The 47,638-nt window shown below is 59.6% G+C and carries 49 protein-coding genes; 26 read left to right on the top strand and 23 right to left on the bottom strand.

All coding sequences use genetic code 11. The features are described 5' to 3' along the window. Window positions 1-441: 441 nt before the first annotated feature. Window positions 442-1,260, bottom strand: coding sequence for a diaminopimelate epimerase (gene dapF, locus BMY54_RS21870; protein ID WP_093437209.1), 819 nt, complete (start codon window positions 1,258-1,260; stop codon window positions 442-444). 226 nt (window positions 1,261-1,486) lie between these two features. Between dapF and BMY54_RS21865 the strand changes: the two genes are divergently transcribed. Then, window positions 1,487-1,888: a carbohydrate-binding module family 20 domain-containing protein gene (locus tag BMY54_RS21865; protein ID WP_093437206.1), complete on the top strand. Its 402-nt coding sequence runs from the start codon at window positions 1,487-1,489 to the stop codon at window positions 1,886-1,888. A 24-nt stretch (window positions 1,889-1,912) separates the two neighbouring features. Here BMY54_RS21865 and BMY54_RS21860 read toward each other — a convergent pair whose 3' ends face one another. The 4 genes from BMY54_RS21860 to BMY54_RS21845 form a co-directional block, all read right to left on the bottom strand. Beyond that, a complete protein-coding gene (locus BMY54_RS21860) occupies window positions 1,913-2,407 on the bottom strand; it encodes a GNAT family N-acetyltransferase (RefSeq protein ID WP_093437202.1) in 495 nt (164 codons plus the stop codon). Window positions 2,408-2,420: 13 nt separating this feature from the next. After that, window positions 2,421-2,633: a DUF4287 domain-containing protein gene (locus BMY54_RS21855; protein ID WP_093437198.1), complete on the bottom strand. Its 213-nt coding sequence runs from the start codon at window positions 2,631-2,633 to the stop codon at window positions 2,421-2,423. Between the two features lie 125 nt (window positions 2,634-2,758). Next, window positions 2,759-3,652: a tetratricopeptide repeat protein gene (locus BMY54_RS21850; protein WP_093437194.1), complete on the bottom strand. Its 894-nt coding sequence runs from the start codon at window positions 3,650-3,652 to the stop codon at window positions 2,759-2,761. Between the two features lie 198 nt (window positions 3,653-3,850). Beyond that, entirely contained in the window at window positions 3,851-4,399 is a 549-nt protein-coding gene (locus tag BMY54_RS21845; protein WP_093437191.1) for a cytochrome b, read from the bottom strand. Between the two features lie 209 nt (window positions 4,400-4,608). On the opposite strand from BMY54_RS21845, the gene BMY54_RS21840 reads away from it, so the two are divergent. The 8 genes from BMY54_RS21840 to BMY54_RS21805 all read left to right on the top strand — a co-directional run bounded on the left by BMY54_RS21840 (window position 4,609) and on the right by BMY54_RS21805 (window position 11,672). Continuing rightward, window positions 4,609-5,286, top strand: coding sequence for a thermostable hemolysin (locus BMY54_RS21840; RefSeq protein WP_077573368.1), 678 nt, complete (start codon window positions 4,609-4,611; stop codon window positions 5,284-5,286). Next, window positions 5,276-6,757, top strand: coding sequence for an AMP-binding protein (locus BMY54_RS21835; RefSeq protein ID WP_093437188.1), 1,482 nt, complete (start codon window positions 5,276-5,278; stop codon window positions 6,755-6,757). The genes BMY54_RS21840 and BMY54_RS21835 overlap by 11 nt, the downstream gene beginning before the upstream one ends. Further along, complete coding sequence (locus BMY54_RS21830) at window positions 6,754-7,428, top strand: iron-containing redox enzyme family protein (RefSeq protein WP_093437183.1); 675 nt, start codon at window positions 6,754-6,756, stop codon at window positions 7,426-7,428. Before BMY54_RS21835 ends, BMY54_RS21830 begins: the two co-directional genes overlap by 4 nt. Beyond that, complete coding sequence (locus tag BMY54_RS21825; protein ID WP_093437179.1) at window positions 7,415-8,224, top strand: SDR family oxidoreductase; 810 nt, start codon at window positions 7,415-7,417, stop codon at window positions 8,222-8,224. The genes BMY54_RS21830 and BMY54_RS21825 overlap by 14 nt, the downstream gene beginning before the upstream one ends. Further along, window positions 8,221-8,865 (top strand): tetratricopeptide repeat protein, encoded by a 645-nt coding sequence (locus BMY54_RS21820; protein WP_093437174.1) that lies wholly within the window; start codon window positions 8,221-8,223, stop codon window positions 8,863-8,865. Before BMY54_RS21825 ends, BMY54_RS21820 begins: the two co-directional genes overlap by 4 nt. An 11-nt stretch (window positions 8,866-8,876) precedes the next feature. Continuing rightward, a complete protein-coding gene (locus BMY54_RS21815) occupies window positions 8,877-9,539 on the top strand; it encodes a response regulator (RefSeq protein ID WP_007910671.1) in 663 nt (220 codons plus the stop codon). Further along, entirely contained in the window at window positions 9,536-10,951 is a 1,416-nt protein-coding gene (locus BMY54_RS21810; RefSeq protein WP_093437169.1) for an ATP-binding protein, read from the top strand. The genes BMY54_RS21815 and BMY54_RS21810 overlap by 4 nt, the downstream gene beginning before the upstream one ends. 157 nt (window positions 10,952-11,108) lie before the next feature. Further along, a complete protein-coding gene (locus BMY54_RS21805) occupies window positions 11,109-11,672 on the top strand; it encodes a GNAT family N-acetyltransferase (protein WP_093437165.1) in 564 nt (187 codons plus the stop codon). Window positions 11,673-11,766: 94 nt separating this feature from the next. On the opposite strand, the gene arsH is transcribed toward BMY54_RS21805, so the two are convergent. The 4 genes from arsH to BMY54_RS21785 form a co-directional block, all read right to left on the bottom strand. Continuing rightward, the gene (arsH, locus tag BMY54_RS21800) at window positions 11,767-12,459 is read right to left on the bottom strand and encodes an arsenical resistance protein ArsH (protein ID WP_093437161.1); all 693 of its coding nucleotides are present in this window, start codon (window positions 12,457-12,459) and stop codon (window positions 11,767-11,769) included. Window positions 12,460-12,471: 12 nt separating this feature from the next. Beyond that, window positions 12,472-12,942, bottom strand: coding sequence for an arsenate reductase ArsC (locus tag BMY54_RS21795; protein ID WP_093437157.1), 471 nt, complete (start codon window positions 12,940-12,942; stop codon window positions 12,472-12,474). A 13-nt stretch (window positions 12,943-12,955) separates the two neighbouring features. Then, window positions 12,956-13,303 carry a metalloregulator ArsR/SmtB family transcription factor gene (locus BMY54_RS21790; protein WP_093437154.1) on the bottom strand — a complete coding sequence of 116 codons (348 nt, stop codon included), beginning with the start codon at window positions 13,301-13,303 and terminating at the stop codon, window positions 12,956-12,958. Window positions 13,304-13,476: 173 nt separating this feature from the next. Continuing rightward, the gene (locus BMY54_RS21785; RefSeq protein WP_093437151.1) at window positions 13,477-14,376 is read right to left on the bottom strand and encodes a LysR family transcriptional regulator; all 900 of its coding nucleotides are present in this window, start codon (window positions 14,374-14,376) and stop codon (window positions 13,477-13,479) included. Between the two features lie 133 nt (window positions 14,377-14,509). On the opposite strand from BMY54_RS21785, the gene BMY54_RS21780 reads away from it, so the two are divergent. After that, window positions 14,510-16,174 (top strand): GMC family oxidoreductase, encoded by a 1,665-nt coding sequence (locus BMY54_RS21780; RefSeq protein WP_093437147.1) that lies wholly within the window; start codon window positions 14,510-14,512, stop codon window positions 16,172-16,174. A gap of 133 nt (window positions 16,175-16,307) precedes the next feature. Further along, window positions 16,308-17,930: an MFS transporter gene (locus BMY54_RS21775; RefSeq protein ID WP_016982967.1), complete on the top strand. Its 1,623-nt coding sequence runs from the start codon at window positions 16,308-16,310 to the stop codon at window positions 17,928-17,930. A gap of 56 nt (window positions 17,931-17,986) precedes the next feature. Here the strand turns inward: BMY54_RS21775 and BMY54_RS21770 are convergent, their stop codons facing one another. Next, window positions 17,987-18,355, bottom strand: a complete 369-nt coding sequence (locus tag BMY54_RS21770; RefSeq protein ID WP_093437143.1) for a DUF427 domain-containing protein — start codon at window positions 18,353-18,355, stop codon at window positions 17,987-17,989. A gap of 291 nt (window positions 18,356-18,646) precedes the next feature. Then, window positions 18,647-20,053, bottom strand: a complete 1,407-nt coding sequence (locus tag BMY54_RS21765; RefSeq protein ID WP_093437138.1) for a serralysin family metalloprotease — start codon at window positions 20,051-20,053, stop codon at window positions 18,647-18,649. A gap of 277 nt (window positions 20,054-20,330) precedes the next feature. Between BMY54_RS21765 and BMY54_RS21760 the strand changes: the two genes are divergently transcribed. The 3 genes from BMY54_RS21760 to BMY54_RS21750 all read left to right on the top strand — a co-directional run bounded on the left by BMY54_RS21760 (window position 20,331) and on the right by BMY54_RS21750 (window position 23,666). After that, complete coding sequence (locus BMY54_RS21760) at window positions 20,331-22,274, top strand: DNA topoisomerase III (protein WP_093437133.1); 1,944 nt, start codon at window positions 20,331-20,333, stop codon at window positions 22,272-22,274. 48 nt (window positions 22,275-22,322) lie between these two features. Continuing rightward, window positions 22,323-22,826, top strand: a complete 504-nt coding sequence (locus tag BMY54_RS21755; RefSeq protein WP_093437129.1) for a GNAT family N-acetyltransferase — start codon at window positions 22,323-22,325, stop codon at window positions 22,824-22,826. Window positions 22,827-23,336: 510 nt separating this feature from the next. Then, complete coding sequence (locus tag BMY54_RS21750) at window positions 23,337-23,666, top strand: hypothetical protein (protein WP_093437124.1); 330 nt, start codon at window positions 23,337-23,339, stop codon at window positions 23,664-23,666. Window positions 23,667-23,923: 257 nt separating this feature from the next. Here BMY54_RS21750 and cynR read toward each other — a convergent pair whose 3' ends face one another. After that, window positions 23,924-24,811, bottom strand: a complete 888-nt coding sequence (cynR, locus tag BMY54_RS21745) for a transcriptional regulator CynR (RefSeq protein ID WP_093437119.1) — start codon at window positions 24,809-24,811, stop codon at window positions 23,924-23,926. 120 nt (window positions 24,812-24,931) lie between these two features. On the opposite strand from cynR, the gene cynS reads away from it, so the two are divergent. From cynS to BMY54_RS21730, 3 genes are all read left to right on the top strand, one after another. Continuing rightward, window positions 24,932-25,399: a cyanase gene (cynS, locus tag BMY54_RS21740; RefSeq protein ID WP_093437115.1), complete on the top strand. Its 468-nt coding sequence runs from the start codon at window positions 24,932-24,934 to the stop codon at window positions 25,397-25,399. Window positions 25,400-25,479: 80 nt separating this feature from the next. After that, a complete protein-coding gene (locus tag BMY54_RS21735) occupies window positions 25,480-25,716 on the top strand; it encodes a DUF2790 domain-containing protein (protein WP_093437110.1) in 237 nt (78 codons plus the stop codon). Between the two features lie 12 nt (window positions 25,717-25,728). Further along, window positions 25,729-26,388 (top strand): carbonic anhydrase, encoded by a 660-nt coding sequence (locus BMY54_RS21730; RefSeq protein ID WP_093437106.1) that lies wholly within the window; start codon window positions 25,729-25,731, stop codon window positions 26,386-26,388. A gap of 51 nt (window positions 26,389-26,439) precedes the next feature. On the opposite strand, the gene BMY54_RS21725 is transcribed toward BMY54_RS21730, so the two are convergent. Both BMY54_RS21725 and glsB read right to left on the bottom strand, forming a co-directional pair. Beyond that, window positions 26,440-27,942 (bottom strand): aldehyde dehydrogenase family protein, encoded by a 1,503-nt coding sequence (locus tag BMY54_RS21725; RefSeq protein WP_093437101.1) that lies wholly within the window; start codon window positions 27,940-27,942, stop codon window positions 26,440-26,442. Between the two features lie 189 nt (window positions 27,943-28,131). Next, the gene (gene glsB, locus BMY54_RS21720; protein WP_007911001.1) at window positions 28,132-29,040 is read right to left on the bottom strand and encodes a glutaminase B; all 909 of its coding nucleotides are present in this window, start codon (window positions 29,038-29,040) and stop codon (window positions 28,132-28,134) included. A gap of 138 nt (window positions 29,041-29,178) precedes the next feature. On the opposite strand from glsB, the gene BMY54_RS21715 reads away from it, so the two are divergent. Further along, the gene (locus tag BMY54_RS21715) at window positions 29,179-29,667 is read left to right on the top strand and encodes a GFA family protein (protein ID WP_093437097.1); all 489 of its coding nucleotides are present in this window, start codon (window positions 29,179-29,181) and stop codon (window positions 29,665-29,667) included. 182 nt (window positions 29,668-29,849) lie between these two features. On the opposite strand, the gene BMY54_RS21710 is transcribed toward BMY54_RS21715, so the two are convergent. From BMY54_RS21710 to BMY54_RS21700, 3 genes are all read right to left on the bottom strand, one after another. Then, on the bottom strand, window positions 29,850-31,136 hold the full coding sequence (locus BMY54_RS21710; RefSeq protein ID WP_093437094.1) for an ATP-binding protein: 1,287 nt from the start codon (window positions 31,134-31,136) through the stop codon (window positions 29,850-29,852). Beyond that, window positions 31,137-31,844, bottom strand: coding sequence for a winged helix-turn-helix domain-containing protein (locus tag BMY54_RS21705; RefSeq protein ID WP_093437091.1), 708 nt, complete (start codon window positions 31,842-31,844; stop codon window positions 31,137-31,139). Window positions 31,845-31,976: 132 nt separating this feature from the next. Continuing rightward, the gene (locus BMY54_RS21700) at window positions 31,977-32,588 is read right to left on the bottom strand and encodes a MiaE family protein (RefSeq protein ID WP_093437087.1); all 612 of its coding nucleotides are present in this window, start codon (window positions 32,586-32,588) and stop codon (window positions 31,977-31,979) included. Between the two features lie 159 nt (window positions 32,589-32,747). Here BMY54_RS21700 and BMY54_RS21695 point away from each other — a divergent pair, with 159 nt between their 5' ends. Next, a complete protein-coding gene (locus BMY54_RS21695; RefSeq protein ID WP_093437084.1) occupies window positions 32,748-33,611 on the top strand; it encodes a universal stress protein in 864 nt (287 codons plus the stop codon). 162 nt (window positions 33,612-33,773) lie between these two features. On the opposite strand, the gene BMY54_RS21690 is transcribed toward BMY54_RS21695, so the two are convergent. Continuing rightward, complete coding sequence (locus BMY54_RS21690; RefSeq protein ID WP_064117650.1) at window positions 33,774-34,244, bottom strand: DUF1289 domain-containing protein; 471 nt, start codon at window positions 34,242-34,244, stop codon at window positions 33,774-33,776. Between the two features lie 468 nt (window positions 34,245-34,712). Here BMY54_RS21690 and acnB point away from each other — a divergent pair, with 468 nt between their 5' ends. Further along, window positions 34,713-37,322, top strand: a complete 2,610-nt coding sequence (gene acnB, locus BMY54_RS21685) for a bifunctional aconitate hydratase 2/2-methylisocitrate dehydratase (protein ID WP_093437081.1) — start codon at window positions 34,713-34,715, stop codon at window positions 37,320-37,322. Between the two features lie 205 nt (window positions 37,323-37,527). On the opposite strand, the gene BMY54_RS21680 is transcribed toward acnB, so the two are convergent. The 4 genes from BMY54_RS21680 to BMY54_RS21670 form a co-directional block, all read right to left on the bottom strand. Further along, the gene (locus BMY54_RS21680) at window positions 37,528-39,174 is read right to left on the bottom strand and encodes a SulP family inorganic anion transporter (protein WP_093437078.1); all 1,647 of its coding nucleotides are present in this window, start codon (window positions 39,172-39,174) and stop codon (window positions 37,528-37,530) included. Between the two features lie 80 nt (window positions 39,175-39,254). Then, complete coding sequence (locus tag BMY54_RS21675) at window positions 39,255-40,535, bottom strand: HAAAP family serine/threonine permease (RefSeq protein ID WP_093437075.1); 1,281 nt, start codon at window positions 40,533-40,535, stop codon at window positions 39,255-39,257. A 253-nt stretch (window positions 40,536-40,788) separates the two neighbouring features. Then, on the bottom strand, window positions 40,789-40,959 hold the full coding sequence (locus BMY54_RS30645; RefSeq protein WP_016982944.1) for a hypothetical protein: 171 nt from the start codon (window positions 40,957-40,959) through the stop codon (window positions 40,789-40,791). Window positions 40,960-41,008: 49 nt separating this feature from the next. Next, window positions 41,009-41,203 (bottom strand): hypothetical protein, encoded by a 195-nt coding sequence (locus BMY54_RS21670; protein WP_016982943.1) that lies wholly within the window; start codon window positions 41,201-41,203, stop codon window positions 41,009-41,011. 242 nt (window positions 41,204-41,445) lie between these two features. Here BMY54_RS21670 and BMY54_RS21665 point away from each other — a divergent pair, with 242 nt between their 5' ends. The 6 genes from BMY54_RS21665 (at window position 41,446) to BMY54_RS21635 (ending at window position 46,430) form a co-directional block, all read left to right on the top strand. Then, entirely contained in the window at window positions 41,446-41,829 is a 384-nt protein-coding gene (locus BMY54_RS21665) for a tautomerase family protein (RefSeq protein ID WP_093437072.1), read from the top strand. A gap of 459 nt (window positions 41,830-42,288) precedes the next feature. Then, entirely contained in the window at window positions 42,289-42,768 is a 480-nt protein-coding gene (locus BMY54_RS21655) for a DUF4822 domain-containing protein (RefSeq protein WP_093437069.1), read from the top strand. Between the two features lie 15 nt (window positions 42,769-42,783). Next, a complete protein-coding gene (locus tag BMY54_RS21650; protein WP_093437066.1) occupies window positions 42,784-43,212 on the top strand; it encodes a hypothetical protein in 429 nt (142 codons plus the stop codon). Between the two features lie 171 nt (window positions 43,213-43,383). After that, on the top strand, window positions 43,384-44,352 hold the full coding sequence (locus BMY54_RS21645) for a 2-hydroxyacid dehydrogenase (protein WP_093437063.1): 969 nt from the start codon (window positions 43,384-43,386) through the stop codon (window positions 44,350-44,352). Between the two features lie 220 nt (window positions 44,353-44,572). After that, window positions 44,573-45,640: a phosphotransferase family protein gene (locus BMY54_RS21640; RefSeq protein WP_093437060.1), complete on the top strand. Its 1,068-nt coding sequence runs from the start codon at window positions 44,573-44,575 to the stop codon at window positions 45,638-45,640. Between the two features lie 22 nt (window positions 45,641-45,662). Then, window positions 45,663-46,430, top strand: coding sequence for an SDR family oxidoreductase (locus BMY54_RS21635; protein ID WP_034152479.1), 768 nt, complete (start codon window positions 45,663-45,665; stop codon window positions 46,428-46,430). A 126-nt stretch (window positions 46,431-46,556) separates the two neighbouring features. Here the strand turns inward: BMY54_RS21635 and BMY54_RS21630 are convergent, their stop codons facing one another. Continuing rightward, a complete protein-coding gene (locus BMY54_RS21630; RefSeq protein WP_256573931.1) occupies window positions 46,557-47,210 on the bottom strand; it encodes a trimeric intracellular cation channel family protein in 654 nt (217 codons plus the stop codon). Window positions 47,211-47,638 lie beyond the last annotated feature (428 nt).

The following is a 47,638-nucleotide window of genomic DNA, read 5'->3' as shown; positions in this document are numbered from 1 at the left end:
AAAGCCGTGTCGAACAGACACTGCGAATCATGATGCTTATGCAATCTACGAAAACTCAGGGCTACCAAACCCGATCGCTGTTTTTCAGCGACCGACAGACGATAGAACCCGCGACCTAGACGCACAAGCCGGCGGATTCTGGCTTAGTCGTAGGTAACGGCGCAAGGCGTTGTAGGGTTTCGGTGGTTACTTGAGGCTTCATTTAAACAGTTGTGGTTTTTACTGTTTATTTCGGTCAGTGGTTGATGGGGTGAGTGGGCGGGCGTCTTCGCGAGCAAGCTCGCTCCCACAGGGGGGTTGTGGTGGATTTTGGAATTGTGGTGGTTGGGCTGGCGTCTTCGCTAGCAGGCTAGCTCCCACAGGGGTTTGTGGTTGGGTTGGGATTTGCTGTGGCTGGGCTGGCGTTATCGCGAGCAGGCTCACTCCTACAGGGGATTGTGTTCACTTGAGGTCGAGTAGGGTGTCTGGGAGGGTGCCGGAGAAAGTGGGTTCTACCGGGCCGCTCAGGGTTACGGAGCCTGAGCCATTCCAATGGACGGTGACGGGGCCGCCGTCGCATTCAACGTTGACGGTGTGGTCGAGCAGGCCTCGGCGGATGCCGTTGACGGCCGCGCCACATGAGCATGAGCCGGAGCCGAGCGGGATGGCGCCGTTGCGTTCCCAGATGCGCAGGCGGATGTGTTGGCGGTCGATGACTTGCACGAAGTGCACGTTGGTTTTGTGTGGAAACAGCGGATGTGTTTCGAGGCTTGGGCCGAGGGCGGTGATGTCGACGGTGCTGAGGTCATCGACGAAATAGGTGCAGTGCGGATTGCCCATGTTGCACACAGTTGGAGCGCCGGCGAGCGGTAGAAATAGCGTGTCGTGTTCTTGCGCCAGAGGGATGTCTTGCCAGTCGAACAACGGTTCGCCCATGTCGACGGCGATCAGTCCGCTGGGCGTGTGTTCGCAGGTGAGCAAGCCACGGTTTGTGCGCAGGGTGATCGAGGTTCGGCTGACTTCGCGCATCAACCTGTCCGCCACGCCACGGGTGGCGCTGCCACACACGTCGAGTGCTGAGCCGTCGGCGTTCCAGAACTCCACGCGCGCATCGGCGTCCTCGCAATTGAGTACTACGGCGAGCTGATTAAACCCGATGCCGCGGTGGCGATCGCCGAGGCGCCGAACCAGTTGGCTGGTGATCGGGTTAGCGTGGTTGCGCGCGTCGACCATGACGAAGTCGTCGCCGTTGGCGTGCATTTTATGGAAATCCAACGGCATTGATCGATCCTTGATGGAGTGAGTTTCGCGGTGATCTGGCCGGATTTTCGTCGCTTTTGCAAGGCAGGTTTGTGTAACGGTCCCGCGTCAGTAGCGGCTTCTCCCGACTATAAACAGGCAGTGCGATTATCGCGAAGAACTCTAAAGGACTGTCAGTTCTTACAGGTCATTTTTTGGGTGCGCGTGGCTAAGCTGGCCCGACTGAATACGTCCTGAGGAATTGATCATGAGCCGCAATCGTTATCTGTTGCCGCTGGGTTTTGTGTTGTCGGCAATGCTGCCTGCTGTAGCTGATGCCGGTGCCACCTGGACTTATCTTTATCTCGAAGCAAACTTTCGCTGTGATAACGGCGTCACTGCACAGGGATACAGCGTCTATGCAGTGGGCAATGTCGCGGAGTTGGGCAATTGGGATACGGAAAAGGCCGTTCTGCTCGGCTCTGCTGCCTATCCCTCCTGGTCCGCAAAAATAAAATTCACCAAAGCGAAGCCTGGTGATGTCATTGAATGGAAATGCATCATTCGCAACGAGAAACCTCCATACGATGTAAAAACCTGGCAGTCGGGACCTAACACTCAGGTGACCATGACGTTTAGTGCATCACTTCAGACTACCGGTCAATTCTGAATCACGAGTGTGCATGGCCAGGATTCACAAACCTTGGGGCTGGCCTCTGCTGCGCGTCATGTTGATCAGCGCTGAACGTCTACCACCCGGCGCCGGGCGCTCTTCGATGGAGAACGGGACGAAGCCAAGTTTTGGGTAAAGCAGCAGGCCTGCGGTGTTTTCGTTGAAGCAGGACAGTTGCACTTCCTTGGCCTGGTATTTTTCGAAACCCAGCGCGGTCATGGTTTCGACGATGTACCGCGCCACACCCTGGCCACGGGCATATGGCGCGACGATGACGTTGCCAATGCAGCAAATGCCATCGTGCTCAGCCCGGTAGAAATTGGCGAAGCCGACGAACTCGCCGTTGGCCAGAAAAGCCGTGGAGTCGAAGCGCTGGCTGATTGCGCTGTGCATCTGTTCTTCCGTCAGCGGGAAGTTGGCTTTCGGGAACATGAAGAACAGCTCTTGTTCGCCTTGGGGAAAGCTGCACAGGGTGTTGACGTCGTCGGCCGTCACGGGCCGGTGGGAGAAATTCATCGCTGCCCTGCCCTCACTTTTTACCCGCCAAATGATGCGCAACCAAGGCGTTGGCATGACCGTGGCCCATGCCGTGTTCCTCCTTGAGCCACGCCACCAGTTCCATGTGTTTCTTGTCGCTGATGCCGGCGAGCAGGCTCAGCCAGTGATCAATGGGCTGGCCGTATTTTTTCTCGATGGAGGGGAAGTATGACGCCGGGCCTTTTACCTTGTTGTCTTCGCTCATGTTGCAAGCTCCCTGTGGTCACGACGGAGGGTCGGCGGACGCTCCTTGTCGGCAGGTCATAGAGTGGACGCGAGAGACTATTCCGGCAAGTAGCCCGCCGATCAGTTCGGGCCAAACGGCACCCCTTATTTTTTCGATAGCGCTCTGAGTCGCTCTCTATCGGTCAGCCCATCGGTCCTGACGCTGGCGACAGTTGTGTGGTTTTTCTGCTGCGGCGAAAGGATCGGTTCGCCGGGGTATCGGTAATCGCTAAAGCCCTGCATGACTTTTTGGTCGATGGCACTGTTACCGCAACTTTGCCGCAAGGCAATCACTGGCACCAACGAGCCGGGGGTGTAAGTCAGTTCCAGTTGCACCGACTTGCGCTCGGGGGTCGACAGCTTTTCTTGCGCCAGGGCTTTCTCGATACCTTCAATCTTCTCCCTGATGCCGTACTGCACCCTATTGAGATAAACCTTGTTGTACTGCTGTTGTTGTTCGATCGTCATCACCACGCCCTTGGTGTGCAGGCGTTGGAGGTTGTCCCATGAGTCGGCTTTGAAATACAGCTTCAGCGCCCCCTGAAGGTCTTGCGGGCCGCCTTCGCCGTTCTCCAGATACTCGGCGACTTTGAGCTCCATTGCGGTATTGCCGGGTTCCGCGATAGAGCGCTCATAAAAGTCCCGGGCAGCCACCAGGTCGACCGGCCCGCCGACACCGGCTGCCGCCATATCGCCCAGTCGGCTGTAGACATTCGGCGCACGTCGGGCCACCGACTCATAGATGTCTTTGGCCTTCTCGATGTTTTTCGGCACGCCATGTCCCTGCTCGTACATCTCACCGAGGATCACCTTGCAGTTGGCGTTCTGGGTGCTGAGATAGCGGATTTCGTCAAACTGCTGCTCACTGATCGACGCTTGCTTGAAGTACGCCGCACAACGAAAGCCGGGGAACTCATCGTCCGCAAGATTGGTGCGATGGTGGGATTTGCAGCCCGCAACGAGGGCACTAAGCGCCAGTACAGCAACAACCTTGTTCATGAATGGCATCCGTTGAAATCGTGCAGATTTCATCGGCAGGCAGGCGCAAAACCTGAAGTGTTGGTTACTCGAAAACACCAGAAAAACCTGTGGGAGCGAGCCTGCTCGCGAAGGGGCCGTGTCAGCCAACATCATCAGACGCTGACACGCCGCTTTCGCGAGCAAGCTCGCTCCCACAGGGGTTGTAGTGGATCAGGGTTATTCGGTGCGGCCCGGCAGCATCCGCACCAGCGTGTTATCCCGCACCCAATAATGGTGAAACAACCCCGCCAGCGCGTGCAGCCCGATCAGCCAGTAACCCGCGCTGCCAATCAGTTCATGCCAGTACTTCAGTTGCTTGGCGAAGTCCGGATCGATGGCCACTGGCGCCGGGACGTGGAAGCCAAAGTACGGGAACGGTTTGTCGGCGGCGGCGAGCATCAGCCAGGCGAGGATCGGCGTGGCGATCATCAGCCCATAAAGCGCCAGGTGCATCAGGTGCGAGATGCCGGTCTGCCACGCCGGTGGTTTGGGGGTGATCGGCGGGCGTGGGCTGAGGCGGCCGAGCAGGCGGATCCACACGAGGGCGAAGATGCTCGCGCCGAACAGGCCGTGGAAGCCCATCAGCAAGCCGCGCGCTTCGCTGCCCTTGGGCATGTAGCCCTTGATTTCGACGCATGCGTAGACGCCAACGAACAGCGCCAGCATCAGCCAGTGCAGGGTGATTGAGAGTTTTCCATAACGGGTTACGGCGATGTCGCGGGTCATAAGCTGCGCCTCGTGATTGTCGTGAATGACAGTCGATTCGTTCGACCGTCTCGATCCGGTTGCCGGGCGAACCGACGGCGTTACCCTGCCCGCCCAGTCTTAAGAGAGTCTGAAGACAGACCCTCAGGTTAACCTTTTTTCACCTTCAGACTTCGTTAAGAAATGCCTCCGATACTCGCCTCAAACCTATTGAGGGAGGCGTTCTGCCCATGCCCGAATTTGATTGGAACATCCCCCTGCCCCTGCGCTTCGGTCAAGCCGAAACGCCGCAGATGACGTTGACCGGTGCCCGGCCCGACGATGCCCTGCGAGAGCCGTTCGAAGCCTTTATCCAGCAACGTTTTCGCAAGGCCCATGGCGCCGACATCCGTCATTTCATGCCTGAGCTGTTCGGCATGCACAACGGCGACGGCGAGTTGTGCGCCGTGGCCGGGGTGCGTCGCGCGCATCTCGAACCACTGTTTCTCGAGCGCTATCTGGATGAGCCGATCGAGCCGTTGATCAGCGCGGCGGCAGATCGCCCGGTCGAGCGCAGCGCCATCGTCGAAGTCGGCAACCTCGCCGCCAGCGACACGGGCAGCGCGCGCCTGAGCATCATCGCCATCACCTACCTGCTGGCCATGGGCGGCCTGGAATGGGTGACGTTCACCGGCAACATCGGCCTGGTCAACAGCTTCCATCGTTTAGGTTTGAAGCCAGTGACATTGTGCGCCGCTGACCCGGAACGATTGGGTGACGAGCGTCAACACTGGGGCAGTTATTACGAAAGTAAACCTTGGGTGCACGTCGGCAACATCCGCGCCGGGTTCATCCATTTGCGCAATATCGGCCTGTTTACCCGCCTGGGTTTGCCGAGTTCGATTGAAGGAGCCTGTCATGTCGCTTGAACTGCAACGCTTCCAGGAAACCCTGCGCGACCATGCCCGGCGCAATGACAACGCGACAGCCCTGTGGGGCGACACGTTGAAACTCGATTACGCCACGCTGTACGCCGAGGTGCTCTATCGCCAGGAGCGCCTGCGCGATGAGCAAGCGCAGGTGATTGCGCTGGCGTTGGACAACGGCGTCGACGCGATGCTCTGGGATCTGGCCGTGCTGTTCGAAGGCCTGACCTGCGTGACGCTGCCGCCGTTTTTCAGTGCGGCGCAACGCGCTCATTGTCTGCAACAGAGCCAGGCCGAACGGGTGATCGCCGAGCCGGAGCTGGGCGCCGAATTGCTCGCGGCTGGCTATGAACAACGTGGCGAGTTCTGGTGCCGCGCGTTCAGCGGCCCCAGTCGCATGCCGGCCGGTACCGCGAAACTCACTTTCACGTCCGGCACCACCGGCACGCCGAAAGGTGTGTGCCTGAGCGCCGACAGCCTGCTGCGGGTGGCGCGGGAGCTGGATCAGGCCAGCGAAGCGACCGGCCCGCAGCATCATCTGGCGCTGTTGCCGTTGGCGATCCTGTTGGAGAACCTCGGCTGTTACGCCGCGCTGTATGCCGGCGCCACGCTCAGTTTGCCGAGCCAGAAAACCCTCGGCATTCAAGGCGCCAGTGGCGTCGAGATTCCGCGCCTGCTCGGTTATCTGGCCAGCCGTGCGCCGGAGAGCCTGATCCTGGTGCCGCAGTTGCTGCTGTTGCTGGTCAGCGCCGCCGAACAGAAAGCCTTCGACCCGCAAACCCTGCGCTTTGCCGCTGTCGGCGGTGCGCGGGTCTCGGAGGATCTGCTGCACCGCGCGCAACGGGTCGGGCTGCCGGTTTATGAAGGTTACGGCTTGTCCGAATGCGCTTCGGTGGTGTGCCTCAATCGTCCCGGCGCACGCCGCCCCGGCAGCGTCGGCCGACCGTTGCCGCATGTTGAAGTGCGCCTGGCCGAGGACGGCGAAGTACTGATCAAGGGTTCGACGTTGCTCGGTTATCTGGGCGACGCGCCGTACGCCGAGGAATGGTGGCCGAGCGGCGATCTGGGCGAGTTCGACCCGGAAGGTTTTCTCTATCTCAAGGGCCGCAAGAAGCACCAGTTCGTCACCAGTTATGGGCGCAACGTCAACCCGGAATGGGTCGAGTCCGAGCTGACCCAGCGTCGCCACATTGCCCAGGCGTTCGTTTACGGCGAGGCCTTGCCGCGCAATCACGCACTGCTCTGGCCACATCGTCCGGACTGCACCGATGCCGAACTGGCCGCTGCCGTCGCCGAAGCCAACGAGGCTTTGCCCGATTACGCCCAGGTGCATCAGTGGATGCGCCTGTCGCAACCCTTCACCGCCGCCAATGGCTTGCTCACCGCCAATGGCCGCCCGCGCCGCGACGCCATCGTCGCGCAGTACCGCTGCCAATTGACCGAATCCGCTGTTTCCGAGGAGTCCGCATCATGAGTTTTTTTGACACCCTGCAAGAAGCCACACAACAGGAACGCCACGAACTGTTCAACCTGCCGATCATCGTCGATGCCCTGCAAGGCAAGGTCAGCCTCGACAGTTATCGGGCGTTTCTCGCGCAAGCGTATTACCACGTGCGCCACACCGTGCCGCTGATGATGGCCTGCGGCGCGCGGCTGCCGACGCGTCTGGAATGGCTGCGCAAAGCGGTGGCCGAGTACATCGAGGACGAATACGGCCACGAGCACTGGGTGCTCAACGACATCGCCGCGTGTGGCGGTGATCGTGATGCGGTGCGCGACGGTCAGCCGTCGTTGTCGATCGAGCTGATGGTCAGCTTCCTTTACGACCTGATCGCCCGGGGCAATCCGGTCGGTCTGTTCGGCATGGTAAACGTGCTCGAAGGCACCAGCATCGCCCTGGCCACCCACGCGGCGGGCAGCATTCGCGAGCGTCTGGCGTTGCCGGAAACGGCGTTCAGTTACCTGAGTTCCCACGGTTCGCTCGATATCGAGCACATGCAAACCTATCGGCGCCTGATGAATCAGTTGGAAGACCCTGCCGATCAGGCCGCCGTGATCCATGCCTCGAAAGTCGTTTATCGCCTTTACACCGACATGTTCCGTGGCTTGCCGCGTGACGCGGAGGCTCAATATGCAGCTGCGTGATGCGCGGGTGGTGTTGACCGGTGCCAGTGGCGGCATCGGCCTGGCCATCGCCGAAACCTTGTGCGCCGCCGGTGCCCACGTGCTGGCGGTGGCGCGGCATCAAGAGGCACTGGCGCCGCTGCTCAAGCGCTACCCCGAGTCATTGTGCTGGGTCGGCGCCGACCTGACCTTCCTCAGTGATCGGCGTAAAGTGCTGGTCGCCGCCGAAGCCATCGGCGGCATCAACCTGCTGATCAACGCCGCCGGGGTCAATCACTTCGCCATGCTCGAACAGCTGGATGACAGCGACATCAATGCGATGCTGGCGGTAAACATCAGTGCGCCGATGTGCCTGACCAAACTGCTGTTGCCGCTGCTCAAGCAGGCCGACAGCGCGATGGTGGTCAACGTCGGTTCGACCTATGGCTCGATCGGCTACCCGGGTTACGCCAGTTATTGCGCGACCAAATTCGCTTTGCGCGGGTTTTCCGAGGCGCTGCGCCGAGAGCTGGCCGACACCCGCGTCAGCGTGCTGTACGTCGCGCCCCGCGCCACGCGCACCTCGATGAACAGCGCCGCCGCGCAAGCGTTGAACGATGCGCTAAAGGCCAACGTCGACGATCCGCAAACCGTGGCCTCGGCGGTGATCCATGCGATTGCCGGTGATCGTCGCGATCTCTACCTGGGCTGGCCGGAACGCTTCTTCGTCCGCCTGAACAATCTGCTGCCGCATCTGGTGGATCGAGGCCTGCGCAAGCAGTTGCCGCTGATCCGCCGCCTCAGTGAAAAACCTGACAACGAGTCGCCAAAGCCATGAAAAAACTATCCGCATGCCTGTTGCTCGCTGCCCTGAGTCAAAGCGTCTGGGCGCTGGAACCGGCCGACCAGAAACGCCTGGAGGGCATCCAGCAGAGCTGGGCGCACATCCAATATGAGGTGGCGGAAAAACAGCGCGCCGCCGCGTTCGAGCAGTTGGCCAGCGAAACCAACGCGTTCACCACGCAGCGCCCGGCGGTGGCCGAAGCGTGGATCTGGAAAGGCATCGTCACCAGCAGTTGGGCCGGTGCCGAAGGTGGACTCGGCGCACTGGGCAAAGCCAAGGACGCCAAGGCCGATCTGGAAAAATCCCTGACCCTCGACCCCAAAGCCCTGCAAGGCTCGGCCTACACCAGCCTCGCCGCGCTGTATGACCGCGTGCCGGGCTGGCCCATCGGTTTCGGCGACAGCGACAAGGCCGAGCAACTGTTCAAGCAAGCCTTGCAACTCAACCCCACCGGCATCGACAGTCTGTACTTCTGGGGCGATCACCTCTACCGTCAGAAGCGCTACGCTGAAGCCAAAGCAGCGCTGCTCAAAGCCCAGCAAGCGCCGCCGCGTCCGGGCCGGGAAAGTGCCGATGCCGGGCGCCGCAAAGAGATCGCCGCCCTGCTGGTGGACGTGAACAAGAAACTCGACTGACAGGAGTCCGCGTGCGTTTATTACTGGTTGAGGATGATGTGGCGCTGGGTGAAGGCATTCATCAGGCGCTGGGCCGCGAGGGTTACACCGTCGACTGGCTCAAGGATGGCAGCAGTGCGTTGCATGCGCTGCTCAGCGAAACCTTCGATGTCGCTGTGCTCGATCTCGGTCTGCCGCGCATGGACGGCCTGCAAGTGCTGCGCCGCCTGCGCGACAGCGGTTCGAATCTGCCGGTGCTGATTCTGACCGCCCGCGACGCCACCGAAGATCGCATCGCCGGGCTCGACGCCGGGGCCGACGACTACCTGATCAAACCGTTCGACCTGGACGAGCTCAAGGCACGCCTGCGCGCCCTGTTGCGGCGCAGTGCCGGGCGCGCCCAGGCGTTGATCGAGCATGCCGGCATCAGCCTTAACCCCGGCACCCAGCAAGTCAGCTATCAGGGCCAGCCTGTGGCCCTGACGCCCAAGGAATATCAGTTGCTCCACGAACTGCTGTCGCCACCGGGCCGGGTGATGACCCGCGATCAACTGATGCAACTGCTTTATGGCTGGAACGAAGAAGCCGAAAGCAACACCCTCGAAGTGCACATCCACCACCTGCGCAAGAAGTTTTCCACCGACCTGATCCGCACCATTCGCGGTGTGGGTTATCTGGTGGAGGAGCGTCGATGACCTCGATCCGCCGCCGCACGCTGACTCTGATTATCGGCCTGTTGCTGGCCGGCCTCGCAGTCCTCAGCACCTTCAACCTGCACGACAGCAATCACGAAATCGCCGAGGTCTACGACGCGCAATTGGCGCAGAACGCGCGCCTGCTGCAAGGCGTGATGCGCATGCCCCTGGCCAGCAAACAGCACGCCGAACTGTACCAGGCGTTCAACTCGGCGCTGGGCGAAGCGGTGCCGCGCGGCGACGGTCATCCTTACGAACGCAAAATCGCCTTTCAGGTGTGGAATCCTGCCGGTGATGTGTTGGTGCACACCGCCAGCGCACCGTCCTTCAAGGCACCACCGACGCAGCCCGGCTTCAGCGATGTAGTGGACCTGAACAATCGTCACTGGCGCGCCTTTCTCCTCGAAGACACGCAAAACAACCTGCGCATCTGGGTCGGTGAGCGCGACGATGTGCGCGCAGATTTGGTCGACCGCATCGTCCGTCACACGCTGTGGCCGAACGTGATCGGCAGCCTGCTGCTGGCGGCGATGGTCTGGCTGGCCATCGGCTGGGGCCTCAAGCCGTTGGCGAACATGGCCGAGACCCTGCGCGCCCGCCACAGCGGTTCGCTGGAACCGTTGCAACTGGCGCCGCTGCCCAGTGAGCTGGAACCGATGCAGGCGGCGCTCAACCGTATGCTCGCGCAAATTCAGGAAGTGCTTGGCCGAGAACGGCGCTTTATCGCCGATGCCGCCCACGAAATGCGCACGCCGCTGGCGGTGCTGCGGGTGCATGCGCAGAACCTGCAGGAGGCTGGCACCGAACAGGAGCGCCGCGAATCGCTGGCGTTTCTGATCGCCGGGGTCGACCGCACCAGTCGCCTGGTCAACCAGTTGCTGACCATGGCGCGCCTGGAACCGAAACCCAACCCGCCGCCGCTGCAACCCATCGACCTCAGCGAAACCGTGCGCAACAGCCTGGTGCAATTGACGCCATGGTTGCTGAGCAAACACCTGGAACTGGCCTTTGAAGACAGCGCCCAGCCGTTCAACATCATGGCCAGTCCCGGCACGATCGACATTGCCCTGAACAACCTGATCACCAACGCTGCGAACTTCTCCCCCGAACACGGCGTGATCACCGTGCTGCTCAGCCAGGCCGATGGGTTTTATCACTTGAGCGTTGAAGATCAGGGGCCGGGCATTGATGAAGCGGACCGGGCGCGCTTGTTCGAACGTTTCTACAGTCGCGGCAATGCCCAGGGTGCGGGGCTGGGGCTGACCATCGTCAACACCATCGCCACGCGATTGAGCGGGCGAATCACTCTGGTCAATCGTGCCGAAGGTGGCCTGCGCGCAACGTTGTCGATCCCCGACGGGCAACCGCGCACCGTTGGGCAACGCAGCACTCGCGAGCCGCCGCAGATTTGAGTCTGATTACGACGCCAGGAGCGCCATCACCCGGTAAAAACAGTGGCCGCACGTCGTAATCTGATCCAGATCAGTTCCCGGGGCAAACATCGGCGTAGAACAGAGTTAGCGCACGCCCCTGCGCGTTGCTCGTTCAGCCCCGATGGAGGCTCATCTCATGCTCACTGTCAAAGACCACAATGACCGCGCGGCGCCGGCCTATGCCGCGCACCCCGGTGAATACTGGATCGAGTCGCTCAAGGATGGTCGCCACGTCTTGATCCGCGCACTGGCAGCCAAGGATCGCGAACGCGAATACGCGTTCATCAAACGCTTGTCGCCCGAGTCCCGACACCTGCGTTTTCTCGCGCAGATCAGTGAGCCCGGCACCGCGTTGCTCGATCAGTTGATGGACGTCGACTGCAAGCAACGCGCGGCCTTCATTGCACTGGCTCACGAAAATGGTCAATTGATCGAGATCGGTGTCAGCCGCTACGCCGCCACTGGCGAACAGGATTGTGAGTGCGCGGTGACGGTCGCCGATGAGTGGATGCATCTGGGCCTGGCCACGCTGCTGATGGAACACCTGATCAAGACCGCCCGGCACAACGGTTTCAAGCATCTGTATTCGGTGGATTCGGCCAGCAACACGGCCATGCGCGACCTCGCCCGATCACTGGGCTTTGAAACCCACAGCGATCCTGACGATGCCCACCAGGTCATTCATCGCCTGAGTCTGTAGTGCCATTCCTGCGCCCCGTACCCGCCAAAGGTGCGGAGCGAGGCGCCCGCCGTTGCCGCACGTGAACGCAGCAGACCCTCGTTGCGGGACGGCCTCAGATCGAACGCTGGTTGACCCGTGCCATCAGTTGCTCGGCGCTTTCCTTGCGCTCGGAATAACGGTCAACCAGATGCGCCTGTTGATCGCGCAGCAGCACGGTGAACTTCACCAGTTCTTCCATCACATCGACCACACGATCGTAGAACGGCGACGCCTTCATCCGCCCGGCGTCGTCGAACTCCATGTAGGCCTTCGGCACCGAGGATTGGTTGGGGATGGTGAACATGCGCATCCAGCGCCCCAACACACGCAACTGGTTGACCACGTTGAACGACTGCGAGCCACCGCAGACTTGCATTACGGCCAGGGTTTTACCCTGAGTCGGGCGCACGGCGCCGAGTTCCAGCGGGATCCAGTCGATCTGCGCCTTGAACACGGCGGACATCGCGCCGTGCCGCTCTGGCGAACACCAGACCTGACCTTCCGACCACAGCACCAGCTCGCGCAGTTCCTGCACCTTGGGATGGTCGACCGGAGCGTCGTCGGGCAGCGGCAGGCCGGACGGATTGAAGATCCGCGTTTCGGCACCGAAGTGTTCAAGCAGGCGCGCGGCCTCCTCGACCAGCAGACGGCTGAACGAGCGTTCGCGGGTCGAGCCGTAGAGCAGAAGGATGCGCGGTTTGTGTTCGCCCAAAGGGGACGCTCCTTCGAACAGCGAATGATCAAGATGGGGCAGGTGTTCTGACATATGTCCTCCAGCTCAGAGAGAGCCGATACGATCCAGCTCACGCTGGAGATCAGCGCGGCTGAGTGCTTTAAATGGCAGGCCGAGAAAGGTCGCGCAGCGCCGTTCGATGATCGCCAGCGTGGCAGCAAACGCCGCGTCCACGGCGACATCGTCGCCGATCACATCCGAGGGATCTGCCAGGCCCCAATGGGCTTTGAGCGCGGGGCCGAAGTACACCGGGCAGCTCTCACCTGCGGCCTTGTCACAGACGGTGATGACAATGTCTGGCGGATTGTCTTCGAACGCGTCATTGCCCTTGCTGGATAAACCATCGATGGCAATGCCAGCCTTTTGCAGCGTCGACAGGCTGCGTGGCAACACTTGGCCTTTGGGGAAACTTCCGGAACTCACGGCCTCGAATCCGGGGCGCGCCAGATGATTGAACATGGCTTCGGACAGGATGCTGCGGCAGCTGTTGGCCGTGCACATAAACAGGACTCGCATGTTTTCTCTTTCCTCAGCAGCAGGCAGCTTCGCGAACCGGACGCCCGTCCATGTTCTGCAGGCGGGCGGCGTTGTCCTTGAGCCAATCGACGTTGGCTTTGGACGTCACTTGCAGGATTTCGCGAACCCACGCAGGAAGATCAGGGTTGAGGCGGTAATAGACCCACTGGCCCTGACGGCGATCAAGCAGCAAACCATTGCTGCGCAGTTGCGCGAGGTGGCGGCTGATTTTTGGCTGACTGTCGCCGAGTGCGCACATCAGTTCGCAGACGCAGAGTTCACCTTGATCGGCGATGAGCAGCATGGCGCGGACGCGGGTTTCGTCGGCGAGGCTCTTGAAGACTTCGGTGGGGGTGATCATGGAACGTGCTCATCACATACGGAAATTCGAATATACGGATATCCATATATAAATCAACTTTGAATTTGTCGCCCTCCCTGTAGGAGTGAGCCTGCTCGCGATAGCGGTATGTCTGTGAGTCAGATGTCGACTGGCACACCGCTATCGCGAGCAGGCTCACTCCTACAAAGGATCTACGGTTGGCGGGACTGTCCGCGTAACAACCCCTGCTCCGCCTCACACAACCCCACCACATAATCCCAGACCACTCGCAGCCGCACCGACTTGTGCAACTCGCGCCGGGTGCTGATCCAGTAGCTGCGCTCGATGCTTTCATCCGGCAGCAACGGCACCAGATCGGGATCCGACTCGGCCATGTAGCAAGGCAGCACTGCAATGCCCAATCCCGACCGCGCCGCTTCCTGCTGAGCAATAACGCTGGTGCTATGGAACACAACCCGAGGGCTGCGGCAGAAGCTGTTGAGAAACATCAATTCCTGGCTGAACAGCAAATCATCGACATAACCGATCCACGCATGCCGCCCAAGGTCCTCGCGGCTGTGCAGGGGCGGGGCTTTATCGAGATAGCGCTGGCTGGCGTACAGCGCCAAGCGATAGTCCGTGAGCTTGCGCGTGACCAGCATGTCCGCCGCCGGGCGCTCCAGATGGATGCTGATTTCCGCCTCACGGTTGAGGATGCTGACGAAGCGCGGCACGGCGACCAGTTCCACTTCCAATCCCGGATAGCGTTCGAACAAGCTGATCATGCGACTGGCGAGAAACTTGATGCCCAGCCCTTCGGTGACGCCGACACGAATCTTGCCCAGCGGCGCAGTGGATTGGGTGATTTCTTCCTGCGCCAGCAACGCAACGTTTTCCATCGCCTCAGCATGCTTAAGCAGCGCCTCCCCCGCCGGGGTCATTTCGTAGCCTTGGGCGTGCTGGACGAACAGCGCGGTGCCGAGGCTTTTTTCGATGGCTTCGATATGGCGGGCAACAGTGGCGTGGGTGGTGTTGAGGCGGCGGGCGGCGGTGAGCAGGCGGCCGCTGCGTTGCAGCTCGAGAAAAAACCGCAGGTCGTTCCAGTCGAACATGGCGTGTCCTTGTCGGCTATGGTCAATGCAGGCTGTTTAAAAACGCACAGCGGCTGCGCAAAAACTAACATTCTTTTAACGAAAGCTAACAACTAGAGTGTCCGACAATAAAAACAAAAAGCGAGGTCAGGGAATGCAGACTTCCCTTGATGAATACGACTACATCGTGGTCGGCGCCGGCCCTGCCGGGTGTTTGCTGGCCAATCGACTGTCGGCGGATCCGCAGCAGCGCGTGCTGTTGCTCGAAGCCGGCGGGCGCGACAACTATGCGTGGATTCACATTCCTGTCGGTTACCTGTTCTGCATCGGTAACCCGCGCACCGACTGGTGCTTCAAGACTGAACAACAACCGGGCCTCAACGGCCGCGCGCTGAGCTATCCGCGCGGCAAAGTGCTGGGCGGTTGCTCGTCCATCAACGGCATGATCTACATGCGCGGCCAGGCCAACGACTACGATGGCTGGGCGGCCGAGGGCAATCCGGGCTGGGCCTGGAATGACGTGTTACCGCTGTTCAAACAGAGCGAAAACCACTTTGCCGGTGCGGCTGAATTCCACGGTGCCAAGGGTGAATGGCGGGTCGAACAACAGCGCCTGTCGTGGCCGATTCTGGATGCGTTTCGCAGTGCGGCTGAGCAAAGCGGCATCGCCAGCATCGACGACTTCAATCAGGGCGACAACGAGGGTTGCGGCTACTTCCAGGTCAATCAGAAATCCGGCGTACGCTGGAACGCGGCGAAGGCGTTTTTGAAACCAGTACGCGAACGGACGAATCTGACGGTGCTGACCGGGGTTGAGGTGGATCGGGTGCTGCTGGAGGACGGACGCGCCTCGAAGGTCAGTGCGCGTCACGAAGGTCAAATCAAACAGTTCAAGGCACGCAAGGAGATCGTCCTGTGCGCCGGCGCGGTCGGTTCGCCGAGCATTCTGCAGCGTTCCGGAATCGGTCCGCGGCCGCTGCTCGAACGCTTGGGCATCGGCGTGATTCATGAGCTGCCGGGCGTTGGCGGCAACCTGCAGGATCACCTGCAACTGCGCCTGATCTACAAACTGGAAAACGCGCGAACGCTGAACCAGATCGCCGGCAGCGTCTGGGGCAAGATGGGCATGGGCCTGCGCTATCTGTATGACCGCAGTGGGCCGCTGTCGATGGCGCCGAGTCAGTTGGGAGCGTTTGCGCGTTCGGGGCCGGAGCAGACTTCGGCGAATCTGGAATATCACGTGCAACCGCTGTCCCTGGAGCGTTTTGGCGAGCCGTTGCACAGCTTTCCGGCGTTTACCGCTTCGGTGTGCGATCTGCGTCCGCAGAGTCGTGGACGCATCGATATTCGTTCGGCGGATCCACAGGAAGCGCCGCTGATTCAACCCAATTATCTAAGCCATCCCGAAGACCTGCGCGTGGCAGCAGATGCCATCCGCCTGACCCGCCGCATCGTCAGTGCCCCGGCCCTGCGCGCATTCAAACCGGTGGAATATCTGCCCGGCGCCAGCCTGCAAAGTGACGAAGAATTGCAGCAAGCGGCGGCGAAGATCGGCACGACGATTTTCCACCCGGTCGGCACCTGCCGCATGGGCAATGACGGCGATGCGGTGGTCGATGCGCAGCTGCGCGTGCACGGTGTACCCGGTTTGCGCATCGCTGATGCTTCAATCATGCCGCGCATCACCTCGGGCAATACGTGTTCGCCTACGCTGATGATTGCGGAAAAGGCTGCTCAACTGATCCGCAATTCCAAAGCCACAAACACCGTACCTGTGGGAGCGAGCTTGCTCGCGAAAGCGGTAGATCATTCAACATAGAGGTTGACTGACAGGACGCCTTCGCGAGCAAGCTCGCTCCCACAGGGACTTGCATCCCATTCAAGGTTCGCGCATCACCCGGACACGCAACACCAGTGGAACAACAAAAACAATCACTGTGAGGGATACCGATATGTCAGAACACGTTCAGCCGCTGGACGCCGTGCGCAGCGCGGAGACCAGCCCGGATACACGCAAAGTCATCTTCGCTTCCTCACTGGGGACGGTGTTCGAGTGGTATGACTTTTTCCTCTACGGCGCCCTCGCGGCGGTGATCAGCAAACAGTTTTTCGCCGGGGTCAACGACACCACGGCGTTCATCTTTGCGCTGATGGCCTTCGCCGCCGGCTTTATCGTGCGGCCGTTCGGGGCGCTGGTGTTCGGTCGGTTGGGGGACATGATCGGGCGCAAATACACCTTTCTGGCGACGATCATTCTGATGGGCGTGGCGACCTTCTGCGTCGGCCTGCTGCCGACCTACGCCAGCATCGGCATCGCCGCGCCGATCATTCTGGTGCTACTGCGCATGCTCCAGGGTCTAGCGCTCGGGGGTGAATACGGCGGCGCAGCAACTTACGTTGCCGAACACGCGCCAATCGGCAAGCGCGGTTTCCACACCAGCTGGATTCAGTCCACCGCCACTCTCGGCCTGTTGCTGTCGCTGCTGGTGGTGCTCGGTTGCCGCTACTTCACCGGCGATCAGTTTGAAGTCTGGGGCTGGCGGATTCCGTTCCTGCTGTCGATCGTGCTGCTGGGCATTTCCACCTGGATCCGCCTGAGTCTGCATGAGTCCCCGGCCTATCTGAAAATGAAAGAGGAAGGCAAAACCTCGAAAGCGCCGATCCGCGAATCCTTCGGCAAATGGGAAAACCTCAAGGTCGTGTTGATCGCCCTGTTCAGCATCAACGCCGGGCAAGCCGTGACCTTCTACGCGGCGCAGTTCTACGTACTGTTCTTCCTCACCCAGTTCCTGAAAATGGACCCGGCGGTGGCCAACACCTTGCTGATCATCAGTGTGGTGATCGGCGCGCCGTTCTTCATCTTTTTCGGCTGGCTGTCGGACAAGGTCGGCCGTAAACCGGTGCTGATGCTCGGCTTGCTGCTGGCCACGGCGCTGTATTTCCCGATCTTCAAATCCCTCGCGCACTACGCCAACCCGGCGATCGATCAGGCCAGCCGTCAGGCACCGATCACCGTGCTGGCGGATCCGGCGACTTGCACCTTCCAGTTCGATCCGGTGGGCAAAGCCAAATTCGACAGCCCGTGCGACAAGGTCAAAACCTTCCTGGTCAAACAGGGCCTGCCCTACTCCAGCGCCGCTGCGCCTGCTGGCAGCGCCGTACAAGTGAGCGTCGGCGACGTCAAACTCGATGGCTTCGACGAGGCCGCACTGCGCGGCGCGATCACCCTCGCCGGCTACCCGCAACAGGCCGATTTGCAGCAGATCAACAAGCCGATGATCGTCGCCCTGATCGTGGCGCTGATCATCATCTCGGCCATGTGCTACGGCCCGCTCGCGGCGCTGATGGTCGAACTGTTCCCGACGCGTATTCGCTACACCTCGATGTCGCTGCCGTACCACATTGGCAACGGCTGGTTTGGCGGGTTCCTGCCGACAGTGTCGTTCGCGCTGGTGGTGTACACCGGGGACATCTTTTATGGGCTGTGGTATCCGGTGTTGATTACCGGGGTGAGCCTGGTGGTGGGGATGATCTGTTTGCGTGAGACGAAAAATATCGATCTCGACAAGAACTGAAACTCAACCAGGCAACTCAATCGGCGAGGGCTTTTACCCTCGCCGTTTTTTTTTGCTCAGGCATCAGCCTTGATCACTTCGAATTTCACCTGATCGGGATAAAACGCCACGTAGTCCTTGATCGGCCCGACCGAGATTTTCGGCTTCTCATAAGTCCACACCGCGTTCGCCCCTTCATGCCCCGGCACTTGCAGACTGAAGTAATTGGCGTCGCCCTTGTACGGGCAATAACTGGTGTGGTCGGTGCGGGCGAAGTACTTTTCGTCGATGTCTTCGCGGGGGACGTAATAGACCGGCGGGTAGTTGGCTTCGTTGAGGATCAGTACGTGGGACGAGGCGGCGACCTGGATGCCGTGGAATTTCACTATCAGGCAGCCGGGAAGTTGTTCGAGGGCAATGACGGGACTAGGGCCGGAGCTTTTCATGGGGTTCTCCTGAATACGGCGAAGAGACCGGTTCAGGTATAGCTCATTGGTTCTGGTTGGGGTGGGTTTGCAGCTGAACGGCCCCATCAACTTCAAAAGCCCCTCACCCCAGCCCTCTCCCCGAGGGAGAGGGAGCCTACCTAGGTGTCTTTAGTTCTACATCGACCTGAACGTGCGGTTTCGATTATGGATTCAAAGCCAATCGTTCAAGTCGGTGAGTTTCGCCAATATCCCCCAATCAGTCCCCTCTCCCCCTGGGAGAGGGTTAGGGTGAGGGCCGCTCTCCAGGCATCACGCAACGATATCAGCCGCCACCGCTTGCCCAACCACACCCACAGCAAAGTCCACCGCCCCCTGCCCCGTCATGTCAACCATCAAACTGGTCTGATTGGTCTGCGCGAAGTAAGTCAGAATCGCATCGCCCGCATGCCCGGTGAAGCCACTGACAAAATTCAACGACGCCGCGCCCGTGGCGAAACCGGCGATGCCCGACAGGTCGATCTTGTCCAGGCCGCTGGTGAAATCCATGATCCAGTCCGGTGCGGTCATGTTCGAATCGCTGGCAGCGCCGAACACGAAGGTGTCTGCCCCCTCGCCGCCCCACAACGTATCGCCACCGCCACCACCGTAGATAATGTCGTTGCCGGCACCGCCGACCAGATCGTTGGCGGCCGCATTACCCATCAGCAGGTCATTGCCCGAACCGCCCAGCGCATTCTCCACGGTCACCCCGTAAGCAACGGAAACGTTGCCGACCAAGCCACCAACATCGGAGAACGAACCTTCATTGAGGTTGATCTTCTGGTTCTGACTGAAGCCGGAGAAGTCCAGCGTATCGTTGCCGCCGCCGTCCCACACCGAGAACACCACTTTGGAGGACGCCGAAGTAGCGCTGTAAAAATCGCGCTCGGCAGTGGAATTGAAACCGTACGTGGTGTCATCGGCACGGGTAGCGTAGTTGGCTCCATACAATTTTTGCACCGCGACAATATCGTCGAGCAACGGCGCCGAGGCGTACGCGCCGCTGCCGTCCTTGCTGAAATTCTGATCGGTATTGGCTTCGCTCCAGTAGCTCATCAGGCTGTAGCCACGGGTGTCTTCGGCGTACTTGGCGTCGTTATAGGTCGGGTTGCCGTTGCCAGCGTTGTAGGCGCCCGGGTGCGACAGGCCGAGGGTGTGACCGATCTCGTGGGTCAGGGTCTGGCGCCCGTAGTTGTTGGTGTCCGGGGTCTTGTTGACCTGATATTGATCGTTGATCAGGTACCACGACTGGCCGTCATAGCCACCGCCGCTGGGCAGGTAAGCGAAAGCCGCACCACCGGTGCTGACGTCGTAGTTGCCAAACGTCATGTGGCCATCGCCGCCCTTGCCTTCAGTGAAGGTGACATTGGCGACATCAGCCCAGGATTGCATGGCCAGCACGGCCTGGGCCTTTTGCTGGGCGCTGAACTCGCTGAAGTTGCCCAGTTTGACGTTGTAATTCGCCGGTTTGTCGGTCAGAAAGCTGTAGCTGAGGTCGATCTTGCCATCAGCATTCTTGTCGCCCCACGACAGGCCTTTGCGCAGGATTTCATCAGCGGCCTGGTCAGCGGTAAATGAGGGTTTGCCGTTGACCAGGCCGACGCCACGGTCATACAGGTGGCTGAAAGCATCGACCTGGTCGAAGGCGCTGGTGGTTTTGGATTTGGCTTGAGCCATGATGGACTTCCTTGTTTCTGAGTAGTCAGTGTCGACAGACCACGGCGATCTTCTGGCGAGATCGTCCTGTCACTCGCGTGTTTGAATCGCTGAAAAACCTGACACAGGTGTAAACCGCAGGCTAATCAATTTCTCGATAGCCCGGGCTGCGTCCCTGTATTACCCGTCATGTGCTGCAATGCTTTTTATCTGTATATCCATACAGATAAAAGTTGCCGCTGACGCCAAGTCCGGCCATTCTGTGCACCTGTGCGGACCTTGATCGACGTGGGTGGTTATGCGGTTGTACCTCTGTGAAAAACCTTCTCAGGCCAAAGACATTGCGGCCGTGCTCGGCGCCAGGCGTCGGGGCGACGGCTGCTGGCTGGGAACAGACGTCACGGTAACCTGGTGCATCGGCCACTTGCTCGAAACCGCCCCGCCGGATGCCTATGACGCCCGCTACAAGCGCTGGGTCCTGGCCGATCTGCCGATCATTCCGGACAAGTGGAAAATGACCGTCAAGCCGCGCACCGCCAGCCAGTACAAAGCGGTCAAACGCCTGCTCGGCGAGGCCAGCGAGCTGATCATCGCCACCGACGCCGACCGTGAGGGCGAGATGATCGCCCGGGAACTGGTCGAGCACTGTCGCTATCGCGGGCCGATCCGGCGTTTGTGGCTGTCGGCGCTGGACGAAGCTTCGATCCGCAAAGCCTTGGCGGCACTGAAGCCGGGGGCCGAAACCTTCAGCCTGTATCACTCGGCGCTGGGCCGCTCGCGGGCGGATTGGCTGATTGGCATGAACATGAGTCGACTGTTTACGCTGCTCGGTCGTCAATCGGGTTATCAAGGCGTGTTGCCGGTAGGCCGGGTGCAGACGCCGACCTTGCGCCTGGTGGTGGATCGCGACCGCAGCATCGCCGATTTCGTGCCAGTGCCATTCTGGGCGATCGATGTTGATCTGCTGCACAACGGCATACCGTTTACTGCGCAGTGGCGTGCGCCGTCGGATGCCTGTGACGATCAGGATCGCTGCCTGAATCAGGCGTTGGCCCAGCAAGCGGCGGCTGCGATCAGCAGCGCTGCCAGTGCCCGGGTGGTCAAGCTGAAAACCGAGCGCATGCGCGAGGTGGCGCCCCTGCCCTTCGATCTCGGCACCTTGCAGGAAGTCTGCTCGAAGAAACTCGGCCTCGGCGCGCAGGAAACCCTCGACATCGCCCAGGCTCTCTACGAAACCTACAAAGTCGTCACGTATCCACGCAGTGATTGCGGTTATTTGCCGCTGAGCCAGCACAGCGAGGCGCCGGGGATTCTCGCCGCGTTGCGGCAGGCCGATCCGGGCCTTGAGGCGCTCAACGGGTTTCTGGAGCCGCAACGCAAATCCCGCGCGTGGAACGACGCCAAGGTCAGCGCGCACCACGGCATCATTCCCACCGCAGCGGCGAAAAATCTTGAACGCCTGACCGGCAAACACCGCGCGGTCTACACGCTGATCCGCGCGCGCTATCTGGCGCAGTTCCTGCCCAATCACGAATACGATCGCACCCAGGCCGATTTCGATTGCGCTGGTGAAGCGTTGCGTGCGGTCGGCAAGCAGATCATCGAACCGGGCTGGAAACGCGCACTGCCCGAGGCGCTGGCAGCGGCCAAGGGCCGCGAAGCACCGGTACCGCAAACCTTGCCGGCACTGACGCAAGGCGTTGAGTGCGCGGTGGCTGACGTCAAGTTCAAGGATCTGTGGACGCAACCGCCCAAACCCTACACCGAAGGCGATCTGATCAAGGCGATGAAAAACGTCGCCAAACTGGTGGAAGATCCGCTGCTCAAACAGAAGCTCAAGGACACCACCGGGATCGGCACAGAAGCGACCCGCGCCTCGATCATTCAGGGCTTGCTTGACCGCGGCTATCTGGTGAAAAACGGCAAAGCCCTCGCCGCTACCCCGGCGGCGTTCAGCCTGATCGACGCGGTGCCCCGCGCAATTGCCGACCCCGGCACCACAGCCATCTGGGAGCAGGCGCTGGACATGGTGCAAAGTGGCGAAATGAGTCTGGAAGAGTTCGTCACCAAACAGGCGGCGTGGATGAGCAAACAGGTGACGCGCTGTTCCAGTCTCAGCCTGACCATCAGCGGCCCGCCACCAGCCGGTAAAGCGGCGGCCCCGTGGAAGAAAAAACGCAAATCGACCCGTAGCAAAACCACGGGTACGACAAAACGCACAGCGAAACCGTCAGGCAAATAAAACCCGCTAGTGTTTCTGCAAGGCTCAGCACTTTCAGGAACTCGGCGCATGGCCAATATCGAACTGCACCCCGCCCAGCGCGATGAGCTGGATATCGTCGAAAACCTCATGCAGTTCTACATGTACGACTTCAGCGAGTGGCTGCCACTGAAGCTCGCCGAGCACGGCTTTTTCTCGATCCAGCCGAAAATCGACTACTGGCGCCATCCGGCCACCCAACCGTTCCTGATTCGCGTCAATGGCGAACTCGCCGGTTTCGTGACCGTCGATAACGAAATCCACATCGCCGGGGCCGAACACAACATCGGCTATTTCTTCATCGCCCGACGCTTTCGTGGCCAAGGCGTCGCGCAGTTTGTCGTCTCTGCCCTCTTGAGCCGCATCCCCGGTCAATGGCAGATTTTCCATATCGACGCCAACCTGCCGGCACAGCACTTCTGGGCTGGGCTCATCCCGCAATTGAGCGGCGGCGATTTCACCCGCCAGCAGCGCGAAGTGGACGGTTATCCGTGCACTTTCTACGTGCTGAATACGCCTTTTTCCGTCGCCTGAACGGATTCTTTCTCATTCCAAAACAGCTTTGTCCGACAATATGTAGTGAACAAAAATAATCACTACAAAACCGTTGACGGCGTCGTTTTGCTTTTGCATGATGAAGACGTTCCCCGATCGGGAACATCGGTAACACGCTTGAGCAAACTCGTCTGACCGCCGAGTTGTTTTTTCCGGATACACGCTGCCCACAAGGCAGATTGAAGAAGCTGACCTGGCCTGAACGTCCAGTACAAGGACGAGAAGCGCTGGCGAAAATTCTCAAGACGCTTGTGGCTGACACGGTAAATGTCGTCAAGGAGCCTCCCGGTTTTCGCTGCTTCTCCTCGTTGTGACGCTATTGCGTAGCAGTTATTCAACACGACTACATGCAACAGATGCACGACCCCGTACTTCACACGGGCGAGCGCTGACGTCCTGGTTTCGGTGCCAGGGATCAACTAACCGATGGGCTACCTGTATTAGCGAATCAACTTTGAAAGATCACCAGACTGGTCAAGGGGCAATATCATGAATCTGAACAATCAACCTACTATCGAAGAACTGGCTCGTATGTTCGCTGCGCAGAAAGACAGCCATGACAGCCATATTCTCTGGATCAGCAAGTCGGGTCAGGTGCATATCGACTGCCTGGCTACCCATGCTGACGAAGACGAGTTCGACCGCAACCATCAGAACCTGCTGGCCCGCCTGAAGATGTACCGCCGCGGCCACGGTTATGTTGGCAAGAAAGCCGCGGCCGACAAGGACTTCATCGGTAATGTTCTGCAAACGCTGAAACAGGCGTGGGATTCGATGCAGAATAAGAATGAAGTTCGGGTGATTGATCGGTTCTGCTGAGTTAGTCATTAAATAATTGAAAGGCCTGCTTCCTTAAAGGAAGCAGGCCTTTTTTTGTTCGCTTGCATTGATTTGGCGTGACTGGAATTGTGGCCCCTCACCCCAGCCCTCTCCCGAGGGAGAGGGAGCCGATCGAGTTGTATAAAATCATCCGTCAACCGGACACACCGAGTTGATTATGGATTCAGCAAAACACTTTCAGGTCGGCGTATTACTCCAGCATCCCTCGGTCAGTCCCCTCTCCCTCAGGGAGAGGGTTAGGGTGAGGGGCTTCCCATGTCCAACACCAATTCCACAAACGCCACCGCCGCCGCACTGTGATAATTATTGCGCCGCCGCAACAACGCCGCTCCACGCTGCGGCGCCTCGCTCTCCACGCGCAACCGACGCAATGCCCGATCCTCCGTCGCAATCGCCTGCGGCAGCATCGTCGCCAGCGGCGAATGACGCACCACTTCCAGCAACGTACTCACCGAATTCACCTCGATCCGCACCTGCGGCGTAATCCCGTGTTGGCGAAAATACTCATCCACCGATAACCGCGTGATGAAGTCCGGCGCCAGCAAGGCAAAATCCAGTGAAGCGATATCTTCCGGCGCCAGTACTGCGTGGCTGTCATACAAAGGATGCTCACGCCCGACCATGATCCCCAGCGTTTCGGTAAACGCCGGAATGCATTCGATGTCGGCATTGCGCACCGGCGTAAACGCAATCGCAATATCCAGCGAGTCATCTGCCAGCCCCGCCTCGATGTCGTCCATCGACAGCTCGAAAATCTGTAAATGAATGCCCGGATAGCGCGCGGCAAAATCGCGCACCAACGGGCCGACCAGATAAGCCATGAACGTCGGTGTCATCGCCAGACGCAACGTCCCGCGAGACAAATCCTTCACGTCATGCAACGCGCGCTTGCCCGCCTCCAGCTCCACCAACACACGTCGCGCGCATTCGATGTAGGCCTCGCCAGCATCGGTGGGTTTGACCGTCCGCGAGGTGCGATCAAACAGATTGACCCCCAGTGTCTCTTCCAGTTGGCGAATCTGCTGCGACAGGGTTGGCTGTGAAACATGCAACGCCTCGGCGGCACGGGTAAAGCCGCCGTGATCGGCAACGGCCAGCAGGTAACGCAAATGTCGCAGCAGCATGGGAATACCATCTATAGGCAGGGCTTATGCGAAGCATTGTATATCGGTCTTGGACGCTATGGATGAATCGGAAGAAGATCAATCCCACACAGCAAGCCAACCCCTGAAAGGAGTGACACCATGCAACAGTCCCACGCCTACAACGATACCAGCCTGGCCCTGACCACCCGCATTCTCGACGCCAAGGCACGCAAAGATCTGTCGTGGCAGGATCTCGCCGATGACACCGGCCTGAGCCTGGCGTACGTCACCGCTGCCCTGCTCGGTCAGCACCCGCTGCCGGAAAACGCCGCCCAAGTGGTCGGTGACAAGCTGGAACTGAGCGCTGAAGACGTCGCGGCGATGCAGATCATCCCGCTGCGTGGCAGCCTCAGCGGTGTGCCGACCGACCCGACCATCTACCGCTTCCACGAGATGATCCAGATCTACGGCACCACCCTCAAAGCCCTGGTTCACGAGCAGTTCGGCGACGGCATCATCAGCGCGATCAACTTCAAGCTCGACATCAAGAAAGTCGAAGACCCGGAAGGCGGCTCCCGCGCGGTGGTCACCCTCGACGGCAAGTTCCTGCCCCTGCGTCCGTTCTGATCCGCACCGGCCCGCACCCTGCGTGCGGGCCAACCCACCCCAAATGGTTACCCGTCACCACTGCGTCTGGAGGCTGCACCATGCAAAAAATTCTACTGATCCTGGCCCTGCTCGGCGGCTTTTCCGTCCAGGCATCTGCCGCTGACGAAGCCGTCGCCTATCGCTACGGCATGCAACTGGATATCGCCCAAGTGCTGAACATTACTCCGGTCGCCGATGTGTGTGGCGTGGTGCCGGTGGAGATGACGTATCTGGACAGCCACGGCGGCAAGCACATTCTTCAATACAGCGAATTCGGCAGCGGTTGCTCGAACTGAGAGGACAACACCATGAAAAACCTGATTGATGGCTTCCTGAAATTCCAGAACGAAGCGTTTCCGCAACGTACCGAACTGTTCAAACACCTGGCGACCACGCAACAGCCCGGCACGTTGTTCATCACCTGTTCCGACAGCCGTGTAGTGCCGGAACTGCTGACCCAACAAGAGCCCGGCGAGCTGTTCGTCATCCGTAATGCCGGCAATATTGTGCCGTCCTACAGCCCGCATCCGGGCGGGGTTTCGGCGACGGTGGAATACGCGGTGGCGGTGCTCGGCGTGACCGACATTGTGATCTGCGGCCATTCGGACTGCGGCGCGATGACTGCGATCGCGAAGTGCAAATGCATGGATCACCTGCCCGCCGTCAGCGGCTGGCTGCAGCATGCCGAGTCGGCGAAAGTGGTTAACGAATCACGACCGCATGCCAATGACGCGGCGAAATTGAGTTCGATGGTGCGCGAAAACGTGATCGCGCAACTGGCGAATATCCAGACCCACCCAAGTGTGCGTCTGGCTCAGGAGAAAGGCCTGCTGAATCTGCATGGCTGGGTGTATGACATCGAGACCGGCTCGATCGATGCGCTGTCCGCCGACCGCCGCACGTTTGTGCCGCTGGCCGAGCAACCAGCGACTTGCGCGATCCATGCACAAACCACCCACGCCGCCTGAGCAACTGATCGCTCCCACGCTGGAGCGTGGGAACGATCATTGTCCGCCAGATCAACGTTTCACCGTAAGATCGATCTGGGTCATGCGGCTACGCACGGTGAACACGCCATCCCCCGAAAGAATCGCACTGCGCGCAAACAAGCGCCCACTCTCCCAGTTCGAAAGCCCCAACTCTGGTTTGTTGAGCGCGTACTGCCCATCGACCCAACGGGTAATGCCGTTGCCCACGAACGGCGCGTTGACCGCGTTGTAAAAGCGTTCCTGAACCTGCGCATCCTCACTGATCAACGACACAGTGAACTGCGGGCTGTAGCGGTTGAACAGCGCAATCGCCTGATCAAGATCGTCAACGATCATCAGGCTGACTTCCGGGGTTTCTTCCCATTCCCACTCGCGGCCCAATGCGGATTCCGCCAAGGGTTCGGCCAGTGCTTCGGTCTGATAACCCTCGGCGCGATAGACCTCGACCGTCGCGTTCTGCCACTCGCTCGGCAAGTAACTTTCGCTGCCTTCGACGATGTGCAATTTGCAGCTCTGGCCACGCGCGGTGCCGGCCTGTTGCAATGCCTCAAGAAACAACGGCACCAGTTCCGCCGCGCGATCACGCTGGATCAGGCAGACGTTCAACGTATTGCAGACTTTGCGATCCAGCGAGTTGCGCACCACGGCGGCGAAACGTGTGGCATCGGCATCACGATCAGCGATCAACCACGCGCCCCCCGTGCCGTGCAGGCTGACAGCGGTGCCAGCCTGCTGGGCGATACTGCCCAACTGACTGACCGCACGACCCGAACCGCGCGCCACCGCCAGCGACAAACGCCGGTCAGCGAACATCGCCCAACCGGCGGCATGATTGACGCTTTCCACCAACGACACCGCGCCGGCCGGCAGACCGGCATCGGCCAGCGCCGGGTTCAACGCATGAGTGACAATGGCCTGCGCGGTGCCCAACGCATCGCTGCCAATGCGCAAAACGGCGGTGTTGCCAGTGCGCAAGACACCGGCCGCGTCGGCGAACACGTTCGGCCGGCCTTCAAAGACAAACGCGACGATGCCCAACGGCGAAACCACTTGCTCGACCTTCCAGCCATCATGCTCAACGCTGCTGATGACTTTGCCGCGCGTGGCTGCGGCATCCCGCCAGGCGCGCAGGCCGGCGATCATGTCGCCACGCATGCGCTCATCGGCGAGCAATCGGGTGGTGGAACGACCGCGCGCCTTGGCGCGTTCGATGTCCGCGCGGTTGGCGGTTTCGATGTGAGCCCAGCACGCAGGGGTTTCCAGACGTTGCGCAAACAGGTCGAAAAACTGGCTGATGGCCTCATCGGACACCGCCGACAACGCCGTGAATGCCGCTGCCGCGCGCTCGATCGCCACGGACGCAGCTTGCTGATCCGCCACGGGAATCAACAGCAACTCGCCACTGACCTGCTCCACCAGCAGATGGTCTCCGGGCTGAAAGCGCGCGGCCAGTTCGGGGCTGACCACGGTGACGCGGTTACCAGCGAAAGGGATCGGCGTGCCAGCGACTAGACGTTCGAGCGCGAGAGACATGAAGCGGATTCACCATGCAGGGAGCGGCCGGAAAATGTATAGGAACACAATCCTCCAAAGCAACCGCTAACCCTGTGGGAGCGAGCTTGCTCGCGAAAGCGGTGGATCTGATACATCAATGTTGGCTGACCTGACGCCTTCGCGAGCAAGCTCGCTCCCACAGGGTTTTGTGGTGTTTGTGTGATCGGATCAGAAGACTGACCAGCCAATCCGCGCGCTAAGCATCTCCAGCGCCGCCATGCCCGCCAGCGAGTTCCCGGCGGCATTCAACTCCGGCGACCACACGCACACCGTGAACTGCCCCGGCACCACCGCGACAATCCCGCCGCCGACACCGCTCTTGCCCGGCAAGCCAACGCGATAAGCGAAGTTGCCCGCTTCGTCATACAAGCCGCTGGTGGCCATGATCGAGTTGACCTGCTGGGTTTGCCGACGCGTGAGGATCTGTTCGCCGCTGTGTTTGCAGAAACCGTCGTTGGCCAGAAAGCAGAACGCCCGCGCCAGATCAATGCAGTTCATCCGCAACGCGCAGTGGCTGAAATAACTGCGCAGCACCGCTTCGACGTCGTTGTGGAAGTTGCCGAACGACTGCATCAGGTACGCCATCGCCGCATTGCGCGCGCGGTGCTGGTATTCGGAATCGGCGACTTTGCCGTCGATCATGATCTGCGGATTGCCTGACAGACGCCGGACGAAGTCACGCATCGACAGGGTCGGTGCGGCGAAGCGTGACTGGTTGATGTCGCAGATCACCAGCGCGCCGGCATTGATGAACGGATTGCGTGGCCGGCCGCGCTCGAATTCCAGCTGCACCAGCGAGTTGAACGGCTGCCCGGACGGCTCGTGACCGAGGCGTTCCCAGATCGCTTCGCCGGAATGATCGATCGCCTGCACCAGGCTGAACACCTTGGAAATGCTCTGCACCGAGAACGGCGTCTCGGCGTCACCGGCGCAATACATCTCGCCGTCGTTGCCGTACACGGCGATGCCCAGCTGATTGGCCGGCACGGTGCCGAGGGCAGGAATGTAGTCAGCCACCTTGCCCTGCCCGATCAACGGGCGGACAGCGTCAAGAATCTCGTTCAACAGCGCTTGCATGCCGGGTTCCGAAGTCTCGCCCCATGGGATTGCGGGGACACTGGGGCTAGACGCTGCGCCCGCCCGTCGAATCACACCGGCCGCCATCGTGGTGAATGTTCTAGGCTCAACCGCACATCCAAAAACGGGAGAGCAACCATGCAACTCGAAGGCTCCTGCCATTGTGGCGAGGTCACGTTCAGTCTCACCAGCGCCCATCCCTACCCTTATCAACGCTGCTATTGCTCGATCTGTCGCAAGACTCAGGGCGGCGGCGGTTATGCGATCAACCTTGGCGGCGACGCGACCAGCCTCAAGGTGCGCGGGCGCAAACACATCAGCATTTACCACGCGAAGATGAAAGACGAAGGCGACAAACGCGCCCATCGCAGCACGGCCGAGCGGCATTTCTGTTCATTGTGCGGCAGCGGCCTATGGCTGTTCAGCCCGGAGTGGCCGGAGCTGATCCACCCGTTTGCCTCGGCCATCGACACGCCGTTGCCGGTGCCGCCGGAGCACACGCATTTGATGCTCGGCTCGAAAGCACCGTGGGTAGAAGTCGACGTTAAAGCGAATGACAAACAGTTTGACGTCTACCCCGAAGAATCCATTGCCCAGTGGCATGAACGCCTCGGTTTGACCCGCTGAACGCGTAACTCCAGGCTCTCCCCTGGAGTGAGCCTGCTCGCGATAGCGGTGGGGCAGTAGCAAAAATGCCGATTGGACTGACCCCTTCGCGAGCAAGCTCGCTCCCACAATGATCTCTGGCGTTCACAAATCCAATGTGGGAGCGAGCCTGCTCGCGAAGGGGCCGGCACAGGACAGCGCATTCAATCCAGATGCGCCCAGGTCATCCGGAACGACGCCCCACCCCAAGGCGAATCACCCACCTCAACCTGTCCGCCATGGGACTGCGAGACCCGCCGCACCAGCGCCAGGCCCAAACCAAATCCGCCGGTACGGCGATCGCGGCTGGCATCCAGCCGCGAAAACGGTTCAAAGATTTTCTCGCGCCCATCCACCGGCACGCCCGGCCCGTCGTCGTTGACCCGCACCTGGTAATAATCGCCCGTGCGTTCCAGCGTCACTTCCACCCGCTGTTCGGCATAACGAATCGCGTTGCGCAGCAGATTGATCACCGCCCGCGCCATGAATCGCGGTTCGATGCGCACCGTGTCGATCCGGCAATCCGCGATCAGCAACTGCACCCCCGCCGCTTCGGCCTCCAGCGCCACGCTGCCAACTACGCTATCAAGCCAATTGGCAGCCTGGATGTTTTCGCGCTTGATCACCGTTGCGCCGCGCTCAAGGCTGGCGTAGGTCAGCAGCTCGGACACCATCTCCTCCAGTTCACCAAGGTCGGCGTACATGTCGGCGATCAGCTCGCGGTTCTGACTGGCGTCCGGCTGTTGCTTGAGCTGGTCGAGTTCAAACGACAGCCGTGCGATCGGCGTGCGCAGTTCGTGAGACACGGCATTGGTCAGCTCACGCTGATTGGCGATCAGCCCTTCGATGCGCGCCGCCATCAGATTGAAGTGTTCGGCCAGATCGCGAATGTTCGAGCGTTTCGACAATTGAATGCGCACCGACAGGTCGTTATCGCCGAAACGCTCGGCGGCCAGGCGCAGTTTTTCCAGATCGCGCCAGTGCGGGCGCACCCAGAAAAACAGCACGATGCCGATCAACACGGCAATCATCAGGTAGGCGGCGGCAATGTAGAACGGCATCAGGCTCGGCTCGGCCGGCAAGCGGATGCTGAGCAACTGCGGCCCCTCGTCAATCGCAGAAATGTACTGGGTGTACTTGTCGCGGATCACCAACAGCCCTTTGGCCAGCTCGGCTTTTTCCTCGTCGCTCAGGGCCAGTTCAGAGGCGTCGACCAGCGTCAGCCCCAAACCGTAATGCGGGCGGATCGTTTCCAGCTGTTGTTCCCGGGCCGGGCCGTCGAGGTCGCGCAACTGCTGGCCCAACGCCCAGGCCTGGCCGCGCACGGCCTCACGGTTGTAGTCCTGCATCTGATAATCGAGCAAGGCATCAAAAGTGCGCTCGACCGTCTGCAAGGCCAGCACCAGACCCAACGTCATGACCAGAAACAGCCCGAGAAATAACCGCAGCATCTACAGCTCCCACGCGAACGGATTGAACAGATAACCCTTGCCCCACACAGTCTTGATACACATCGGCTCGCGGGGATTGTCTTTGAGCTTGTTGCGCAATTTGCTGATGTACACATCGACGCTGCGATTGAGCCCGTCGAAGGCAATCCCGCGCATGCGATTGAGAATGTCATCCCGCGACAGCACTTTGCCGGCCGCGCTGGCCAGCAACCACAGCAGCTCGAATTCCATGGTGGTCATTTCGATGACCTCGCCCGCCAGCCGCACTTCACGGCAACTGCGGTCGACGCTCAACTGACCGAACTCCATAAAACTCACCACATTGCTGTCCGGCACCTGCCGCCGCTGCAGCGCTCGCAGCCGGGCCAGCAATACCGGTGGCTTGATCGGTTTGATCACGTAGTCATCGGCGCCGGACTCCAGACCGAGGATATGGTCGAGGTCATCTTCCTTGGCCGTCAGAATCACGATCGGTGTGTCCGACACGCTGCGAATCTCCCGGCACACGTGCAGACCGCTCTGCCCCGGCAACATCAGGTCGAGCACCACGACTTTCGGTTTGAATTCGAGAAAGGCAGCCACGGCCAGATCACCGCGATGCACCGTGCGCACCTCGTAGCCGTGTTGTTCGAGAAAGTGGGCGATCAGCGCGGCGAGGCGCTCATCGTCTTCCACCAGCAGGAGTTTGCCAAAACCCAGGTTATCCATAACGACCGTCTGCCGCCCATGTGTGAAGTGGTCGGCATTATGGCGGCAATCGCGATGAAGGCGTTTGCTTCAGGCAGCAAAAACCGGCCGCTGGGGCCGGTTTTCAGTGATGTTTCATACTCTTAAGAGTTTTTAACAATCTTGTGCAGGCACACCGCTGTGGAAGCGGAATTCTTCGTCCGGCGACTCGATCAGTTCCTGCTCGGCGGCGCGGACCTTGTCGATGACCTGAGCAATATCCTTCGCATCGCCGTACTGATAGGCCAGTTTCAGATAACCCTGAAAATGCCGCGCCTCACTTTTCAGCAGGCCAAAGTAGAACTTGCCGAGTTCTTCGTCCAGATGCGGCACCAGTGCTTCGAAACGCTCGCAACTGCGTGCTTCGATAAACGCGCCGACCACCAGCGTATCCACCAGTTTCACCGGCTCGTGGCTGCGCACCACCTTGCGCAAGCCCGAGGCGTAACGACCGGCGTGGAGCTGGCGCAGTTCGATCTTGCGCCGTTTCATGATGCGCATGACCTGCTCGTGGTGCACCAGTTCTTCCCGGGCCAGACGCGACATCATATTGATCAGGTCGACGTGGGAATGGTACTTGGCAATCAGGCTCAGGGCGGTGCTGGCAGCCTTGAACTCACAGTTCTTGTGGTCGATCAGCAGGGTTTCCTGATCGGCCAGGGCGGCCTGAACCCAGGCGTCGGGGGTGCGGCAGCCAAGGAATTCGTGGATTTCGGGAAGGATCATGGGGCTCACGGTAAAAGGTGTTCGAGCGAAGGGCGCCGATTATACCGGCCTGTCCGCAGACCACCAGCGGCTGGCGTTGATATGCATCAAGTCGCGCACGATCGGACAGCAACTATAGTTGTGCAACGCCGTGCCTTTTCTTTGCTGGAGACTCCGCTCATGCAAGCCATTCGCAGCATTCTGGTGGTCATTGAACCCGAACATTCGGAAAGCCTGGCGCTCAAGCGCGCCAAATTGATCGCCGGCGTGACCCAGGCCCATCTGCACCTGCTGGTGTGCGACAAGAAGCACGACCACGCCGGCATGCTTGGCGTACTCAAAGCCGCGCTGATCGCCGACGGCTACAGCGTGACCACCGAACAGGCGTGGAACGAGAGCCTGCATGAAACCATCATCGAGGTGCAGCAGGCCGAGGGCTGCGGTTTGGTGATCAAGCAGCATTTCCCCGACAGCTCACTGAAAAAGGCCCTGCTGACCCCGGCGGACTGGAAGCTCCTGCGCCACTGCCCTACCCCGGTGCTGCTGGTGAAAACCGCCGGTTCGTGGAAGGACAAGGTGATTCTGGCAGCCGTGGACGTGGGCAATGCCGATGGTGAACATCGGCATTTGCACACGACGATCATTGATCATGGCTACGACATCGCCAGCCTGGCCAAGGCGCATCTGCATGTGATCGCTGCGCATCCATCACCGATGCTGTCGGCTGCAGACCCGACGCTGCAACTGAGCGAAACCATCGAGGCGCGTTACCGCGAGCAATGTCGAGCGTTTCAGGCGGAATTCGATGTCGATGATGAGCATTTGCACATCGAAGAAGGCCCGGCGGACGTGTTGATTCCGTTCATGGCGCACAAGCTGCAAGCGGCGGTGACCGTGATTGGCACGGTGGCGCGGACCGGGTTGTCAGGGGCTCTGATTGGCAATACGGCTGAAGTGGTTTTGGATGAACTGGAGAGTGATGTGCTGGTGCTCAAGCCGCAGGAGGTTGAGGATCACCTGGTGGAGTTGGCGGTGAAGCACTAAACAGCCCAAATTGAAATGCGATCCCTGTAGGAGTGAGCCTGCTCGCGATGGCGGTGTGCCAGACAACAACAATGTTGACTGATAGATCGCTATCGCGAGCAGGCTCACTCCTACAATTGGAATGCATTGCAAAATGTGAGAGCGAGCCTGCTCGCGAAGCTTCTAGGCGCCGAAGGCGTCTTTCAGAAAGCCCGGGGCGATATAGCGCTGGTAGTGCGCTTCCGACAGCAGGAAGAATTCCCGATCAATGGCATCGCGCAATTCCGGCAGGTTCCAGTCGCGAAACTCCGGCAGCAACACCATCCCGTACGCTTCCAGATTAATGATCACCCGCGCCCCACGGGCAATCAGCTGATACGCCCAGCAATATTCCGACTGATGCGGCACGAAGCGGATCTTGCGCTGTTCCAGTTGCTCGCGCAGGCGCGCCGAATCGAAAATCTCGACCTTGGCCGCCATCACTTGTGACAGCAATTGCTCCAGACGCAGCCACACCGCACGTTTTTCTTCCTCGTTGTAGCCATTCCAGTGGATCACTTCGTGGTGGAAACGCTTGCAGCCACGGCACACCAGATCACCGTAAACAGTGGAGCAGAGGCCGACGCAGGGGGTCTTGATGGTCTGATTGGGCATAAGGTAGGTAAAACACTGAAACGCGGAACAGGTCGGCATGTTAGCCCTTTGTCGGGCATTGATCACCCCTCAAACTTCAGGGTCACAGCCACGCGCGGCGTTTGCCCTGGCCACGCGCATTGCCACGAAAGTCCAATAGAGCCCGACTTACCTTTAAATTTTTTTTGCCGTAGAATCAGCCAGCCTTTTAAGGCGCCAATGTCCGTTAGAAGCTGTTTTCAAAGCGTCACGAGCACAGTCGTTCCTTCAGAGCGGTGTTGGCGAGGGATTTTTCCAGCGGGGAAAAATCCAGCGCCAACCCTCATCAGCTCCCCGTTCTGCAGGCGTAAAACTTTGAAAGCAGCTTCTGTAAGGAATTGCCGGTAATTCTGGCCGAACGACCCACAACGTCGTGAGGAGCATGAGTACGGCAATTTCGGGATGAGCGTCCCGGACACCCATTTGGGACCACTGATGAGGGTAATAACTGTGCTTGAAGCCTACCGCAAACATATCGAAGAGCGTGCAGCCCTGGGTATCGTTCCCCAGCCGCTTAACGCCGAACAAACAGCAGGCCTGGTCGAGCTGCTGAAAAACCCTCCGGCTGGCGAAGAAGAATTTCTCGTTGACCTGATCACCAATCGCATTCCACCAGGCGTGGACGAAGCGGCCTATGTCAAAGCCGGCTTCCTGTCTGCACTGGCCAAGGGCGAAGTTTCCTCCCCTCTGCTGGACAAAAAACGCGCTGTAGAACTGCTCGGCACCATGCAGGGCGGCTACAACATCGTCACTCTGGTTGACCTGCTGGACGACGCCGAGCTGGCGCCGGTCGCTGCCGCGCAACTCAAGCACACCCTGCTGATGTTCGATGCGTTCCACGACGTCGCGGAAAAAGCCAAGAACGGTAACGCTCACGCTAAAGCCGTGCTGCAATCCTGGGCTGACGGCGAGTGGTTCAAAAACCGTCCGACCCTGGCCGACAAGATCAGCCTGCGCGTGTTCAAGGTAACCGGCGAAACCAACACCGACGACCTCTCCCCTGCTCCCGATGCCTGGTCGCGTCCAGACATCCCGCTGCACGCCCTGGCCATGCTGAAAATGGCCCGCGACGGCATCGTTCCTGATCAGCAGGGCGCCATTGGCCCGATGAAGCAGATCGAAGAAATGCGCGGTCAAGGCTTCCCGATCGCCTACGTCGGTGACGTGGTCGGTACCGGTTCGTCGCGTAAATCGGCCACCAACTCGGTGCTGTGGTTCTTCGGCGACGACGTTCCTTACGTGCCGAACAAGCGTGCTGGCGGTTTCTGCTTCGGCAGCAAAATCGCTCCGATCTTCTACAACACCATGGAAGATGCCGGCGCACTGCCAATCGAGTTCGACGTTTCCAACATGAACATGGGCGACGTGATCGACCTGTACCCGCATGCTGGCAAAGTCTGCAAACACGGCACCGACGAAGTCCTGACCACCTTCGAAATGAAGACTCCGGTGCTGTTGGACGAAGTCCGTGCCGGCGGCCGTATCCCGCTGATCATCGGCCGTGGCCTGACCGAGAAGGCTCGCGCCGAACTGGGTCTGCCACCGTTCGATCTGTTCAAGAAACCTGATGCACCGATCGAAAGCACCAAGGGTTACACCCTGGCGCAGAAAATGGTCGGCAAGGCTTGCGGTCTGGCAGAAGGCAAAGGCATCCGTCCTGGCACCTACTGCGAACCGAAGATGACCACCGTGGGTTCTCAGGACACCACCGGTCCAATGACCCGTGACGAACTGAAAGACCTGGCGTGCCTGGGCTTCTCGGCTGACCTGGTGATGCAGTCCTTCTGCCACACCGCGGCGTATCCAAAGCCGATCGACGTGACCACCCACCACACCCTGCCTGACTTCATCATGACCCGCGGCGGCGTTTCCCTGCGTCCGGGCGACGGCATCATCCACTCGTGGCTGAACCGCATGCTGCTGCCAGACACCGTGGGTACCGGTGGTGACTCGCACACCCGTTTCCCAATGGGCATCTCGTTCCCGGCCGGTTCCGGTCTGGTTGCGTTCGCCGCAGCCACCGGCGTTATGCCGCTGGACATGCCGGAATCGATCCTGGTGCGTTTCAAAGGCAAAATGAAGCCTGGCATCACCCTGCGTGACCTGGTTCATGCCATTCCTTACTTCGCCATCCAGAACGGTCTGCTGACCGTCGAGAAGAAAGGCAAGAAAAACGCCTTCTCCGGCCGCATCCTGGAAATCGAAGGTCTGGAAGGTCTGACCCTGGAGCAGGCGTTCGAACTGTCCGACGCCTCGGCCGAACGTTCGGCTGCCGGTTGCACCATCAAGCTGTCGAAAGAGTCGATCACCGAGTACCTGAACTCCAACATCACCCTGCTGCGCTGGATGATCGGCGAAGGCTACGGCGATGCACGTACCCTGGAACGTCGCGCCCAAGCGATGGAAGCCTGGGTTGCCAACCCGGAACTGATGGAAGCCGATGCCGACGCCGAATACGCCGAAGTCATCGAAATCGATCTGGCCGACATCAACGAGCCGGTACTGTGCGCGCCGAACGATCCGGACGACGCCCGTCTGCTGTCCAGCGTTGCTGGCGAGAAGATCGACGAAGTGTTCATCGGTTCGTGCATGACCAACATCGGTCACTTCCGCGCTGCCGGTAAACTGCTGGATCAGGTCAAGGGTCAGCTGCCAACCCGTCTGTGGCTGTCGCCGCCGACCAAAATGGACGCTCACCAACTGACCGAAGAAGGCTACTACGGCATCTACGGCAAGGCTGGCGCGCGCATGGAAATGCCAGGCTGCTCGCTGTGCATGGGTAACCAGGCACGCGTTGAGCCGAACAGCACCGTGGTCTCGACTTCGACCCGTAACTTCCCGAACCGTCTGGGCGACGGCGCGAACGTCTACCTGGCTTCGGCCGAGCTGGCGTCCGTGGCTTCGATCCTGGGTCGCCTGCCGACCGTCGAGGAGTACATGGAATACGCTGGCAAGATCGACAGCATGGCGGCTGATATCTACCGCTACCTGTCCTTCGACCAGATCGCCGAGTTCCGTGAAGCTGCTGCGAACGCCAATATCCCGGTCGTTCAAGCCTAACGTTACAACGCACTGAAAAACGCCGCCCATCGTGAGATGAGCGGCGTTTTTTTATGCCTCACACATAGACCCTGTGGGAGCGAGCCTGCTCGCGAAAGCGGTGTGTCAGTCGATGTAACTATTGGATGATGAATCGCTTTCGCGAGCAGGCTCGCTCCCACATTTGATTCTTACCAGACAAGAGACCTGCATTTCCCCGATAGGGTTACGGGTTTAGTGTGAGGGCTTTCTGCACGGCGCCATCGACGCTCAGACCGCTGAGGATCACAGCGTTGGCCTGCACTTCGGGCAACGCCTCCAGCACCGCCAGCGCCTCATGCTTGAGCCGCGCCAGAATCAAACGCTTGCCTTCCTGATGCACCCGCACAAAGAACTCCTGCATCGCCTCAATGCTGGTGCCATCCAGATCCGGCGTCTCCTCGAGACTCAGAATCACCGTATGCACCGGCGTTTCTGCATGGCGGATCAGCCGTAACGCCGCGCCCAGAATCCGTTCAACGTTGGCAAAGAACAACGCCTCACTGGGCCGAATGATCAGTACGCCAGGCTCCGTTTGCGCAACGGGATGACGCTGCACATCGACAAAATCGTGCCCGCCATCAATCCGCCCGAGCACTTGAATGTCCGCGGCCGACATCTGCTTGAGCATCAGCAGCACACTGATCGCCACCGAAACCAGCAGACCGTCCAGCACGCCCAATACCAACACGGCCGAAACCGCGCAGATCACCAGCACACGATCCCGGCGCCAGATGAAGTAGCGGCCCAGTGGCTGCAGACTCAAACCGCGACCCAGCGCATGCATGACAATCGCGGCGAGGATCGGCTCCGGGGTCAGGGCAATCCACGGCAACACCGTCAGCACGATGATTAACACCACCAACGCCGCCACACCGCCGGCCCAGCGTGACGTCGCACCTGCTGCTTCATTCGCCGAGGTCGCCGAGTACCCTGCCCCGGCCGGCATACCATGAAACAACCCGGAGAGCAGATTCGATGCGCCTAGCGCCAACAGATCACGGTTTGAGGTGACGCGGTCGCCATGCTTGAGCGCATACGCACTGATCGAGCCATAAGACTCCGCATACAGAATCATCACCAGCGCAAAACCCACCTCCCCCAGCCGTAGCCAGTCGGCGAATGGCAGCACCGGCAGGTTGGGAACTTCCAGGCTCAGGTCGATAATGCCGATCATCTGCACGCCGTACGCCGACAGATTCAACCATTGCCCGGCGGCGATGCCGATCACTACTACCAGCAAGCCACCGGGCACCCGCGGGAATCGTGAAAATACTCCGAGCAATACCAGTGCGAGGGCCGCAACAGCCGCGGCCGGCCAGTTCCATTGCGGCAGCTGTTCAAGTAATTGCGGGGCGAAGCGCACCAGATTGGCGTCGGTCAGATGCACGCCGACCACGCTGGCGACCTGTTTGAGAATGATGGTCAGCGCCAGACCGAAGGCGAATCCGCGCAAAACCGGTTTGGCGATGAAGGAGGTGACACTGCCCAGACGAAAGAGCCCAGCCAATAGAAACAACCCGCCCGTGACCAACACCAGGCCGACTGCCAGGGTCGAGCGCAATTGCGGGTCACCATTGGCCAGCGTCGCCGTCGCGGCCGCCAGCACTGCGGCCGACGAGGACGTTGCCGACACAATCGCAAAACGACTGGTACCGAACACCCCATAACACAGCAACCCGGCAAACAGGGCGATCACCCCGGCCTGTGGCGCCAGCGCGGCAATGGTCGAATACGCCACCGCTTCGGGTAGCAAGAGACCGGCTATCGATAGACCGGCGAGTACATCCCGCCAGCGATTGGGTTGTTCTACAGGTTGCGGGGCGCTCGACAATCCACTGTCTCCAGACGAAAAAAAGCCGCTGCATACGTCGTATGCAGCGGCCACTGTAGCTGAGTATCTGGAGTTGTAGCTTACGCGGTCAGCGAATAAATCAACGCCGAAATCGCTACCAGGCCGACAGCCGTTACAAACACGTTCGACGCCTGGCCGCGATAGCGGGCCATCGCTGGCACTTTACGGATTGCGTACATCGGCATCAGGAACAGAATCGCCGCGATCACCGGGCCACCGATGGTTTCGATCATGCCCAGAATGCTCGGGTTCAGGGTTGCCACGATCCAGCACACCACCAGCATGAAGGCCGCCACGATGCGATCCAGCGCCTTGGCGCCCGGGCGCTTGCCGCTCTTGATAATCAGGCCTTTGAGACCTTCGCTGGCACCGATGTAGTGACCGAGGAACGATTTGGATATCGCCACAAACGCAATCAACGGCGCTGCGAAAGCGATGGTCGGATTGCTGAAGTGGTTGGCCAGGTACGACAGGATCGACAGATTCTGCGCCTTGGCCTCGGCCAGTTGCTCCGGCGACAGGGTCAACACGCAGCTGAAGACGAAGAACAACACCATCGCCACCATCAACAGGTGCGCGCGGGACAGGATCTGCGAGCTGCGCTCTTCAGCGTGGACACCGTAGCGACGCTTTTGATCGACCGCAAACGCCGAGATGATCGGCGAGTGGTTGAAGGAGAACACCATCACCGGAATCGCCAGCCACAGCGTGTGCAGCAACGCAGACGGTGCCGGCACGTGCGAAGCCGTGGCGAGAATGCCGCCGTTCCAGTGTGGAATCAGGTAAACGGCGAGGAACAGCAGCGCGACGATAAACGGGTAAACCATCAGGCTCATCGCCTTGACGATCGCCTGCTCACCGCAACGCACCACGGCCAACAGACCGAGGATCAGCACGAACGACAGCAGCGCGCGCGGTGGCGGCGTGATGTGCAATTGATGCTCAAGGAAACTGGCGACCGTGTTGGTCAGACCGACGCTGTAGATCAGCAGAATCGGGAAGATCGCGAAGAAGTACAGCAAGGTGATCAGCGCGCCGGCCTTGATGCCGAAATGCTGCTCGACCACTTCAGTGATGTCGGCGCCTTCACGACCGGAAAGCACAAAGCGGGTCAGGCCACGGTGCGCGTAGAACGTCATCGGGAAGGCCAGCAGCGCAAGGACCACCAGCGGCCAGAAGCCACCCAGTCCTGCGTTGATCGGCAAAAACAGGGTACCGGCGCCGATGGCCGTCCCAAACAGTCCCAACATCCAGGTGGTGTCCTGGCGATTCCAGCTCGAAAGTTCAGCAGGTGCTGCTGCATCAAAGCGCTCTTCGACGCTATTGGCCTGATCATTCATCCGGTCGGATCTCCGCATTCCGGTCACTTGCCACTCGGTCAGACGCGTCGGAAAAAACCGACAGACATGCTCCGGCCGAAACAGGGGCGCGATTCTCCGCGATAAATGAGCAGAAGCAAAGACTTAGCTGAGGAATGGTTATGCGGAGCAGTTTAGAGGTGTGTCGTTTTTGAGAAAATAACTGTCGGCTTCAGGTAGGCGCTGTGTCGTTTTCTGGCAAGCTCCAACGTTTGATGCAGTCGCGAGGAATCGATCAGATTGATCGTGCCAGGATGAATCCGAGCGACATACAAAAAATGCCGAACGCCAGCATCCCCCAGATTGGATACATATCGTCCTTGTCCTTGATACGCATTCTTTCGACCGACTCATCGTACTCACGATCCGATAGTTCAATCATAGCCTTGCGGTCAAATGTGCTCATCTTGATTTCCTTTTGGGTCATGGGTCTGATTGTTGTGAAGCGTGAACACTCAAACCTTGAAAAAAACGCCTACTACTGCAGTGATTGCGGTCACCACTCCAGCCAATACCGCGAGTGGGTAAAAACTCGTCTCTCTCTTTAGCTTTTTTGCTTCAGCCAGAAGCTTTTGTCTTTCCGCCACGAGTTTCCGTGTTTCATTCAGGAGCCTTTGGAGCTCCAGGTTTTCGCGATCGTCCTGAAGCATGCGCCTTCCTTGGCTATTGGCAGTGACTGGCGGGACTGCTTTGTGCCCTCATGATTTCCTAAATCATCTCGCGCCAGATAGCGGATGAATCCGGCGTTTTCGTAGGCAAAATCCTCGAGTCAGGTAGGCAGCCTCATACAGAGACCTTTCAGAAAACACCTCGCGATCAAGTACCCGTGCCTTTCAATTTGGCCCACATGATCTAGCGTGAAATGAGTCCCCCTGCCCTGCGGAGCCTTCCCATGCCATTGGTTCGCGTCGACATCAGACAAAACCCCGACCCCAACTTCGCCAAACGCATCGGCGAGCAGATCTACGCCGCCCTGCGCAGTTGTATCGATGTGCCCGAGCACGACAACTTTCAGATCCTGACCGAGCACGATGGCCAGCACCTGGTCTACGATCCGCAATATCTGGGGATCCAGCGCAGCGACGGCGTGGTATTCATTCAGATCACCATCAGCGAAGGACGCACAGTGGAGAAAAAACAGTTGCTGTTCAAAACCATCGCCGAAGGTCTGCACGCGCAGTTGGCGGTGCGCCTGGAAGACGTGTTCATCAATCTGGTCGAGGTGAAAAAAGAGAACTGGTCATTCGGCAATGGCATTGCCCAGTACGTCACCTGACCCCTAGCCAGCTAGCGGCCGAAGCGATCATCAAACATCACAAGGCAACCCTCGGCGCTGCCTTCGCACGAGTAATCGACAGTGCGGATGTCAGGTTTTAAAAGAAACGCTCCTTGAAATTGACGCAACTTCGCCGGCTGCGGTTGCGTCAATCACGAATTTGTAACCTTATCCTCCATCCTACAACTGCGTGTACTTCTCTAATGTCATCTGCGCTATGAATTACAGAAAACACCAATAAAAAGCCCTTCGCCTATCGATATTTCAGAATAATCCTACAATCAAAAACACCTAATAAAACCACGACGAAATATTACCGAAATCCGAATAACAGTCATTTGTTACAAGCAACTACGCAGCCATTGAACAATCCTCTTTTTCAGGCCTATATTTTTCACGCCCTGAATGACGAAAGACCAATCGCAAACGACCTTCGAAGTTTGATAAAGAGGAAAAAGCATGCAAAAGCGCACGATCACCGGCCTGCTGTTGACCGGACTGCTTTTCACCCCGCTTGCCAGCGCTGATGTCCGCGAGCTGGCTTCTTCGCCGCGATGGCTGACTACCAAGGTCTACATCGATGGCGCTCCTGAAACAGACGTCAAGGCGAAGTATCCCGGCGTCGTAGGTATATCGACCTGGGATCTCGAGAGTAATCGATACGAGTTCTTTTACACCGACACAGGCGAGTCAAAGTACAACAAAGGCGGAGGCGGTTATTTCTTTGTCACCGGCAACCAGAAACAGCACATTCTGGTACCCGATATCGGTCCGACCAAAACAATTGTCAGGCGCCTGGAAACACTGAACAACAGTGAATTCACTTACTCTCGGGAAGTCCCCCGCGACATGATCGACAACAATCCACTTGTACGTATTCATGTCGTTCACGCGCCGTATACCGGCACCGTAGAAACCAAATCCGCCATCAAACAATAAAACCAGGAGTTCAACATGCAAAAGACAGTTAAAACCCTGCTGATGTCGACGTTGCTGGCCTCCACGGTGTATTGCGCCGGAGTCAGTGCGCAAGCCGCCACCCAACCCGCCACAAATACTGTTGCCACCGCCGACAATGCAATGATGCTGACCGTGTTTCTGAAACATGATCAGACCCGCCCGCTGAGCGAACTCAAGGCCCAGCTCACACAACAAGGCTTCTACAAGACCTTCCCCCCCGCCGGGGTCGAAGTGGTGAGCTGGAACATCATGATGGGCATTGGCCAAGTGGTGACCGTACGCTTCCCCGCCTCACGGCTGGCAGAAGTGAACCTCGCCCTGGAAAACACCGCATGGGGCAGTTACCGAACCGAGTTTTATCCAACCTATGATTTCAAGCCGATTGCCCTCGCAGAACAAACCAAAGCCCAAGCAGCCCAATGATGCCGACAGCACACCGGATCACCGGTGTGCTGCCTACCCTTGCTTCTTGCCCGAAGCCGTCCAGAATCAAAGCACCACTGCGTGAATGACAACGATTGCCAAGCCGCTGCGGATTCAGCACTCTGAAACGACTTTCGCGACCGACCCGCCGACGTTCACAGGAGCCGCGCAATGCCCGCAACCGTTCTGGTACTGGTTGAAACCATCAATGACTATTTGCCGATCCTCGAACATCAGGGTTTTCACCTGATCCTCGCCCCCACGCCGGCCGAGCGTGCGCAAGCCATCGCCACTCACGGCAGCCGCATCGACGCGGTGCTGACCCGCGGCCCGCTGGGCCTGACCGCCGATGAAATCACCGCCCTGCCCGCGCTGAAAATCATCACGGTGATCGGCGCCGGTTACGAGCAGGTCGACCTGCAAGCCGCCAGTAACCGTGGCATTACCGTCACCAACGGCGCCGGGGTCAATGCCTCGTCGGTGGCCGACCATGCGATGGCGATGCTGCTGGCGCTGGTCCGGGATATCCCTCGTTGTGACGCTGCGGTACGCCGCGGTGAATGGCCGAAGATCATGCGCCCGTCGCTGGCCGGCAAACGCCTGGGGATTCTCGGGCTGGGCGCCGTGGGCATGGCGATAGCCAAACGCGCCCACTTTGGCTTCGACATGGAGATCAGCTATCACAGCCGCCAGGTGCGCAGCGATGTGCCTTACACGTTCTGCTCGACGCCGACCGAACTGGCACGGGCCTCGGATTTCCTGATCATCGCCACGCCTGGCGGCATCGGCACACAGCATCTGGTGACTCGCCCGGTGCTCGATGCGCTGGGGCCGAAAGGCTTTGTCGTCAATATCGCCCGCGCCAGTGTGATCGCCACTGCGGATCTGATCACGGCGCTTGAGCAACGCAAAATTGCCGGCGCCGCACTGGATGTGTTCGACCACGAGCCGCAAGTGCCGGATGCGCTGAAAACCCTAAGCAACGTGCTACTGACGCCACACGTCGCCGGCCTGTCACCGGAAGCCACTCAAGGCACGGTGGAGTTGGTGGGCAAAAATCTCGTGGCGTTTTTTTCGGGCGAACCGGTACTGACGCCCATTGCCTTGCCTCCGAAACTCAACAACCAGCGCGTGCACTGAAGCACGCCGGACGACGTGTCGAGCGCTCGTCCCAGCCCTCCTTTTCGGCCACGGCATATCCGCAAAACCCTGGTTCACCGCGACTTTTCGCGCACATTCCCAAAGGTGATTATCGGGCAACACGCTAGCCTATAAGACCGACTCGCGCTTGTGGCGCCCCGAGCGCGCCATTAGATTAGCCAATGATGTCTGGCCTCCAAAATAAGCAGAAGGGATAAGCATGGCGCTTACTGACCAGTCCACCCGTATCCGCTCTGGCGAAGAACTCGATGCCAGCCTGATCGATCCGTACCTCAAGGCGCACATTCCAGGCCTGAGCGGCACACCTGCGATCAGCCAGTTTCCTGGCGGTGCGTCGAACCTGACCTACCTGCTGGAATACCCGGAACAGGAATTCGTCCTGCGCCGTCCGCCGTTCGGCCACAAGGCCAAGTCCGCCCACGACATGGGCCGTGAATTCCGCATCCTCAATCAATTGCGCGACGGTTTTCCGTATTGCCCGAAGGCCTACGTGCACTGCACCGACGAATCGGTGATCGGCGCCGAGTTCTACGTCATGGAGCGGGTCAAAGGGATCATCCTGCGCTCGGAGCTGCCGCCGGAGCTGGGCCTTGATTCGGCAAAGACCGAAGCCCTGTGCAAAAGCTTTATCGACCGCTTCGTCGAACTGCACCGCGTCGACTACAACGCCTGCGGCCTGGGCGATCTGGGCAAACCGGAAGGCTACGTCGCCCGTCAGATCAAAGGCTGGAGCGAGCGCTACGAAAAAGCCCTGACCCCGGATGCGCCGCATTGGGAAGCAGTGAAAGCCTGGCTCAACGACAAGATGCCGGCCGACCACCCGACCTCAAGTATCGTCCACAACGACTACCGCTTCGACAACGTCATCCTCGACCCGCACAACCCGATGCAGATCATCGGCGTACTCGACTGGGAACTGACCACCCTCGGCGACCCGTTAATGGATCTGGGCAACACCCTCGCCTATTGGATTCAGGCGGACGATCCGGCGCCGGTGCAACTGATGCGCCGCCAGCCAAGCCACGCGCCGGGCATGCTCACCCGCCGCGAGTTCGTCGATTACTACGCCGAACGTTCGGGCATCCAGATCGACAATTTCGACTTTTACTACACCTACGGCCTGTTCCGTCTGGCCGGCATCGTGCAGCAGATCTACTACCGCTTCTACCACGGCCAGACCCAGGACAAACGCTTCGCGCAGTTCATTCACATGAACAAACTGCTGGAGCAGATGAGCTTGCAGGTCATTGCGAAATCGAGCCTCTGACGGCCCACACCCAGGAACCCTTATGTCCAAGACTCAGTTGTTCGACCTCGACGGTAAAATTGCTTTCGTTTCCGGCGCCAGCCGTGGCATCGGTGAAGCCATCGCCAAACTGCTGGCCCAGCAAGGCGCCCATGTGATCGTGTCGAGCCGCAAGCTCGACGGCTGCCAGCATGTCGCCGACGCGATCATCGCCGCCGGCGGCAAAGCCACGGCCGTGGCCTGCCACATCGGTGAAATGGAACAGATCAGCCAGGTGTTCGCCGGGATCAAGGAACAGTTCGGCCGCCTCGATATTCTGGTCAACAACGCCGCGACCAACCCGCAATTCTGCAATGTGCTGGACACCGATCTGAGTGCGTTCCAGAAAACCGTTGACGTGAACATCCGTGGCTACTTCTTCATGTCGGTCGAAGCCGGCAAGCTGATGCGCGAAAACGGTGGCGGCAGCATCATCAACGTCGCGTCGATCAACGGCATTTCGCCGGGGATCTTCCAGGGCATCTACTCGGTGACCAAAGCGGCGGTGATCAACATGACCAAGGTCTTCGCCAAGGAATGCGCGCAGTTCGGCATCCGCTGCAACGCGCTGCTGCCGGGTTTGACCGACACCAAATTTGCCTCGGCACTGGTGAAGAATGATGCGATTCTCAAGCAAGCACTGACGCAGATCCCGCTCAAGCGTGTGGCTGATCCGAGCGAAATGGCCGGCGCGGTGCTGTACCTGGCGAGCGATGCGTCGAGCTACACCACCGGGGTTGCGCTGAATGTGGACGGTGGGTTTCTGTCCTGATTTAAACGGCAAATGATTAACCCTGTGGGAGCGAGCTTGCTCGCGAAGGCGTAGTGTCAATCGACAATGATTTGGTTGACACACCGCATTCGCGAGCAAGCTCGCTCCCACAGGTCACTGCTTGAATCAGGCATCGAGGACTTTCGGTAACTGCCAGCCGAAATGCACCGACAGCAAACGCAACAGCAAACACGCCGCCCCCGCCAGCAACGCCGCCGCTACCGGCGAAACGCCCAGCCTGCGTCCGATGATCAACACCGCCGCACCGACAAACGCCGAACTCGCATACAAATCCGCCTGCAACACCAACGGTATCCGCGCCAGCACAATGTCGCGTATCACCCCGCCACCGACGCCGGTGATGGTGCCCATCAGCATCGCCACAAACGGCGTAATCCCGAAATTCAACGCTTTCTGCGCACCGGCCACGGCAAACAGCGCCAAGCCTGCTGCATCCAGCACAATCAGGGTTGAACCGGACCAGCCCAGCACCTGCTCATGAAAGGCAAACGCCAGCCCGCCCATGAAAAACGCCAGCGCCGGGTAGCGCCAATCGGCCACGGCATTGGGTGGCGTCGCACCGATCAACAAATCACGAGTCACCCCGCCACCGAGGGCGACGATAAACGCAATCACCATCACACCGAGCAAGTCGAGCTGACTGCGCATCGCCGCAATAGCGCCTTCCACGGCAAACACCGCAGTGCCGGCCAGGTCGGCCACCAGCACAATCCGCTCAACCCGGGACTGCCGCCCCGCAGGCGCTATTGCGTGACGCAACGGGTGGTCGTGATGTGTCGAGTAACCTGCCCGTCGGCGTACACGTCACCGGCGACCTCAGTGTTTTCGAGCACCTGACACGTGCGCTCCGGCGGTGGCGGCGGCGCTGCCGGTGGAGGGGGTGGAGGACTGGCGCAACCCGCCAACAACACTGCAAAGAAAGCCAACGGCAACACGCGTTTCCCAAGATTGTTCATAGGACGACCCGCGACAAATGGAAGAGCAACTCCCGCGACCGAACCGACCACGGAAGACCTGACCACTCATTCTTTATAGCCGAGCCCCCCGCAAGCGCCAGTGAATCGGCCGGATCGGGAGGAAGTGGCTGTCGATTTTGCGTTCAGATTCGAGAGGATTGGCAAATTGAAATGTGCTTTGCCTGATAGAGCCTCATCGCGAGCAGGCTCACTCCTACAATTGAACAGAGT

Source organism: Pseudomonas sp. ok266, assembly GCF_900110195.1.
GTDB classification, from domain to species: Bacteria; Pseudomonadota; Gammaproteobacteria; order Pseudomonadales; family Pseudomonadaceae; genus Aquipseudomonas; species Aquipseudomonas neuropathica.
The sequence above is the reverse complement of the archived record's forward strand: the minus strand, read 5'-3'. Positions and strand labels throughout refer to the sequence as shown.

Excerpts from the sequence above, each read along its gene's own strand:
- dapF (WP_093437209.1), bottom strand. The coding sequence starts at position 1,260 with ATGCCGTTGGATTTCCATAAAATGCACGCCAACGGCGACGACTTCGTC.
- BMY54_RS21865 (WP_093437206.1), top strand. The coding sequence starts at position 1,487 with ATGAGCCGCAATCGTTATCTGTTGCCGCTGGGTTTTGTGTTGTCGGCA.
- BMY54_RS21860 (WP_093437202.1), bottom strand. The coding sequence starts at position 2,407 with ATGAATTTCTCCCACCGGCCCGTGACGGCCGACGACGTCAACACCCTG.
- BMY54_RS21855 (WP_093437198.1), bottom strand. The coding sequence starts at position 2,633 with ATGAGCGAAGACAACAAGGTAAAAGGCCCGGCGTCATACTTCCCCTCC.
- BMY54_RS21850 (WP_093437194.1), bottom strand. The coding sequence starts at position 3,652 with ATGAACAAGGTTGTTGCTGTACTGGCGCTTAGTGCCCTCGTTGCGGGC.
- BMY54_RS21845 (WP_093437191.1), bottom strand. The coding sequence starts at position 4,399 with ATGACCCGCGACATCGCCGTAACCCGTTATGGAAAACTCTCAATCACC.
- BMY54_RS21840 (WP_077573368.1), top strand. The coding sequence starts at position 4,609 with ATGCCCGAATTTGATTGGAACATCCCCCTGCCCCTGCGCTTCGGTCAA.
- BMY54_RS21835 (WP_093437188.1), top strand. The coding sequence starts at position 5,276 with ATGTCGCTTGAACTGCAACGCTTCCAGGAAACCCTGCGCGACCATGCC.
- BMY54_RS21830 (WP_093437183.1), top strand. The coding sequence starts at position 6,754 with ATGAGTTTTTTTGACACCCTGCAAGAAGCCACACAACAGGAACGCCAC.
- BMY54_RS21825 (WP_093437179.1), top strand. The coding sequence starts at position 7,415 with ATGCAGCTGCGTGATGCGCGGGTGGTGTTGACCGGTGCCAGTGGCGGC.
- BMY54_RS21820 (WP_093437174.1), top strand. The coding sequence starts at position 8,221 with ATGAAAAAACTATCCGCATGCCTGTTGCTCGCTGCCCTGAGTCAAAGC.
- BMY54_RS21810 (WP_093437169.1), top strand. The coding sequence starts at position 9,536 with ATGACCTCGATCCGCCGCCGCACGCTGACTCTGATTATCGGCCTGTTG.
- BMY54_RS21805 (WP_093437165.1), top strand. The coding sequence starts at position 11,109 with ATGCTCACTGTCAAAGACCACAATGACCGCGCGGCGCCGGCCTATGCC.
- arsH (WP_093437161.1), bottom strand. The coding sequence starts at position 12,459 with ATGTCAGAACACCTGCCCCATCTTGATCATTCGCTGTTCGAAGGAGCG.
- BMY54_RS21795 (WP_093437157.1), bottom strand. The coding sequence starts at position 12,942 with ATGCGAGTCCTGTTTATGTGCACGGCCAACAGCTGCCGCAGCATCCTG.
- BMY54_RS21790 (WP_093437154.1), bottom strand. The coding sequence starts at position 13,303 with ATGATCACCCCCACCGAAGTCTTCAAGAGCCTCGCCGACGAAACCCGC.
- BMY54_RS21785 (WP_093437151.1), bottom strand. The coding sequence starts at position 14,376 with ATGTTCGACTGGAACGACCTGCGGTTTTTTCTCGAGCTGCAACGCAGC.
- BMY54_RS21780 (WP_093437147.1), top strand. The coding sequence starts at position 14,510 with ATGCAGACTTCCCTTGATGAATACGACTACATCGTGGTCGGCGCCGGC.
- BMY54_RS21775 (WP_016982967.1), top strand. The coding sequence starts at position 16,308 with ATGTCAGAACACGTTCAGCCGCTGGACGCCGTGCGCAGCGCGGAGACC.
- BMY54_RS21770 (WP_093437143.1), bottom strand. The coding sequence starts at position 18,355 with ATGAAAAGCTCCGGCCCTAGTCCCGTCATTGCCCTCGAACAACTTCCC.
- BMY54_RS21765 (WP_093437138.1), bottom strand. The coding sequence starts at position 20,053 with ATGGCTCAAGCCAAATCCAAAACCACCAGCGCCTTCGACCAGGTCGAT.
- BMY54_RS21760 (WP_093437133.1), top strand. The coding sequence starts at position 20,331 with ATGCGGTTGTACCTCTGTGAAAAACCTTCTCAGGCCAAAGACATTGCG.
- BMY54_RS21755 (WP_093437129.1), top strand. The coding sequence starts at position 22,323 with ATGGCCAATATCGAACTGCACCCCGCCCAGCGCGATGAGCTGGATATC.
- BMY54_RS21750 (WP_093437124.1), top strand. The coding sequence starts at position 23,337 with ATGAATCTGAACAATCAACCTACTATCGAAGAACTGGCTCGTATGTTC.
- cynR (WP_093437119.1), bottom strand. The coding sequence starts at position 24,811 with ATGCTGCTGCGACATTTGCGTTACCTGCTGGCCGTTGCCGATCACGGC.
- cynS (WP_093437115.1), top strand. The coding sequence starts at position 24,932 with ATGCAACAGTCCCACGCCTACAACGATACCAGCCTGGCCCTGACCACC.
- BMY54_RS21735 (WP_093437110.1), top strand. The coding sequence starts at position 25,480 with ATGCAAAAAATTCTACTGATCCTGGCCCTGCTCGGCGGCTTTTCCGTC.
- BMY54_RS21730 (WP_093437106.1), top strand. The coding sequence starts at position 25,729 with ATGAAAAACCTGATTGATGGCTTCCTGAAATTCCAGAACGAAGCGTTT.
- BMY54_RS21725 (WP_093437101.1), bottom strand. The coding sequence starts at position 27,942 with ATGTCTCTCGCGCTCGAACGTCTAGTCGCTGGCACGCCGATCCCTTTC.
- glsB (WP_007911001.1), bottom strand. The coding sequence starts at position 29,040 with ATGCAAGCGCTGTTGAACGAGATTCTTGACGCTGTCCGCCCGTTGATC.
- BMY54_RS21715 (WP_093437097.1), top strand. The coding sequence starts at position 29,179 with ATGCAACTCGAAGGCTCCTGCCATTGTGGCGAGGTCACGTTCAGTCTC.
- BMY54_RS21710 (WP_093437094.1), bottom strand. The coding sequence starts at position 31,136 with ATGCTGCGGTTATTTCTCGGGCTGTTTCTGGTCATGACGTTGGGTCTG.
- BMY54_RS21705 (WP_093437091.1), bottom strand. The coding sequence starts at position 31,844 with ATGGATAACCTGGGTTTTGGCAAACTCCTGCTGGTGGAAGACGATGAG.
- BMY54_RS21700 (WP_093437087.1), bottom strand. The coding sequence starts at position 32,588 with ATGATCCTTCCCGAAATCCACGAATTCCTTGGCTGCCGCACCCCCGAC.
- BMY54_RS21695 (WP_093437084.1), top strand. The coding sequence starts at position 32,748 with ATGCAAGCCATTCGCAGCATTCTGGTGGTCATTGAACCCGAACATTCG.
- BMY54_RS21690 (WP_064117650.1), bottom strand. The coding sequence starts at position 34,244 with ATGCCCAATCAGACCATCAAGACCCCCTGCGTCGGCCTCTGCTCCACT.
- BMY54_RS21675 (WP_093437075.1), bottom strand. The coding sequence starts at position 40,535 with ATGAATGATCAGGCCAATAGCGTCGAAGAGCGCTTTGATGCAGCAGCA.
- BMY54_RS30645 (WP_016982944.1), bottom strand. The coding sequence starts at position 40,959 with ATGAGCACATTTGACCGCAAGGCTATGATTGAACTATCGGATCGTGAG.
- BMY54_RS21670 (WP_016982943.1), bottom strand. The coding sequence starts at position 41,203 with ATGCTTCAGGACGATCGCGAAAACCTGGAGCTCCAAAGGCTCCTGAAT.
- BMY54_RS21665 (WP_093437072.1), top strand. The coding sequence starts at position 41,446 with ATGCCATTGGTTCGCGTCGACATCAGACAAAACCCCGACCCCAACTTC.
- BMY54_RS21655 (WP_093437069.1), top strand. The coding sequence starts at position 42,289 with ATGCAAAAGCGCACGATCACCGGCCTGCTGTTGACCGGACTGCTTTTC.
- BMY54_RS21650 (WP_093437066.1), top strand. The coding sequence starts at position 42,784 with ATGCAAAAGACAGTTAAAACCCTGCTGATGTCGACGTTGCTGGCCTCC.
- BMY54_RS21645 (WP_093437063.1), top strand. The coding sequence starts at position 43,384 with ATGCCCGCAACCGTTCTGGTACTGGTTGAAACCATCAATGACTATTTG.
- BMY54_RS21640 (WP_093437060.1), top strand. The coding sequence starts at position 44,573 with ATGGCGCTTACTGACCAGTCCACCCGTATCCGCTCTGGCGAAGAACTC.
- BMY54_RS21635 (WP_034152479.1), top strand. The coding sequence starts at position 45,663 with ATGTCCAAGACTCAGTTGTTCGACCTCGACGGTAAAATTGCTTTCGTT.